The organism is Neorhizobium galegae (assembly GCF_017877055.1).
Classification (GTDB): domain Bacteria; phylum Pseudomonadota; class Alphaproteobacteria; order Rhizobiales; family Rhizobiaceae; genus Neorhizobium; species Neorhizobium galegae_D.
In genome coordinates this window covers 344828-400675 of the sequence record NZ_JAGIPG010000001.1, presented here as the reverse complement: position 1 = coordinate 400675, position 55848 = coordinate 344828, and the positions used below count along the sequence as shown (strand labels likewise).

58 protein-coding genes (1 of these 58 running past the window's edge) are annotated in these 55848 nt (G+C 61.9%); 29 read left to right on the top strand and 29 right to left on the bottom strand.

Features of this window, described 5'->3' with window-relative positions:
* Window positions 1-366: the start of a Ku protein gene (locus J2857_RS01655; RefSeq protein ID WP_210008247.1), read on the bottom strand. It extends 441 nt beyond the left edge of the window; only the first 366 of its 807 coding nucleotides appear in the window; the start codon lies at window positions 364-366; the stop codon falls past the left edge of the window.
* A gap of 106 nt (window positions 367-472) precedes the next feature.
* Between J2857_RS01655 and J2857_RS01650 the strand changes: the two genes are divergently transcribed.
* Both J2857_RS01650 and J2857_RS01645 read left to right on the top strand, forming a co-directional pair.
* Complete coding sequence (locus J2857_RS01650; protein ID WP_210010110.1) at window positions 473-673, top strand: hypothetical protein; 201 nt, start codon at window positions 473-475, stop codon at window positions 671-673.
* A gap of 191 nt (window positions 674-864) precedes the next feature.
* The gene (locus tag J2857_RS01645; protein ID WP_210010109.1) at window positions 865-1044 is read left to right on the top strand and encodes a hypothetical protein; all 180 of its coding nucleotides are present in this window, start codon (window positions 865-867) and stop codon (window positions 1042-1044) included.
* A 33-nt stretch (window positions 1045-1077) separates the two neighbouring features.
* Here the strand turns inward: J2857_RS01645 and J2857_RS01640 are convergent, their stop codons facing one another.
* Complete coding sequence (locus J2857_RS01640) at window positions 1078-1407, bottom strand: hypothetical protein (protein WP_210008246.1); 330 nt, start codon at window positions 1405-1407, stop codon at window positions 1078-1080.
* Window positions 1408-1553: 146 nt separating this feature from the next.
* Between J2857_RS01640 and J2857_RS01635 the strand changes: the two genes are divergently transcribed.
* Both J2857_RS01635 and J2857_RS01630 read left to right on the top strand, forming a co-directional pair.
* The gene (locus J2857_RS01635; protein ID WP_210008245.1) at window positions 1554-1946 is read left to right on the top strand and encodes a BON domain-containing protein; all 393 of its coding nucleotides are present in this window, start codon (window positions 1554-1556) and stop codon (window positions 1944-1946) included.
* An 82-nt stretch (window positions 1947-2028) separates the two neighbouring features.
* The gene (locus J2857_RS01630) at window positions 2029-2526 is read left to right on the top strand and encodes a ferritin-like domain-containing protein (protein WP_210008244.1); all 498 of its coding nucleotides are present in this window, start codon (window positions 2029-2031) and stop codon (window positions 2524-2526) included.
* A 108-nt stretch (window positions 2527-2634) separates the two neighbouring features.
* Here the strand turns inward: J2857_RS01630 and J2857_RS01625 are convergent, their stop codons facing one another.
* Window positions 2635-2883: a hypothetical protein gene (locus J2857_RS01625; RefSeq protein WP_210008243.1), complete on the bottom strand. Its 249-nt coding sequence runs from the start codon at window positions 2881-2883 to the stop codon at window positions 2635-2637.
* Between the two features lie 172 nt (window positions 2884-3055).
* Between J2857_RS01625 and J2857_RS01620 the strand changes: the two genes are divergently transcribed.
* On the top strand, window positions 3056-3406 hold the full coding sequence (locus tag J2857_RS01620; RefSeq protein ID WP_210008242.1) for a DUF2934 domain-containing protein: 351 nt from the start codon (window positions 3056-3058) through the stop codon (window positions 3404-3406).
* Window positions 3407-3705: 299 nt separating this feature from the next.
* A complete protein-coding gene (gene glgA / locus J2857_RS01615; protein WP_210008241.1) occupies window positions 3706-5190 on the top strand; it encodes a glycogen synthase GlgA in 1485 nt (494 codons plus the stop codon).
* Between the two features lie 81 nt (window positions 5191-5271).
* Here glgA and glgX read toward each other — a convergent pair whose 3' ends face one another.
* From glgX to J2857_RS01600, 3 genes are all read right to left on the bottom strand, one after another.
* Window positions 5272-7350: a glycogen debranching protein GlgX gene (gene glgX, locus J2857_RS01610; RefSeq protein WP_210008240.1), complete on the bottom strand. Its 2079-nt coding sequence runs from the start codon at window positions 7348-7350 to the stop codon at window positions 5272-5274.
* A gap of 72 nt (window positions 7351-7422) precedes the next feature.
* Window positions 7423-7668, bottom strand: coding sequence for a hypothetical protein (locus J2857_RS01605; RefSeq protein WP_210008239.1), 246 nt, complete (start codon window positions 7666-7668; stop codon window positions 7423-7425).
* Window positions 7665-7952, bottom strand: a complete 288-nt coding sequence (locus J2857_RS01600) for a hypothetical protein (protein WP_210008238.1) — start codon at window positions 7950-7952, stop codon at window positions 7665-7667. The genes J2857_RS01605 and J2857_RS01600 overlap by 4 nt, the downstream gene beginning before the upstream one ends.
* 113 nt (window positions 7953-8065) lie before the next feature.
* On the opposite strand from J2857_RS01600, the gene J2857_RS01595 reads away from it, so the two are divergent.
* Entirely contained in the window at window positions 8066-8332 is a 267-nt protein-coding gene (locus J2857_RS01595) for a hypothetical protein (protein WP_210008237.1), read from the top strand.
* 71 nt (window positions 8333-8403) lie between these two features.
* The gene (locus J2857_RS31220) at window positions 8404-8526 is read left to right on the top strand and encodes a hypothetical protein (RefSeq protein WP_281068596.1); all 123 of its coding nucleotides are present in this window, start codon (window positions 8404-8406) and stop codon (window positions 8524-8526) included.
* A gap of 34 nt (window positions 8527-8560) precedes the next feature.
* Here J2857_RS31220 and J2857_RS01590 read toward each other — a convergent pair whose 3' ends face one another.
* Window positions 8561-9664 carry a c-type cytochrome gene (locus tag J2857_RS01590; RefSeq protein WP_245362983.1) on the bottom strand — a complete coding sequence of 368 codons (1104 nt, stop codon included), beginning with the start codon at window positions 9662-9664 and terminating at the stop codon, window positions 8561-8563.
* Window positions 9665-9918: 254 nt separating this feature from the next.
* Here J2857_RS01590 and J2857_RS01585 point away from each other — a divergent pair, with 254 nt between their 5' ends.
* Together J2857_RS01585 and J2857_RS01580 are read left to right on the top strand one after the other, a co-directional pair.
* Window positions 9919-10116 (top strand): hypothetical protein, encoded by a 198-nt coding sequence (locus J2857_RS01585; RefSeq protein ID WP_210008236.1) that lies wholly within the window; start codon window positions 9919-9921, stop codon window positions 10114-10116.
* A 44-nt stretch (window positions 10117-10160) separates the two neighbouring features.
* Window positions 10161-10721: a type 1 glutamine amidotransferase domain-containing protein gene (locus J2857_RS01580; RefSeq protein ID WP_210008235.1), complete on the top strand. Its 561-nt coding sequence runs from the start codon at window positions 10161-10163 to the stop codon at window positions 10719-10721.
* A 60-nt stretch (window positions 10722-10781) separates the two neighbouring features.
* Here the strand turns inward: J2857_RS01580 and J2857_RS01575 are convergent, their stop codons facing one another.
* From J2857_RS01575 to J2857_RS01540, 8 genes are all read right to left on the bottom strand, one after another.
* Complete coding sequence (locus J2857_RS01575; RefSeq protein ID WP_210009988.1) at window positions 10782-11798, bottom strand: DNA topoisomerase IB; 1017 nt, start codon at window positions 11796-11798, stop codon at window positions 10782-10784.
* A gap of 82 nt (window positions 11799-11880) precedes the next feature.
* On the bottom strand, window positions 11881-13581 hold the full coding sequence (locus J2857_RS01570; protein WP_210008234.1) for a sensor histidine kinase: 1701 nt from the start codon (window positions 13579-13581) through the stop codon (window positions 11881-11883).
* Between the two features lie 171 nt (window positions 13582-13752).
* Window positions 13753-13974, bottom strand: coding sequence for a hypothetical protein (locus J2857_RS01565; protein ID WP_210008233.1), 222 nt, complete (start codon window positions 13972-13974; stop codon window positions 13753-13755).
* A 65-nt stretch (window positions 13975-14039) separates the two neighbouring features.
* Window positions 14040-14840, bottom strand: a complete 801-nt coding sequence (locus tag J2857_RS01560) for a BON domain-containing protein (protein WP_245362982.1) — start codon at window positions 14838-14840, stop codon at window positions 14040-14042.
* A 311-nt stretch (window positions 14841-15151) separates the two neighbouring features.
* Entirely contained in the window at window positions 15152-16258 is a 1107-nt protein-coding gene (locus J2857_RS01555) for an ABC transporter ATP-binding protein (RefSeq protein ID WP_210008232.1), read from the bottom strand.
* 6 nt (window positions 16259-16264) lie between these two features.
* A complete protein-coding gene (locus J2857_RS01550; RefSeq protein ID WP_210008231.1) occupies window positions 16265-17146 on the bottom strand; it encodes a carbohydrate ABC transporter permease in 882 nt (293 codons plus the stop codon).
* Window positions 17143-18069: a carbohydrate ABC transporter permease gene (locus J2857_RS01545; RefSeq protein WP_210009986.1), complete on the bottom strand. Its 927-nt coding sequence runs from the start codon at window positions 18067-18069 to the stop codon at window positions 17143-17145. The genes J2857_RS01550 and J2857_RS01545 overlap by 4 nt, the downstream gene beginning before the upstream one ends.
* A 110-nt stretch (window positions 18070-18179) precedes the next feature.
* Complete coding sequence (locus J2857_RS01540) at window positions 18180-19430, bottom strand: ABC transporter substrate-binding protein (protein WP_210009985.1); 1251 nt, start codon at window positions 19428-19430, stop codon at window positions 18180-18182.
* A gap of 266 nt (window positions 19431-19696) precedes the next feature.
* Between J2857_RS01540 and J2857_RS01535 the strand changes: the two genes are divergently transcribed.
* Window positions 19697-20749 carry a LacI family transcriptional regulator gene (locus tag J2857_RS01535; protein ID WP_210008230.1) on the top strand — a complete coding sequence of 351 codons (1053 nt, stop codon included), beginning with the start codon at window positions 19697-19699 and terminating at the stop codon, window positions 20747-20749.
* A gap of 91 nt (window positions 20750-20840) precedes the next feature.
* Here J2857_RS01535 and J2857_RS01530 read toward each other — a convergent pair whose 3' ends face one another.
* The 5 genes from J2857_RS01530 to J2857_RS01510 all read right to left on the bottom strand — a co-directional run bounded on the left by J2857_RS01530 (window position 20841) and on the right by J2857_RS01510 (window position 27318).
* Window positions 20841-22346, bottom strand: coding sequence for a tripartite tricarboxylate transporter permease (locus tag J2857_RS01530; protein ID WP_105425498.1), 1506 nt, complete (start codon window positions 22344-22346; stop codon window positions 20841-20843).
* 10 nt (window positions 22347-22356) lie between these two features.
* Window positions 22357-22818, bottom strand: coding sequence for a tripartite tricarboxylate transporter TctB family protein (locus J2857_RS01525; RefSeq protein ID WP_210008229.1), 462 nt, complete (start codon window positions 22816-22818; stop codon window positions 22357-22359).
* A 115-nt stretch (window positions 22819-22933) separates the two neighbouring features.
* Window positions 22934-23917, bottom strand: coding sequence for a tripartite tricarboxylate transporter substrate-binding protein (locus J2857_RS01520; protein ID WP_210008228.1), 984 nt, complete (start codon window positions 23915-23917; stop codon window positions 22934-22936).
* Between the two features lie 207 nt (window positions 23918-24124).
* Window positions 24125-25495, bottom strand: coding sequence for a sigma-54-dependent transcriptional regulator (locus J2857_RS01515; RefSeq protein WP_210008227.1), 1371 nt, complete (start codon window positions 25493-25495; stop codon window positions 24125-24127).
* Window positions 25492-27318 (bottom strand): sensor histidine kinase, encoded by a 1827-nt coding sequence (locus tag J2857_RS01510; protein WP_245362980.1) that lies wholly within the window; start codon window positions 27316-27318, stop codon window positions 25492-25494. Before J2857_RS01510 ends, J2857_RS01515 begins: the two co-directional genes overlap by 4 nt.
* A gap of 283 nt (window positions 27319-27601) precedes the next feature.
* Here J2857_RS01510 and J2857_RS01505 point away from each other — a divergent pair, with 283 nt between their 5' ends.
* From J2857_RS01505 to J2857_RS01490, 4 genes are all read left to right on the top strand, one after another.
* Window positions 27602-28078: a DUF4126 family protein gene (locus J2857_RS01505; protein WP_210008225.1), complete on the top strand. Its 477-nt coding sequence runs from the start codon at window positions 27602-27604 to the stop codon at window positions 28076-28078.
* Window positions 28075-29448 (top strand): FAD-containing oxidoreductase, encoded by a 1374-nt coding sequence (locus J2857_RS01500; RefSeq protein ID WP_210008224.1) that lies wholly within the window; start codon window positions 28075-28077, stop codon window positions 29446-29448. The genes J2857_RS01505 and J2857_RS01500 overlap by 4 nt, the downstream gene beginning before the upstream one ends.
* Before the next feature lie 117 nt (window positions 29449-29565).
* A complete protein-coding gene (asnB, locus tag J2857_RS01495) occupies window positions 29566-31524 on the top strand; it encodes an asparagine synthase (glutamine-hydrolyzing) (protein WP_210008223.1) in 1959 nt (652 codons plus the stop codon).
* A gap of 107 nt (window positions 31525-31631) precedes the next feature.
* Complete coding sequence (locus J2857_RS01490) at window positions 31632-33272, top strand: GumC family protein (RefSeq protein ID WP_245362979.1); 1641 nt, start codon at window positions 31632-31634, stop codon at window positions 33270-33272.
* A 6-nt stretch (window positions 33273-33278) separates the two neighbouring features.
* Here J2857_RS01490 and J2857_RS01485 read toward each other — a convergent pair whose 3' ends face one another.
* Window positions 33279-34376: a glycoside hydrolase family 5 protein gene (locus J2857_RS01485; RefSeq protein WP_210008222.1), complete on the bottom strand. Its 1098-nt coding sequence runs from the start codon at window positions 34374-34376 to the stop codon at window positions 33279-33281.
* 268 nt (window positions 34377-34644) lie between these two features.
* Here J2857_RS01485 and J2857_RS01480 point away from each other — a divergent pair, with 268 nt between their 5' ends.
* Together J2857_RS01480 and J2857_RS01475 are read left to right on the top strand one after the other, a co-directional pair.
* Window positions 34645-35952 (top strand): O-antigen ligase family protein, encoded by a 1308-nt coding sequence (locus J2857_RS01480; RefSeq protein WP_210008221.1) that lies wholly within the window; start codon window positions 34645-34647, stop codon window positions 35950-35952.
* The gene (locus J2857_RS01475; protein WP_210008220.1) at window positions 35933-36733 is read left to right on the top strand and encodes a WecB/TagA/CpsF family glycosyltransferase; all 801 of its coding nucleotides are present in this window, start codon (window positions 35933-35935) and stop codon (window positions 36731-36733) included. The genes J2857_RS01480 and J2857_RS01475 overlap by 20 nt, the downstream gene beginning before the upstream one ends.
* 11 nt (window positions 36734-36744) lie before the next feature.
* On the opposite strand, the gene J2857_RS01470 is transcribed toward J2857_RS01475, so the two are convergent.
* Both J2857_RS01470 and J2857_RS01465 read right to left on the bottom strand, forming a co-directional pair.
* Complete coding sequence (locus tag J2857_RS01470) at window positions 36745-37518, bottom strand: polysaccharide deacetylase family protein (protein ID WP_210008219.1); 774 nt, start codon at window positions 37516-37518, stop codon at window positions 36745-36747.
* A gap of 49 nt (window positions 37519-37567) precedes the next feature.
* On the bottom strand, window positions 37568-38761 hold the full coding sequence (locus J2857_RS01465; RefSeq protein ID WP_210008218.1) for a glycosyltransferase: 1194 nt from the start codon (window positions 38759-38761) through the stop codon (window positions 37568-37570).
* Between the two features lie 128 nt (window positions 38762-38889).
* Here J2857_RS01465 and J2857_RS01460 point away from each other — a divergent pair, with 128 nt between their 5' ends.
* On the top strand, window positions 38890-40314 hold the full coding sequence (locus tag J2857_RS01460; RefSeq protein WP_210008217.1) for a lipopolysaccharide biosynthesis protein: 1425 nt from the start codon (window positions 38890-38892) through the stop codon (window positions 40312-40314).
* Here J2857_RS01460 and J2857_RS01455 read toward each other — a convergent pair.
* Window positions 40311-41327 carry a glycosyltransferase family 4 protein gene (locus tag J2857_RS01455; protein ID WP_210008216.1) on the bottom strand — a complete coding sequence of 339 codons (1017 nt, stop codon included), beginning with the start codon at window positions 41325-41327 and terminating at the stop codon, window positions 40311-40313. The two genes, J2857_RS01460 and J2857_RS01455, sit on opposite strands and share 4 nt — an antisense overlap.
* Before the next feature lie 243 nt (window positions 41328-41570).
* Between J2857_RS01455 and J2857_RS01450 the strand changes: the two genes are divergently transcribed.
* Together J2857_RS01450 and J2857_RS01445 are read left to right on the top strand one after the other, a co-directional pair.
* Entirely contained in the window at window positions 41571-41786 is a 216-nt protein-coding gene (locus tag J2857_RS01450) for a hypothetical protein (protein WP_210008215.1), read from the top strand.
* Window positions 41787-41974: 188 nt separating this feature from the next.
* Entirely contained in the window at window positions 41975-42190 is a 216-nt protein-coding gene (locus J2857_RS01445; protein ID WP_210008214.1) for a hypothetical protein, read from the top strand.
* A 52-nt stretch (window positions 42191-42242) separates the two neighbouring features.
* On the opposite strand, the gene J2857_RS01440 is transcribed toward J2857_RS01445, so the two are convergent.
* Window positions 42243-42755, bottom strand: a complete 513-nt coding sequence (locus J2857_RS01440; protein ID WP_210008213.1) for a ferritin-like domain-containing protein — start codon at window positions 42753-42755, stop codon at window positions 42243-42245.
* Between the two features lie 167 nt (window positions 42756-42922).
* On the opposite strand from J2857_RS01440, the gene J2857_RS01435 reads away from it, so the two are divergent.
* The 4 genes from J2857_RS01435 to J2857_RS31355 all read left to right on the top strand — a co-directional run bounded on the left by J2857_RS01435 (window position 42923) and on the right by J2857_RS31355 (window position 45203).
* On the top strand, window positions 42923-43117 hold the full coding sequence (locus J2857_RS01435; RefSeq protein ID WP_210008212.1) for a hypothetical protein: 195 nt from the start codon (window positions 42923-42925) through the stop codon (window positions 43115-43117).
* A 67-nt stretch (window positions 43118-43184) separates the two neighbouring features.
* Window positions 43185-43364: a hypothetical protein gene (locus J2857_RS30835; RefSeq protein ID WP_348635669.1), complete on the top strand. Its 180-nt coding sequence runs from the start codon at window positions 43185-43187 to the stop codon at window positions 43362-43364.
* Between the two features lie 35 nt (window positions 43365-43399).
* A complete protein-coding gene (locus J2857_RS01430; protein WP_210008211.1) occupies window positions 43400-43603 on the top strand; it encodes a hypothetical protein in 204 nt (67 codons plus the stop codon).
* A gap of 94 nt (window positions 43604-43697) precedes the next feature.
* Entirely contained in the window at window positions 43698-45203 is a 1506-nt protein-coding gene (locus J2857_RS31355) for a phospholipase D-like domain-containing protein (protein WP_210008210.1), read from the top strand.
* Here the strand turns inward: J2857_RS31355 and J2857_RS01420 are convergent.
* Window positions 45183-46124 (bottom strand): YbhN family protein, encoded by a 942-nt coding sequence (locus J2857_RS01420; protein WP_210008209.1) that lies wholly within the window; start codon window positions 46122-46124, stop codon window positions 45183-45185. The genes J2857_RS31355 and J2857_RS01420 overlap by 21 nt on opposite strands.
* Window positions 46125-46189: 65 nt before the next feature.
* On the opposite strand from J2857_RS01420, the gene J2857_RS01415 reads away from it, so the two are divergent.
* Window positions 46190-46969, top strand: coding sequence for an endonuclease/exonuclease/phosphatase family protein (locus J2857_RS01415; protein ID WP_210008208.1), 780 nt, complete (start codon window positions 46190-46192; stop codon window positions 46967-46969).
* Window positions 46970-46972: 3 nt separating this feature from the next.
* Here J2857_RS01415 and J2857_RS01410 read toward each other — a convergent pair whose 3' ends face one another.
* Window positions 46973-47656 (bottom strand): phosphoribosyltransferase, encoded by a 684-nt coding sequence (locus J2857_RS01410; RefSeq protein WP_210008207.1) that lies wholly within the window; start codon window positions 47654-47656, stop codon window positions 46973-46975.
* 474 nt (window positions 47657-48130) lie between these two features.
* Here J2857_RS01410 and J2857_RS01405 point away from each other — a divergent pair, with 474 nt between their 5' ends.
* Window positions 48131-49549, top strand: a complete 1419-nt coding sequence (locus tag J2857_RS01405) for a cytochrome ubiquinol oxidase subunit I (protein WP_210008206.1) — start codon at window positions 48131-48133, stop codon at window positions 49547-49549.
* Window positions 49539-50543: a cytochrome d ubiquinol oxidase subunit II gene (gene cydB / locus J2857_RS01400; protein WP_210008205.1), complete on the top strand. Its 1005-nt coding sequence runs from the start codon at window positions 49539-49541 to the stop codon at window positions 50541-50543. Before J2857_RS01405 ends, cydB begins: the two co-directional genes overlap by 11 nt.
* A gap of 109 nt (window positions 50544-50652) precedes the next feature.
* On the opposite strand, the gene J2857_RS01395 is transcribed toward cydB, so the two are convergent.
* Window positions 50653-51216, bottom strand: coding sequence for a helix-turn-helix domain-containing protein (locus J2857_RS01395; RefSeq protein WP_245362977.1), 564 nt, complete (start codon window positions 51214-51216; stop codon window positions 50653-50655).
* A gap of 93 nt (window positions 51217-51309) precedes the next feature.
* On the opposite strand from J2857_RS01395, the gene J2857_RS01390 reads away from it, so the two are divergent.
* Window positions 51310-52671: an LLM class flavin-dependent oxidoreductase gene (locus J2857_RS01390; protein ID WP_348635646.1), complete on the top strand. Its 1362-nt coding sequence runs from the start codon at window positions 51310-51312 to the stop codon at window positions 52669-52671.
* 280 nt (window positions 52672-52951) lie between these two features.
* Window positions 52952-54187, top strand: a complete 1236-nt coding sequence (locus tag J2857_RS01385; protein WP_210008204.1) for an MFS transporter — start codon at window positions 52952-52954, stop codon at window positions 54185-54187.
* Here J2857_RS01385 and J2857_RS01380 read toward each other — a convergent pair whose 3' ends face one another.
* Window positions 54188-55711 carry a globin-coupled sensor protein gene (locus J2857_RS01380; RefSeq protein ID WP_210008203.1) on the bottom strand — a complete coding sequence of 508 codons (1524 nt, stop codon included), beginning with the start codon at window positions 55709-55711 and terminating at the stop codon, window positions 54188-54190.
* Between the last annotated feature and the right edge of the window lie 137 nt (window positions 55712-55848).

Sequence of the window (55848 nt, the reverse complement as noted above, 5' to 3'; positions counted from 1 at the left end):
ACTCACCTCGTCGTCCGGCGCCAGGTAATGCGGCCGGTCGTACCAGATCCAGCCGATCGAGTCCGCCGGCACGAAAGTCTCGATATCGATCGTACGGGTGCTTTCGAGCCCGACATCCTCAATCTCTTCGTCTTCGAGAAGAACATAGTCGTCCTCGCCCTTCGGATAGCCCTTGACCTGATCTTCGTCCTCGACCACCTCACCGGTCTGCGCATCGACATACTGGCTGAGGACGCGATTGTTGGTCTTGCGGTTGATATTGTGGAACCGCACCTTGGCTCCTTCGGAGACAGCCGGCGTCATCGTCACGCGGCAGGTGACGAGCGAGAGCTTCAGATAACCTTTCCAGAACACTCGCGGCGCCACGGAATACTCCTTCGTTTTCCCGATAACCCGCGCTGCCGTCGCTTGGTTCCGGAACAAACGTTCGATCCGAACCGTTTTCGTGATGAAACAGGCCAGGAGAAATCAGATGAGCAACAACAGCACCCCGAACTCTGCGCGGAACAACCCGGACAGGAAGACCGAACAGTCGGCTCGTCACCGCGGCGAAAAGAAGGAGCTGGACGAACAGCTCAACGAAGGCCTGGAAGACACGTTTCCGGCGAGCGATCCCGTCTCGAGCACGGTGACGTCCATTCCGTCGGGTGCGCCGAAACCACCCACGCACTGAGTGTCCAAAAAACTCTGGAACAAATCAGGCGGCTCCCGGATAGGGAGTCGCTTTATTTCATTTGTCCTCTGTGACTTTTTCGGGATATCCGAAGTTAGCCGTGATGATGTATGGAAAGCTAATGTAGGGTTATGGCGGACGGACATTGTTCGGCAACAGATATGCCGGAGGTGATTACGTCAGAGGTCGGGATGACGAAACAAGACACTCCGGTTGCGGAACAGGACGCCAGGATGGGACGGCGGGTTAACCGCAAGGTCTCGGTCCTTCTGACCGAAATAGAGAAGGAAGAAGTTCCTGATCGGCTGCTCGACCTGGCGCGCGAACTGCAGAGGGCACTCGCCGAAAAGATCGACGGTCGCACCGACTGATATCTCCGTCTTGTGTACGTCCGTCTCAAGCGATCAAAGCTGGGTCGAAATCAGGTTGTCGATGCGCACACGGCCGCCGATCACGCCCCGCGGCCCATTCGGCGCGAACCGGCAGCTGGTATCCTCGATCACCGTATAAAGCTTGTCGCTACGGAAGGCGCTCGCCATCTCGGTCGAATTGCCTTCGCAGGGCGAAGCATCGATTTCCATGAAATCCAGTTCCGCCTGGCTTGCCACGAGCCGCGCATCGCCGGCGGTCTTTGCCCGGACCACCACTTCGCCATGCGGTGGCGAGTTCTGCCAGTTCGGATCGCCAGGCGCAGCCGTCGGCACCAGCCGATAAATCTTCAGCCTGTCCTGCATGTCTCTCTCCCGTCGTAGGCACTTTTTTAGTTTGAACCCTAAACGCGGCTCGGCCGTTCCGGTTCCATGAAGTCGCGCGGAACTTTTCCGGCAACCATGGGTTTCTCCGCTGCGGGCGATCATGCCCCCTGAGAAGGAGAAAGCCGATGAAGAATGAGCAGCCGAAAGCTGGCCGTCCCGGCGAGACCTCGCAATGGCCGCGGTGGGAGGGTCCGGCGGAAAGCCGCCCGAGCGGTTATCTTCAGGGCGAAGCCAATATCTTTGCCGAGGGACCGGAGCAGCAAAAGCAGATCCGCAAGGGACCGAATGATTACGAACGGCCCGACGATCTGATCGCACAGGACGTCAACGAGCACCTGACGCAGGACGCCTTTCTCGACCCGACCAACATGACGGTCTCGGTGGAGAACGGCGAGGTGACCCTGGAAGGTTACGTCGCGCACTTCGCCGACAAGACCCGGGCCGAAGAAGCCGTCCTCGACATCGAGGGTGTCACCGCCTGCCGCAACAATCTTCGAATTGCCCCCGAAAGGCACTGATCGCCGGGAACCTGCGAGCCACCCCGCTCGTTAGGTGCCTCGCAATCCGTTGCCATAAGAACCCATCCAAGGAGAGAGACAAATGGCCAGCAAGACCCTCGACGACCTTTTCCATGAAACCCTGAAGGATATCTATTACGCCGAGCGCCAGATCGTGAAGGCGTTGCCGAAGATGGCGCGGGGCGCCCAGGATCCCAAGCTGAAAGCGGCATTCGAAAAGCACAGGGAAGAAACCGAAGGCCAGATCGATCGCCTGAAGCAGGTCTTCGAGATCATCGGGAAGCGGGCCCAGGGCAAGACCTGCCCCGCGATCGACGGCATCATCGAAGAAGGCGAGGAAATCCTCGACGAGTTCAAGGGCACTCCGGCCCTCGACGCCGGCCTGCTTGCCGCAGCGCAGGCGGTCGAACATTACGAGATCAGCCGCTATGGCACCCTGCGTGCCTGGGCTCAGCAACTCGGTCACCGGGATGCGGTAACGCTTCTCGAACAGACGCTTGCCGAGGAAAGCAAGACCGACGAGGCTCTGACGACCCTTGCCAAGACCGCCGTCAACACGGCAGCGCAAAAGGCCGCGTGACATTTTCGGCGACTGAAAGAAGGGCGCGGCCTCGGCCGCGCCTTTTTCGCGGTCTCAACATACAAAAAAACCCGGCTGCCGCCGGGTTTTTCCTCCCTTCCGGCCTCCTCAGGCCGGGAAAGATCTCCTCAGAACCGAAGGATCGGCGTTTGCGGGCATCGGCGGAATCGGCAACATCTCGCCGTTCAGTGCCTGCCGGCGAAAAATCTCGACCCGTCCGCTTCGGTCGCGCGCCACATGAGCCTTGGCGGCTTCCATGGCGAGCTCATAGGTGTGATAATAAGACGCAGACTGGACGCCGTCGATGACGTAGACCCAGCCGGTTGCGTGTGGGACGATATCGCAGTACTTTCCCATTGTATGTACCTCCTTCCCGGCGGCCATAAGTATATTCGGGACCAAAAGTTCCGCCTCCGGGGAAGTTTTTTCGAGTGTTGGCCACGTCTCGGCCGGGTTGCGATTTTTCGTTTTTACCAGGGAACTTTTCTGCGCCGCGCACGTTGGGGCGCTTGGGCGAATGGAGACAAGAATGGCGGAATCCGAAGAAGTCTGGATCAGAAAACGGGCCTACACGTTGTGGGAAGAAGAAGGCTATCCGTCCGGCAAGGATAGGGAGCATTGGGAAAGAGCCAAGCTGGAATATGCCACGCTCGGGCCTACCGCTTCAAAAAGGCCTGCGGCAGGGTCGCGCGGCAAGTCCGCCACCGCCGTGAAGCCGCCAAAAGCGGCCTCGAAGGCTGCAACTCCCAAGCCGGCAGCGAAAACCGCCGCTGCCAAGGCTTCTCCGGCAAAGACAACTTCCAAGGCACCGGCCGCTGCCATGCCGGAAGCTGTCCAACCGGCCAAGAAGGGCTCCAAGAAGGTTCCGGCTGGCGCCTGACGCCGCCCGCCACCCAGCTTCATCGCTATCGTTATTGGTCGCGGCGACTGACATCATCGCGGCCGCGGGTTCGTTTATCCTGGAAAATTGAAATGGCTTTTGCGTCTGAACGTGGTCTCGGTTCCGTCCCGGCGGAGGAACGTTGGCCGGGACGAAAACGTTCTGGAGGGTGAGACTGGCAGATGGCGGAGGCACGCATGATGAACGCTTACGTCCCGATCGGCGAACCCCGTCGAGATGAGCGGAGCGCGGGCGGACAGGGGATCAATACTGACTATGGAAAGCGGGGGCTTCCCGGCATGAGAATTCTTTCGGTCACCTCCGAAATCTTTCCCCTTGTGAAGACGGGTGGCCTTGCAGACGTGACCGGATCGCTGCCGAAGGCCCTCAGCCCCCTCGGCATCGAGACCACCTCCCTGATCCCCGGTTATCCCCAGGTCATGCAGCAGCTGAAGAGCGCCATGCCGCTGGTCACCTTCGACAACCTGCTCGGCGAAAAAGCAGCGCTCCTTCATACCCGCGTCGAAGGCCTCAGCCTTTTCATCCTCGATGCGCCTGCTCTTTACGACCGGCCGGGCGGCCCCTATGTCGATGAAGAGGGCATGGATCATCCCGACAACTGGAAACGGTTCGCCGCACTTTCCCTCGCTGCAGCAGAAATCGCCGATGAATTGCTGCCGGGCTGGGTCCCTGACCTGGTTCATACCCATGACTGGCAGTCGGCGCTGACCTCGGTCTATATGCGCGAGCGCGGCTGCATGACGCCCGTCGTGCTGACCATCCACAACCTCGCCTTCCAGGGCCAGTATCCTGCCGGCGTGCTGATGAGCATCGGCCTGCCGCCCGAGGCCTATTCCATGAATCGCATGGAATATTTCGGCGATATCAGTTTCCTCAAAGGCGGCCTGCAGACGGCCGACGCGATCACCACCGTCAGCCCGACCTATGCGCGCGAGATCCTCACCCCGCGCTTCGGCATGGGCATGGACGGGGTCCTGAATGCCCGCGTCTCCGTCCTGCGCGGCATCGTCAACGGCATCGACCTCGATATCTGGGACCCCTCGACGGATCCGCACCTGCCACGCAACTACGATGTCGGTACGCTGCGCCGCAAGCGCGAGAACCGCGCCGTGCTGCTTCAGAAATTCGGGCTGAACCCGGCCCAGGAAGGCCCCGTATTTTCCGCCGTCAGTCGGCTGACCTGGCAGAAGGGATTTGATATGTTCGCCGATACGGCGGACGAGATCATCCGCAACGGCGGCCAGGTGATCGTCTTCGGCCAGGGCGACCGGGAGATTGAACGGGCGCTGGCCGATACCGCCGCGCGTTTTCCGGGCCGGATGGCGGTGCATTTCGGTTACGACGAACCGACGGCTCATCTGGTCCACGGCGGGTCTGATGCGATCGTCCAGCCCTCCCGCTTTGAACCCTGCGGGCTGACCCAGCTCTACGCGCTCCGCTACGGCTGCGTCCCCGTCGTCTCCCGCACCGGCGGGCTATCGGAAACGATCATCGATGCCAATGATGCCGCCATGTCCGCCCGCGTCGCCACCGGGTTCCAGTTCCATCCGGTCACCACCGACGGATTGCGGCTGGCGCTTCGCCGCGCATTGCACGCCTATGCCGACCCGAAAATGTGGGCACGCCTGCAGAACCAGGGCATGAAGGCGAAATTCTCCTGGGAACGCAGCGCCCAGCAATATGCCGCCGTCTATGCCGATCTGGTGCTGAAGTCCGGCCACATTGCCTCGACAAGCTCGGATATCCGCCGCGCGACGCTCTGATTTTCTCCACCAAACAGCCAAAAAGAAGCCGGCCCTGGAGGCCGGTTTTTTGATGGAGAATGGGTGAAAAGCGGAGGCCGCTCACGGCCTGCGGAACAGCGCCAGGCTGCGGCCTTCCAGCTCGAAGTCCTTTTCCTTGGTGATCACCAGGCCGCGCTTGGAAAGGTCGGACGTGGTGAGTTCAAGCACCCACCCGCCCTCCCCGAACTGCGGGATGCGGAACGGCACATTGCCCTCGAACGGGTTGAAGAGCAGCAGCACGTCGTGCCAGATGCCCTCCTCTTCCCGAAGATCGGTTCGACCGATATGGAGACCGAGCGTGGAGCCTTCGTCCCACTGTTCCGGCGTCTGAAAACCGCCGCCGGCATTGAACCATTTGATGTCCAGACCGTCGCGCCAGTTCTCGCGACGCAGCAAGGGCTGTTCCTGGCGCAGCTTGATGATCTGGCGGGTGAATTCGCGAAGCTCCTCGCAAGTCTCCGGCAGGTCTTCCCAATGAACCCAGGAAATCTCGCTGTCCTGGCAATAGCCATTGTTGTTGCCCATCTGGCTGCGACCGAACTCGTCGCCGGCAAGCAGCATCGGGGTGCCGTGCGAGAAGAACAGGGTGGCGAGGAAATTGCGCTTCTGGCGGTCACGCACCGCATTGATGCCCTCGTCCTCGGTCGGGCCTTCGGCACCGTAATTGTAGCTGCGGTTGTCGTTATGGCCGTCGTTATTGTCCTCGCCGTTCGCCTCGTTGTGCTTCTCGTTGTAGGACACGAGGTCGTTCAGCGTGAAGCCGTCATGGGCGGCAATGAAGTTGACGCTCGCCCACGGGCGGCGGCCGCGCTGATCGTAAAGATCGCCGGAACCGAGCAGGCGCGCGGCGAAGTCCGTCGAGACATTGGTGCCCTTCCAGTATTCGCGCACGGTGTCACGATATTTGTCGTTCCATTCCGCCCAGCCGGGGGGAAAGCCGCCGACCTGGTAACCGCCAGGACCGATATCCCAGGGCTCGCCGATCAGCTTCACCTTGGAGAGCACCGGATCCTGAGTGATCGCGTCGAAGAAGCCGCCACGCTCGTCGAAACCTTGCGGCTCGCGGCCGAGGATCGTGCCGAGATCGAAACGGAACCCATCGACATGCATGCTCTCGGTCCAGTAGCGCAGCGAATCCATGATCAGCTGCAGCACCCGCGGATGCGAAGTGTTGACCGTGTTCCCGGTTCCCGTGTCGTTGATGTAATAGCGATGCTGGTCGGGCATGGTCCGGTAGTAGGAGAAGTTGTCGATGCCCTTGAACGACAGCGTCGGCCCGAGTTCGTTGCCCTCCGCCGTATGGTTGTAGACCACGTCGAGAATGACCTCGATGCCGGCATCGTGAAAGCTGCGCACCATATCGCGGAACCCCTGGATGCCCTTCGGGCCATAATAGCGGGAAGCGGGCGCGAAGAAGCCGAGCGTGTTGTAACCCCAGAAATTATGCAGGCCCTTGTCGAGCAGGTGCTGATCGTCCGGGAAATAATGAACCGGCATCAGCTCGACGGATGTGATGCCGAGGCTCTTGATGTACTCCACCGACGCCTTGTGGCCCATGCCCTCGAATGTGCCGCGCAGATTCTTCGGAATGCCCGGATTAAGCTGGGTGAAGCCCTTCACATGGGTCTCGTAGACGATCGTCGCCGGCCAGGCGATGTTCGGCCGGTTCTGGTCCTTCCAGTCGAATTCGTTCGGATCGATGACCCGGCACTTCGGCATGAACGGTGCGCTGTCGCGCTCGTCGAAGGTAAGATCCTTGTCTTCATGCAGAAGGTCATAGGCGAAATGCGCCTCGTTCCAGTCGACATCGCCGGAGAACTCGCGCGCATAGGGGTCAATCAGCAGCTTGTTCGGGTTGAACCGATGGCCGTTTTCCGGATCGTACGGGCCGTGGACCCGGAAGCCGTAGAGGGAGCCCGGCTTCAATCCAGGCACATAACCGTGCCAGATTTCATGGGTGTATTCCGGAAGCACGAACCTGGCGATCTCTATCTTGCCGGTCGGGTCGTACAGACAAAGCTCCACCCGTTCGGCATGGGCCGAGAAAATCGCGAAGTTGACGCCCTCGCCGTCAAAGTTGGCCCCGAGCTTAAGCCAAGAGCCGGGCTCGATGACAAAGTGGTTTGATTTCGTATCCATGCCGCACCCAATTGAAAGACTGGCGTCATAATGGTGCGGCACAACATTTCGTTCCCTGGGCACAAAGGAAAACTATGGATTGCCCGATCCGGCCGCCGGCGGCGGACTACCTGGGGTCGTGTTGGTTGCTCCGGTTGGCGATGTCGCCGGGCTCTGGCCACCCGTTCCCGTCTGCGGCGACGGGCTGCGATCCGTCGGCGCCGTGTTGTTGGATTGCGTCGGCGGCGTGTTGTTGATCGGATCGCTCTGTTTTTCGCCGCTGTCGCTACAGGCGCTCAGGAGCACCACGGTTCCCAGCGCAACAACGAAACTCTTCATGGCTGGTCCTCTTCACGGGATTTGCGAAACGCGGCCTGCCGACGATGCGCATCCAGCGCGATAACCTTCTCGACCGCGGCGACATCCTCGGCGCTTGCGGCCGGGATCGGATCGCCGGCAATGGCTTCCAGCACTTCGGGCGCGAGTGCACCGTTGCGAATGACGTATTCCAGCGCCTCGCGGGTCTGTCGTTCGGCCTTCAACTGGGCATAAAGGGCAAGGATCAGCCGGTCGCGCACGTCGCGTTCACTCTCACCGCCCTTCGATCTGGCGAACTCTGCCATGGTCTTCTCCATGTGTCTGCTAAAGGATCAACTTTCGGTCACGGCGATTGTTCCCTCCGCCGAAACCTCCGCTATTTGCTTGAGGAGGCAAAGCACGGGACAAGGAGGACACCATGTCGACGCTGACACCGCAGGAACTGGAAGGGCGCCTGAACGCGCATCGCGAACTGCTGATCGAGCTCCTATCCGCCATGATCGGCGGCGAAATCACCATCACCTCGTTCCTCAGGCGGCTGCGCGATGACGCCACATTCAAGGATAATGAGGAAGACCCGGGCCTGTTGCCGGAGGGTGCCTTCGCGATTGAAAATTCCGGGGCCCGCGAGGTGCGTTCGATCCTCGATGCGGCCCGCGCCAGGGCTGCAGCCGACGACAATTGACGTCCTGTTAACCATGCGGCTTCACATTTAAGGCGATCCCGCCACGTTTATGGCCATTTCGTGGAACTACAATGCGACTTTATCGTTCATTCACGACCAAAGCGATGGAGGCGACGATGGTCAGAGAATGGGTAGAAGCAGCAGGCTTTGTTCTGGTGATCGCCGCCTGCTACATGATGGTCGTCCCGGTCTAATTCCAAGCTCCTGGGGAGGAGAGAGGCCTTACACTCAAGGCCCACTGCTCTCGCGGCCGGCAAAGAAGGCCGCGAGAGCGGCAAAATCTTCTTCATTCAATTTTTTTGCCACCTCCGTCATCAGGTGGCTGAAGGAAGACCCGCCTCGCACACCTGCATGGAAGAGGCGGAGCTGGCGCTCCAGATAAGGGGCGTTTTGACCCGAGATGCGCGGATAAGCAGGATTACCGCCGGGCTTCTCGTGGCAACTGAGGCAGGCGGGAATTTTGTCTGCCGCTCTTCCCCTTTCCGCGATCTCGCGACCCCTTTCCACGAGCTGCGCATCGACTGGCACCGAAGGCCTTTGAGGCCTCGCCTGTTTGGCATAATAGCTTGCAAGCTCCGGCAGGCTTTCCTCGGCCAAAGTCCCGACAGCGACCTTCATGATGCCGCTCGCACGTTCACCATGCGCGTAGGCGCGCAGGCTATTGAGCAGGTAGGGCTCCGACTGCCCGGCGAGCCGCGGGATGACGCTGTTGACGCCCAGCCGCTTTTCCGCATGACAGCTTTCGCAGGTGATCGGCAGCGGCGAAACTTCGCCTGCGGTGCCGATACCATGCAGGCCGGACGCCTGCAGATAGGCATTGCCGTCCATGTCCGGCAGCTTCCGCAGAAACGCCACCATGTCCCAGATTTCGTCGTCGCGTACCTGCGCCGGCCAAGCCGGCATGCCGGTGAAGCGCACGCCGTGCTTGACGATCTCGAAGAGCTCCGCATCGCTCCAGCTGGGAACCACCTTCTTCAAGTCTGGCGGCGGCGGCAGCATGGCGAGCACCGCGCCTGAGGCCCTCTGCGCCGGGGAACCATGACAGATGGCGCATCCTGTCTCGAAATGCCCGGCGCCTGGCGGCACCAACGCCGGGTTGTCCAGCGGCGGCACTTCGATGGAAAGAGCTGCGGTACGGATCGAGTTGCGCATCACCCAATGCAGGAACCAGTCGGTCACTGCCCAATGGCCGGTGCTCGCCTTGACGCTCATCAGTCCGGACCAGGCGAAGCCGAGCCCGAGAAGCGGCGCCACGATCACCAGGATCGCGAGATATTTCCAGCGGATCGTCACCCGGCCATTCCTCCCAAAACCCCGGCTCGCGCTGCTCATGCGGCAGCATATCCCAGCCTTACCGTAAAACGGATGGAGAAAAAGGAAAAGCTGCACGCCGAGTGCATCGTGGAGAAGTGGGGCGTCAGCAAGAGAGCCGACAAATTCGGCACCGAACGCACCATCAGGAATTTTGTTCCAGCCGGCAGATAACTTTGTGTAACCGGCTGTGAAAAAATGGAACGAATCCTCTGACGACGGGTTTGCTCCCCTGTGAACGGGCAATCGCCCAGCATTCGCGACGGGAGAAAATCATGAGACACTTTCTAAAAATCCTCAGAAACAGGCTCACCGGCACTTACCAGAAGAAAACTTTCGCCGTGGCCCATCCGGAAGAACTGCAGGTCGTCGTACCCGATGCCGTGGTCCTTCCCTTGCCCAAGTCGCCCCGTGAGGAAATCAGCGTCCCAGCCTCGATCAACGGCCGGGACCTCTCCACCGGCCGGCTCTGAGGCAAGCTTTGCGAACAACGGAATTACCCAAAAAGGAGACCAGCATGACCACCATCGAGTCCGCCAACATCCTGATCCTCGCGGCCGACGGCTATGAGCGATCGGAACTGCGCGTCCCGCTGGAGGAACTGAAAAAACGCGGCGCCGGCGTCAAGATCGCGTCCATCAAGGCGGGCGAGATCAAAAGCTGGGACAAAAAGGACTGGGGTGATACCGTCCCGGTCGATCTGGAAGCCAGGAACGTCAAGGCGGAGGACTTTGACGCCCTCGTGCTGCCGGGCGGCCAGATCAACCCCGACATCCTGCGTGGCAACATAGATGCGATGAAGGTCGTGCGGGACTTCGTGAAAAGCGGCAAGCCGGTGGCGGCGATCTGCCATGGTCCCTGGCTGCTGGTGGAGGCCGATGCGCTTCGCGGTCGCAAGGCGACGTCCTATCATTCGATCCGCACCGATCTCCGCAACGCCGGCGCATCCTGGAAGGACGAGGCCGTGGTGGTCGATAACGGCATCATCACCTCGCGCTCGCCCGATGATCTGCCGCAATTCGTGGCGAAGATCGTGGAGGAAGTCCAGGAAGGACGCCATAACCGCCGGGCGGCGTAAATCGACGTCAGCTCGGCCCAGGCCGCCCGCAACCTCCTCGCGGGCGGCCGACACGCAAGCCTAGGCTTCCTTCAGAAACGCCAGAAGCCGCCGCTCGTCGGTGCGCAACTCCCTCGGCCTGTTCAGCACCACCTTGTTGCTCATCAGCTTTTCCAGGGGTGAGACATCTTCCGAGAGTGCCAGAATAGCCGGATGGATGTAGCTCGAGCGGCAGACGGCCGGCGTGTTGTGCAGAGCTTGCGCCGCCGCATTGCACATCGCCTTGATCTTCGGGCGCCGGCCTTCCTCTTCCACCACTTCCCAGGCCGCCATTAGCGCGGCGAGACTGCCGCCCCAGGTGCGAAACGTCTTGGCCGACACGGCGAACCCTGCCGCGTTGGCGAGATAGGCGTTGAGCCGGCCCGAGTCGATCGGATGCGGCATGCCCTGCTCGTCCGGCCAGGAAAACAGCTGCCGTCCCGGCAGGTCGGCTATTTCCTCCAGGATGCGCTGCAGGCGGGGATGTTTCAGCGTGTGCTGCACGCGGCGTCCGCCCTTGGCGACGAAACGCAGCATGATCGCCTCGCCGGATAGCGTCATGTGGCGCTTCAGAAGCGTGGTCGCGCCATAGGTCTTGTTCTCCTTGGCATAGAGACGGTTTCCCACCCGCAGATGGGTCGCGTCCATCAGAGCCACCAATGCGGCGATCACCGCATCCGACTTGTCGAGGCCAAGCTCCAGGTCCCGTTTCGCCTTGCGGCGGATACGCGGCAGAGCCTCGCCGAACCGGACGAGCTGATCGAACTTGCGTTCGCTGCGATAGTTCTGCCAGTCGGGATGATAACGATACTGCTTGCGGCCGCGCGAATCGTAGCCGGTCGCCTGGAGATGCCCGCGCGGGTCGAGGCAGATCCAGACATTCTCGTAGGCGGGCGGCAGGCCGAGCAACGCGATCCGCAGGCGATGTTCCGGGTCGGAGAGCAAAGTACCGTCCGGCAGGCGGTAGGTGAAGCCCTTGCCGCGCCTGAGCCGGCGGATGCCGGGCTCCGTATCGCTGACATAGGTAAGGCCGATGGTCTTGAGGGAATCCTGATCGATGTTGATCGTGGTGAGCATGGCGTCCATGGCCGACCAAACGGCGAGGACCGCACCTTCGTTCCGGCATCCATGGAGATAACCGCTAGATGGCTATGTCCTTGAGAGTTTCGGCGCCCTCGCCTCGTTCGAAGGCCAGGCGCGGGGCATTCAAGGACCAGCGAAGCCCTTCGCTGCGGAAGTCGACTTCGACCTGGCCAGCGAAAGCCGCCGCCGCATGGCGCCTGATGATCGTCGTGCCGAACCCGGTGCGGGAAGGCTCGTGGACCGCGGGGCCGTCCCTCTCTTCCCATACGAGCTCCAGCCGGCTTTCACCGTCATCTTCGCTGACCGTATCCTTCCAGGCTATGCGCACTCTGCCCTGCGATACGGAGAGTGCTCCGTATTTCACCGAGTTGGTGGCAAGCTCGTGGAGGATGAGGCCAAGGTTCTGGACCGCTTCTGCCTTCAGGATAAAATCTGTCCCCTGCAGCTCCACCCGGTCGGCCGCATCCGCGAACGTGCTCATGTGGATTTCGATGACGCGGCGGATCGAGACCCCGGCCCACTGCTCCTTCGCCAGAGCCTCTATCGATTTGCCGAGGCCCTGCAGGCGGGTACTGATCGCCTTCTGGAATTCCTCCATCGTGGTGTCCTGGCGTGCCAACTGGCGCATCATCGCCTGGATCAGCGTCAGGATGTTCTTGGTCCGGTGAACCAGCTCATGCAGGATGAGGTGAATACGGTCTTCCGCCTCGCTGCGGTCGAAGGAGGCATTCGAAAGGGCGACCGCCACCTGGTTGGCCTCGCGGATTTTCGTCTCCACGGGCGAGACGATCTCGCCCTTGCCGATCCGCTCGGCCATTTCGGCGATCTGCCGGATCGGGATGCGAAGCTGACGACCGACGAGCCAGGCAATCAGCATGCCGAGGGCAAGGAAGATCGCGCCGCCGGCGATCAACTGCCGCCATGTGGTAAGGATGCTCGCCTGCGCCGTATCGATCGGCCCCCAGACGACGGTCTTCCATGTCCAGCCGGTGATCTGCGCGTAGCCGTACATCTGCCGCCGGCTGCCGTCGATATCCTCGATCGTACCCTTGAAGCCAGTCATCAGCTTGAGCATGTCAGACGGAAACGCCGTGCCGGAAACGAGCCCATGGGCGCCGAGCGAGGTTACGACCTTTCCGGCACCATCGACGACCGCGACCGACCAGCCTGCGGGAAGCCCTTCCGTCGAAACGAGCTTCTGCAGGTCCTCGGCATTCTGCGTCATGATCATCGCGGCGCCGGAGTGGGAAATCTCCCTGGACAGGGGCATCGTGACATTGAAGACATGCTTGCCGCTGGTGGCGCCGAAGAACACGTTGGAGACTTCGGTCACGCCGTTGTTCAGAGCCGATTGGAGCGCCGGCATGTTGGAGATCTTGCCAAGCGGCGCGTCGAACGGCACGCGGGTATTAAGCCGCTGCTGCCCGTCCGCATTGACGACAAGAATATAGAGAGAATCGGACCGGAGGCTGTTCTGGGTCCGGTTGTGGAAGGCGCGCAAATCGCCGGCTTCAAGCTCCGGCGAAGTGACAAGCAGCCGAAGCGTCGTCGCCATGTCCTGCAGCTCGCGGTCGATCGAGCGAGCAATCAACTGGGCGTCCTCGGCGGTCTCCGCTGCAAGGATCTCCCTCTCGTTCGCCTCCAGCTCCGTCATCAGATAACCGACGAAAATCAGCAAAGGCAATGCCACGCCCGCCGCCAGAGCGACCAGATAGGCACCAATCGGCGCCGTTGGAAAAAACCGCGAAACTCTAAACATTCCGCGTCTTTACCCTATGGAGAAAAGCTGCAGGTGCCTGTGCCGCCTGCCGGCATTAATCATTTCCGTGTCCCGCCATCTGCTAATATCCTAGCGGGTCTTCTCTAACTGGTTTTAGAGGCCGGGCCAAGGATTGATTGCCGGCGATATGGTTTTCCGGAAAGGGGCGGCTCAAGTACGCCGATGCCGCTCCGCCACGTCGAAGTTCACATCCCAGTCCTTCTCCGGCCCCTTTTTGCCGGGCGGATTGCGGTGTCGCGTCGCGTCGTCGGAGCCGGTTATCACGGTCGGTTTGGCGCTGGCGACGCCGTTTGACTTGCCGTCCGCCTGGGACTTGGCGTACTGGCCCTTGGCGTCCTTGTGGATTCTGGCGGCATCATTGCTTTCGGTCATGATGATCTCCCTTCCCGAATGAAGTCAGGCTACCGACAGCAGCCTGACGCATGGATCCGCCCGGGTCAGACCGTGGTCGAACCCGTCAGCGTATCGGTTGAACTATTGTTGACGCGCAGGTTGTTCTGGACGTGCCGGACGCCGGAAACGTCGTCCACCAGATCCTCGGCGCGCCGCTTGTCCCAGCGGCTCGATACGAAACCGTCGAGGGTCACTTCGGACCCCTGAACCGTCACGGTGATGTTGGATGCGTCGAGCACCGGATCGTCGCTGAGGCGATCATTGACGTCCTCCTCGATGCGGGCATCGGAGCGTTGATAGCCCTTCGGACCCTTGCCGCGATGCTCGTCCATCTTCCGGCGATGTTCGGCATCTTCGTTACCGAACCAGGAGGCGACTTCATCGCCGGCGCGTTCCATGAAGCTACGGTTGCGGCCGTAATCGTCGGAACCGCGGAAGCGGCTGTCCGGACCGGAACGGTCCTCGCCACCGAAGCGGTAGTCCGAGCCATAGCGGTCCCCATAAGCCTGGTTAACGCGGTTGCGGCCCGGCTCATAGCTGAAAGAGGAAGGGCGGCCGCGATAGGAATCGCGGGCCCAAGCCTGTGAGCGCTCCGAATCACCATAACCGGCCTCGAACCCGCCGTCGTCGGATGCCCATTGTTCGCTGCGTCCATAACGGGAGAAACGTGAGCGGTCGCCATCCTCTCGATTTGCATCGCCGCTCCGCGGATCGTCGCTGAAACCGCGCACGTACCCCGTATCACCCGGACGATAATCGCTGGAGGACTCGCGCGCGAAATCACGCTCGTCGCGCATCCGGTCGTTTCGATACCCGCCCGATTGGGAATGATTTCCACTAGCCATTGTCTGTCTCCTCGGTCTGGTTTGGTCCCGTTTCGCAGGACACATACTCAACCCCGCCTCCTCGGGATTGTTCCCCCTCTTGGGAGGAAAGACGAAGGTCAATCGGGGGAAACGGCCATGATCGTGGACCGGAAGAAGTCGCCGGCAGCGATCTCCGCCGGCTCCGCATAGATGACGGCACCGGGAACGGGCGACCGCATCCAGCTGCAAGCCGTCGCGGTTGTATTCCTCCAGCCCGCCCGTTCGGCTAAGCTATTGTTATCTATACATTAAAATAAAAACAAAAAGCCGCACTCAGACCCGCCTGCCCGCTAGTCGATGCGGCTGGTCGTCTGCGGATCGAAAACCACGGCCTTGTCGAGATTGAAGGAGAAGGGGAACTTCTGGCCGAGCGAGACATGCACGTCGGAACGGGTGCGGGCGGTGAAGGTCGCGCCGTCCAGCCTGCCGGTGACGAAAGTGTCGGAACCGGTCGGCTCGATCATCGTCACTTCCGCCTCGATATGGGCGGTGGCGCGTGCCTGCGGATCGACGAGGCCGGCATCGGTGATCGTCTCCGGGCGCAGGCCGAGAATGACGTCCTTGCCGTCGGCAAGGGTCACCGTGACCGACGGCGGCATGGCGACCTTGATACCTTCATTGCCGAATAGCGCGATGCTCTGGGCGCCGTCCGAAGAGACGACCTTGCCCTTCAGCATGTTCATCGCCGGCGAGCCCATGAAATCGGCGACGAAGAGGTTGGCCGGGCGCCCGTAGATTTCCGCCGGCGTACCGACCTGCTGCACCATGCCCTCTTTCAGCACAACGATCTTGGTCGCGAGCGTCATCGCCTCGATCTGGTCGTGGGTCACGTAGACGATGGTGGCGTGGGTGTTCTGGTGCAGCGCCTTGATTTCGGCACGCACCTCGACGCGCAGCTTGGCGTCGAGATTGGAGAGCGGCTCGTCGAACAGGAAGACGCGGGGCTGACGCACCAGTGCGCGGCCCATGGCGACGCGCTGGCGCTGGCCGCCGGAAAGCTGGCTCGGACGACGCTTCAACAGATGCTCGATCTGTAACGTCTTGGCGACCTGCTTGACCGCCGCCTCGCGCTGCGCCTTCTCGACGCCGCGCATTTCGAGCGCGAACGCGATGTTCTCTTCCACCGTCATGTTCGGATAGAGCGCATAGGACTGGAAGACCATGGCGATGTCGCGCTTTGACGGATGCAGGTCGTTGACCACCTGGCCGTCGATGACGATATCGCCCGACGACGGCGGCAGCAGGCCGGCGATCGCGTTGAGCAGGGTAGACTTGCCGCAGCCGGACGGGCCGACGAGAACCAGGAAGCCACCCTTTTCGAGCTCGATATTGATGCCCTTCAGAATCTCGTTATTGCCGATCTTCTTGCGAATATTCTTGATTTCAAGAAAGCTCATGTGCGGTTATCCCTTGACTGCGCCGGCCATCAGGCCACGCACGAAATAGCGTCCGGCGACGACATAGACGAACAGCGTCGGAAGCGCTGCGAACACCGCAGCCGCCATGTCGACGTTGTATTCCTTGACGCCGGTGGAGGAGGCAACAAGGTTGTTGAGCGCGACCGTCATCGGCGATGACGTGCCGGATGAAAAGGACACGCCGAACAGGAAGTCGTTCCAGATATTGGTGAACTGGTAGATGATCGTGACCACGATGATCGGTCCGGAACTCGGCAGCAGGATGCGCCAGAAGATCCGGAAGAACCCGGCGCCGTCGATCATCGCGGCTTTCACCAGCTCGTCCGGAAATGCTTCGTAGTAGTTGCGGAAGAACAGCGTGGTGAAGCCGAGGCCGTAGATGACGTGGACGATGACGAGGCCCGTGGTTGAATTCGAGAGCCCGAACGTGCCGAGCACGCGTGCCATCGGGATCAGGACCGCCTGGAACGGGATGAAGCAGGCAAACAGCATCATGCCGAACACCAGCTTGTGGCCCGGGAAGCGCCACTTGGTCAGCACGTAGCCGTTGAGCGCGCCGAGCAGGGTCGATACCAGAACTGCCGGAACCACCATCTTGATGGAGTTCCAGAAATAGCCCTTGATGCCGACGCAGCTGACCCCGATGCAGGCCTCGCCCCAGGCACGCACCCAGGCGGCGATCGATGGATCGCGTGGCGGCGCCAGCATGTCGCCGCCGCGGATTTCGTCCAGCGATTTCAAGGACGTCGATAGCATGACGTAGAGCGGCAGAAGATAGACGAGCGCCAGGATGATCAGGGCTGCATAGATGAAATAACGGGCGGTGCGGGCACCGCCGGCGCTGACGGTTTCGTTGGCGGCGCTCATTGCTTTCTCTCCCGCAGTTCCGAATAGAGATAGGGCACGATGATCGCAGTAATGCCCATCAGCATCATCACGGCGCTCGCCGATCCGACATTCATCTGGTTACGGGTGAACGTGTAGGAATACATGAAGGTGGACGGCAGTTCGGTCGCGTTGCCAGGCCCCCCGCCGGTCAGCGCGATGACCAGATCGTAGGACTTGATCGCCATATGCGCGAGCACGATGAAGGCGGAGAGGAAGACGGGACGCAGGAGCGGAATGATGATCCGGCGGTAGATTGAGACGTTCGAGGCGCCGTCGATCTGGGCGGCCTTGATGATCTCGCCGTCGATGCCGCGAAGACCGGCCAGGAACATTGCCATCACAAAGCCGGAAGCTTGCCAGACGCCGGCGATGACGACCGTGTAGATCGCCATCTTGGGATTGACCAGCCAGTCGAACTTGAAACTCGTCCAGCCGAGATTGTGCATGGTGTTCTCAAGCCCGAGGCCGGGGTTGAGGAACCATTTCCACGCGGTGCCGGTGACCACGAAGGACAGTGCCATCGGATAGAGGAAGATCGGCCGCAGCACGCCTTCGGCGCGGATCCGCTGGTCCATCAGGATGGCGATGCCGAGCCCGAGGATGATGCAGATGCCGATATAGAGGACGCCGAAGATCGCCAGGTTCTGCATCGCCACATACCAGTTAGGCTGCGACCAGAGACGATAATAGGCATCGAAACCGCCCCATTTGTAGACCGGCAGGATGCGCGAGGTGGTGAAGGAAAGATAGACCGTCCAGAGGATGAAGCCGTAAACGAAGACGAGGATCACCGCAAACGACGGCGCCAGCACGATCTTCGGCAGCGCGTTGCGCAATCCGTCCGCAATTGAACGGCCCTGTCTCTGCGGCTCAAGCACGGGAACCGGTTCGATTGTCGACATCATGACCTCCGGCAGACACCAGAACTAAGAGATACCGGCAAGCCGGAATTTGAAAAGTGGCCGGGGGTTGTCCCCGGCCACTCGCATGTCAGAATTGTCCGATCAGGCGATCACTTGGCAGCCTTCACCGCTTCTGGCAGGCGCTTCAGCGCTGCTTCGGTGGTGAGCTGGCCGTTGAGGTGCTGGGTGATGACGTCCAGCATGGCTTCCTTGATGGCAGCCGGCTGAGCGTAACCGTGGGCGAGCGAGCCCATCAGCGTGCCCTTGGAAGAGGCTTCCGTGAGATCCGCCATGCCCTTCTTGCCGCAATCGTCGAACTTTTCGTTCGAGACGTCGGTACGGGCAGGAACGGAACCCTTGACCGTGTTGAAGGCGATCTGGAAGGCCGGATCTTCGACGGCGGACGCCATCTTGAGCTGAGCCTTTTCGGCGTCGCCGCCAACGTTGAACATCATGAACTGGTCGGCGTTGAAGAGGACCGAGCCCTGCGTGCCGGGGAAGCGGATGCAGACGAAGTCCGTGCCTGGCTTCTTGTTGGCCCGCAGCCACTCGCCCTTCGACCAGTCGCCCATTTCCTGAGCGCCGGCCTTGCCTTCGATGACGAGGGCGGTCGAGAGGTTCCATTCGCGGCCCGAGAAGTTCGGGTCGAAATAGGTGCGCAGCTTCGACATGGTGTCGAAGACCTTCTTCATCGTGTCGCCGGAAAGTGCCGCCGGATCGAGATCGAGAACGGCCTTCTTGTAGAAATCCGGACCGCCGGTCGAAAGCACGACGGCTTCCCAGAGCGTGCCGTCCTGCCACGGAACGCCGCCGTGAGCGAGAGCGGTGAGGCCCTGGCCCTTGAAGGCGTCGAGTAGCGTGATGAGTTCGGCGATATTGGTCGGAACCTTGCCGCCGGCCTTGTCGAGTGCCGCCTTGTTGATCCACAGCCAGTTGGTGGAGTGGATGTTCACCGGAGCAGCGATCCAGTGGCCGTCATACTTCGAGAAATTCTGGAGGGCGGCCGGGATAACCTTGTCCCAGCCTTCCTTCTTGGCGAGGTCGTCGAGGTTTGCGGCAACGCCCATTTCGGCCCAGTCCTTCAGGTCGAAGCCGAGAAGCTGGACAGCGGTCGGCGGGTCGCCGGCCGTGACGCGGGCGCGCAGCGCGGTCATGGCAGCGGAACCTGCACCACCGGCTACCGGCATGTCCTTCCAGGCGACGCCCTGCTTCTGGAGGTTTTCCTTCAGCACGTTGAGCGCGGCGGCCTCACCACCCGAAGTCCACCAGTGCAAGACTTCGACCTGTTCTGCGGCTTTGGCGGCACCGGCGGTCATGGCGATAAGCGCCGCACCGGCGGCGAGTTTGGCAATCATTCGAATATTCATTGAGAATCTCCCTTTGCATCCGGGCTCCTCTCCGGATATGGCGATTTATAACGATATAATTGCAGTCAGTGTCAACCCGCCCGGCAGATTTTTTACACCGCCCGGCGACCTACTTAACATGAGGAAAAAACTAGCAAAATTTGTATCCGGCGAATTTTTACTCAGGAATCGAGAAAAACTCCTGGCGACTTTCGAAAAATTTGTAACGATATAGATGAGGCTCGCTCCGGTTCCGGGGCGGGAGCGGAGGAGAAGAGGACATGTCGCTGGAAGACCTGGGGGACAAGGGTCGGCGGGCGAAGCCGGAGCGGGCAGCCGCAAAATCCGGCGTTGGCGCGAAGCCCACCCTTAAGACGATCGCCGAACTGACCGGCCTTGCGGTCACGACCGTATCGCACGCGCTTGCCGATGCGCCGCAGATCGCGCTCGAAACACGCCAGCGCGTCCGCAAGGTCGCAGCCGATATCGGCTACTTGCCGGACCGGGCAGCGCAGCGCCTGCGCACTGGGCGCACCAACGTCATCAGCCTCGTCCTCGATCCGCACGAGGAAATCCTCGGCTATGCCACCTCGATGATCAACGGCCTGACCGAAGCCTTGCGAGGCACGGCCTATCATCTGGTCATAACGCCGCATTTTTCCGATACGCCGCAGATCGAACCGGTGCGCCATATCATGCGCAACCGCATGGCCGACGGCATTGTCTTCACCCGTACCGAACCCGCGGACGAACGCGTCAAGCTATTGATGGAGAACAATTTTCCGTTCATCTGTCACGGCCGCACCGAGCTTGCGACGGCCCACCCGTATGTCGACTACGACAATTACAGTTTCGCCTATCAGGCCGCGAAAAAGTTGATCGCCGCCGGTGCGAGAAAGCTCTCGATCATCCTGCCGCCGGAGCGCTTCACCTTCGCCCATCACCTCAAGCACGGCTTCATGACGGCGGTGCGCGAGGAAGGTGTCGGGTTCGAGATCGCCAAGGGCGTGACGCTCGACAGCAAGTCGGACGACATCCGCGACTATCTGTTCCGCCGCATGGGCGAACCGGAGCGTCCCGACGGCTATATCTGCGGCGGCGAGGTGTCGGCGCTCGCCGTCATGGCATCCGCCTACGACCATAAGCTGGAACTGGGCAAGGATATCAGGCTGGTGGCGAAACAGACCTCGGGCCTTTTCGACCAGATCCGCCCCCGCGTCGAGACGATCTACGAAGACCTGGCTGAAGCCGGTTTGCTGATGGGCAAGCTGCTGTTGAAGCGGATCGCTGGCCCCGTCCCCATCCAGGAATTGCAGGCGCTCCAGACGGTTTGACCGCCCGGAGCGCCCTCCGCAGAACCTGACAGAAAGTCATGCAAGAGTTTCAGCGCCGCGCGGTCTGTCGCGCGGCGCCGTCCGCAGCTTCTCAATCCTCTTCCTGGAAGACGACCTCGCGCTTCTTCTTGACGCTCGGCAAGAAGACGATGACGAGCACGAGGGCCGCGAGGAAGAGAAGGGCCGCGCTGATCGGACGCGTGACGAATGTCGCAGGGTCGCCACGCGAAAGGATCATCGCCCGTCTGAGATTCTCCTCCAGCAGCGGACCGAGCACGAAGCCGAGCAGCAGCGGCGCCGGTTCGCAGCGGAGCTTCAACAGCGCATAGCCGATGAGGCCGAAGAAGGCGACGGCATAGAGGTCGTAGACGTTCGAGTTGACGCTGTAGACCCCGATCGAGCAGAAGGCCATGATGATCGGGAACAGCACGTAGTAGGGGATGGTGAGCAGCTTCACCCACAGCCCGATGAGCGGCAGGTTGAGGATGACGAGCATCAGGTTGCCGATCCACATCGAGGCGATGATGCCCCAGAAGAGGGCCGGTTGCTCGGTTGCCACGTTCGGGCCTGGAACGATCCCCTGGATGATCATCGCGCCGATCATCAGCGCCATGACTGGGTTGGCCGGAATGCCGAGGGTGAGCAGCGGGATGAACGAGGTCTGCGCACCGGCATTGTTGGCCGATTCCGGACCGGCAACCCCGGCGACTGCTCCATGGCCGAATTCTTCCGGATGTTTCGAAACCTTCTTTTCGACCGTGTAGGAGGCAAACGCCGCAAGGATGGCGCCGCCGCCCGGCAGGATGCCGAGGATCGAGCCGATCGCCGTGCCGCGCAGGACCGGGCCGACCATTGCCTTGAAATCCTCCCGCGACGGCATGAGCTCGCTCACCTTCGCCATCAGCACGGAGCGGGTTTTTTCGTTTTCGAGATTGCGCAGGATTTCCGCGATGCCGAAGACGCCGACCGCGACCGCCACGAAGTTCAGCCCGTCCGCATATTCGCGGATCCCGAGCGTGAAGCGCGGCGTGCCGGTGTAGATATCGGTGCCGACGAGACCGAGCAACAGGCCGAGCGCCACCATCGCGAGCGCCTTGACGATCGAACCGTGGGCGAGCGCGATCGAGGAGACGAGGCCGACCACCATCAGCGAGAAATATTCGGCCGCGCCGAACTGCAGCGCGATCTGGGTGAGCGGCGGCGCAAAGATCGCGACGAGGAAGGTCGATACGGTGCCGGCAAAGAACGAGCCGATCGCGGCGATCGCCAGAGCGGCTCCCGCCCTGCCCTTGCGCGCCATCTGGTAACCGTCGATGGCGGTGACGGCAGACGAGGACTCGCCCGGCATGTTGATCAGGATCGCCGTGGTCGAACCGCCGTATTGCGCGCCGTAATAGATGCCGGCGAGCATGATCAGCGACGAGACCGGTTCGAGCTGGAAGGTGATCGGCAGAAGCATGGCGATCGTCGCCGTGGCCCCGATGCCTGGCAGCACGCCGATCAGCGTGCCGAGCAGCACCCCGATCAGGCAGAAGAACAGGTTCTCCAGCGACGTCGCCGTTGCAAAACCAAGCGCTAGATTATTGAAAAGATCCATCACTCAAACCTCAATAACCGAGCCAGGGCCCGAAACGGCGGAACGGAAGGCCGAGGCCATAGCTGAAGACGGCGACCGAGAAGACCGTCAGCGCCGCCGACAGGAGAAGTGCGGTGAGCGGTTTCATGCGGCCCGAGGCGAAGGAGGCGATCAGTGCGGTAACGAAGATCGACGGCACGAAGCCCAGCCCGCGAACCGTAAGACCGAAGAAGATCGGCGCCGGCAGGATGAAGAACATGCCGCGCCAGGCAAGCGCTCCAACCGGCATGCCCTCCATCCGCATCGACTGGACGAGGATGATCGCGCCGAACAGGATCAGCGCGCAGGCGAGAATAAACGGGAAATAACCAGGCCCCATGCGCAAGGCCGTACCGAGTTCCAGTTCGAACGACTGGTAGGCAAAGAACAGGCCTGTCGCGATCAGCAGCAGCCCGCAGATCAGATTGACGGTGTCGAATTTCAGCGAATTCATGGTGTCTCCGTGAAGTGGGAGATGCTGTGCTGGACGTGCCCCCATTCACCTGCCAGGTACCTCTCCCCGCAGGCGGGGAGAGGGTTCGGGTGGGGGCATACTGACTGCGGAAACCTTAGTCCGCGTACTGGCCGGCGGCCTGGATGACCGGCTTCCAGCGGGCGATTTCGCCTTCGAGCTTGGCCTTCAGGGCTGCCGGAGTGGCATCGTTGTCCGGCGACGGTTCCGTGCCGAGTTCGGCGAAGCGAGCGGCGACGTTCGGGTTCTTCAGGGCCGACTTGAGGGCCTTGTTGAGCTTGTCGAGCGCGTCCTTCGGAGTGCCTTTCGGCGCATAGAGACCATGCCAGATGCCGACCTGCATATCCGGCAGACCGGCTTCCTTGACGGTCGGGATGTCCTTCAGGACGCCGAGACGTTCCGGGGACGTGACCGCATAGGCCTTTACCGTGCCGCCCTGGATCTGCTTGGTGGTGTTGGTGGTCTGGTCGCACATGATGTCGACCTGGCCGCCGAGGAGATCGGTCATCGCGGGACCGGTGCCCTTGTAGGGAACGGTGACGAGCGACGTCTTGATCGAGCTCATGAACAGCATGCCGCACAGATGCGAAGCGGCGCCGATGCCGGCGTTTGCAACCGTCACCTTGTCGCTGTTGGCCTTTGCATATTCGATGAGGCCCTTGAGGTCGGTCGCCGGCATGTCCTTGCGGGCGAGAAGCGTCATCGGAACGTCGGTGACGAGGCCGACATAGTCGAAGGCGTTCAGCGTGTCATAGGGCAGCTTGCGATAGAGCGAGGCGCTGGTCGCCATGCCGATATGGTGCAGGAGAACGGTGTAACCGTCCGCTTCGGCATTGGCGACGCGGGCGGCGCCGAGCGTACCGCCGGCGCCGCCGACATTTTCAACGACGATCTGCTTGCCGAGATCCTTAGACATGGATTCGGCGACGAGGCGCGCAACGGTGTCGGTCGGGCCGCCGGCCGCAAACGGCACGATCATGGTGATCTGGCGCTCGGGATACCCCTGCGCATTCGCCGAAGCGGAGAAAAGGGAAAGCGCCGCAAGAGCGGTCGCGCCGATAACGGCGTTCAGGATTTTCATCGGGGCTCCTCCAGGATGAAATATGGCACAGCCGGCGCACAATTTCCTCCGCGCCAACCTGAGGACCATTTGCGGCAAGGCACGGGTCGCATGCAATTGTTGCGGGAGCTTTAAAACAGCATTTCCGCAACTACCGCGGCGCAGCATGGGTGGATTCGGGAACAATCCGCAAAAAGCATGGGTGGAAATCCACACATGCCGCTGTTCTCACCCGTCCCGGTCATCCTGCAGCATGTGCTCCGGACCGAGCAACTTCTTGTCGAGCCCGTATTTCTGCATCTTTTCGTACAGTGTCTTGCGGGAGATGCCGAGGGATTCGTAGACCGGTCTCAGCGCTCCCCCATGCGCCGCGATCTCGCCGGCGATCAGGTTGCGCTCGAAGGCTGCCACCTTGTCAGCAAGCCGCCCTGCCCCATCCTTCGCACCGCCGGTTTCGCCCGGCTTCGGGTCGAGACCGAGCACCAGCCGATCGGCGGCGTTGCGCAGTTCCCGGACATTGCCCGGCCAGTCACGCTGGGCAATCGCCGAGATCACCTCGGCTGGCACTTCCATATCGTCGCGGCCATAGCGCGCCGCTGCCTCCCGCACCAGTTGGAGAAAGAGAAGCGGAATATCCGACCGCCTCTGCGCCAGCGACGGCACGTGGATGGTGGCAACGTTGAGCCGGTAAAGGAGGTCGGCGCGGAACCGGCCCGCCGCCACTTCCGCTTCGAGATCCACCTTGCTGGTGGCGATAAAGCGCACGTCGAGCGGCACGGTTTCGTTGGAACCGAGCCGGGTGATGACCCGCTCCTGCAGCACGCGCAGGAATTTCGCCTGCAGGTCGACCGGCATGGAGCCGATCTCGTCAAGCAGGATCGTGCCGCCGCGGCCATGTTCGAACTTGCCGTAACGGGGTCTCAGCGCTCCTGGAAAGGCGCCGGCCTCATGGCCGAAAAGCTCGCTCTCGATAAGGTTGTCGGGAAGGGCCGCGCAATTGATGGCGATGAACGGCCGGTTGGCGCGAGAACTGATGTCGTGCAGGGCTCGCGCCACCACTTCCTTGCCGGCCCCGGTCTCGCCGATGATCAACGTATCGGCATCCGTGGCGCCGATGGCACGGATCCGGTAGCGCAGATCGACCATGACCTGGGTGCGCCCCGGAAGCCGGGCCTCGACATCGTCACGCTTGCCGGCAACGGCCCTTAAGCGGCGGTTTTCCAGCACCAGGCTGCGCCGGTCGAGCGCGCGCCGGATGATGCCGGCGAGATGCTGCGGCGTGAACGGCTTTTCCAGAAAGTCATAGGCGCCTTCCCGCATGGCCTTGACCGCGAGCTGCACGTCGCCATGACCGGTGACCAGGATGACCGGAATCTCCGCATCGAGCTCGCGGATCTTCTGCAGCAGCGTCATGCCGTCGGTTCCCGGCATGCGGATATCGCTGACGACGACGCCGTCGAACCCGAAACCCGTCAGTTCCAGCACATGATCGGCATTGGAAAAGGTCAGCACCGCCAGGCCGAAGAGTTCCAGAGCCTGCGCCGTCGAACGGCGCAGTTCCTCCTCGTCGTCGACCAGCAGAACCCTTTGCTCGCTCACTCGGCTGCCTCCAGAAGATTGCCGTCGGCAACTTCGAGTTCGATCCGGAAGACAGCGCCGCCTTCCGGATGATCGGCAACACTCAGGCTGCCGCCGAAATCCTTGATGATGTTATAGGAGATCGACAGACCCAGCCCCAGGCCCCTGCCGACACCCTTTGTCGTGAAGAACGGGTCGAAGATGCGCTCGTGGATAGCCGCGGCGACGCCCGGCCCGCGATCACGCACCGACACCATGACCCTGTTGCCCGCCTGCTCGGCGGAAACCGTGATCCGCCGATCGTCGAGGCCTTCGACGGCATCGGCGGCATTGGTGATAATGTTGACGAGCACCTGTTGGAGCCGCACGGCGCCTGCCTTCACCGCGGGAACAGCGGGGTCGATTTCGATGTCCAGTTCCGCATCCGCCGCCTTCAGGCGCGCCGCGACGATCTCCAGCGTGTCGCGCATCACGTCGTCGAGCGCAACGGGCCCGAGCTTCTCGTTCGGCTTGCGGGCGAAATTGCGCAGGTGCCGGCTGATCGAGGCCATGCGGTCGATGAGCGCCGAAATGCGCCGGACATTGTCCCGCGCGTCGTCGGTACGCCCGAGATCGATCAGCACGCCGGTCGTTTCCGCATAGGTCTTGGCGGCGGCGAGAGGCTGGTTGAGTTCGTGCGACAGGGCCGCCGACATCTGGCCGAGGCCTGCGAGCTTGCCCGCCTGGATTAGGTCCGCCTGGGTCTGGCGCAGCCGCTGTTCGGTGAGCCGCCGCTCGGCGATCTCCTCCTCGATGCGGCTGTTGACGCGAGCAAGATCGGCGGTGCGTTCGGCGACGCGGTGCTCGAGCTCGTTGCGCGCCTCGGCCTGCAGCATCAGGCGTTCGTTGAGCCGCGCGCGGCGTTGAAGGACGATGGCAAGTCCGAGGCCTGCAAGGCAGAGCGTCAAAAGTGCTGCAACCGTTGCCGTCTTCGCCTGGGTATGGACCGAACCGGTATCCATCAGCACGTTGACGGTCCAGCCCGCATCCGGCATCGGTTGCGATACGACGAGATATTCCTTCTCGAACCCGCCATCCCGGATGGTCATGACATCGCGTCCTGCGAAGCTGCCGCGCTCGACCGGCAATTCACGGAGCTTGGCGTCCGCATACCGCCGCGACGCCTCTGTGCGGGCGATCCGGTCGGGCGTCAGCGGCAGGATGCTCGCATAAAGCCATTCCGGACTGCCGGTCATGAAGATGATGCCTTCGGGATCCGACACGAAAATCCGGTCGTCGCCGCCGCCCCAGGAGGCTTCGAGGCTGTCGATATCCACCTTGAAGACGATCACGCCGCGAATGGCGCCGCCGATCTCGATCGGCGAACCGAAATAGTAGCCGCGCTTCAAAGACGTGGTGCCGAGCGCGTAGAATCGCGACTGGCGGCCCTCCGCCGCATCCTGGAAATAGGGCCGATAGGTGAAATTCTCGCCAACGAAGCTGACTGGGCTGTCATAATTGCTGGCGGCGATGGTCTCGCCGTCCATGGTCATCACGTAAATATCGGAGGATTTCAGGAGCCCGTTGATCTCCTTGAGATAGGCATTCGTCGTCGCCCGCAGCGTCTCGTTCTTCGGATCGAGGATCACCGCCTCGATATTCTGCTGATCGGCGATCAGAGCCGGCAGCGCCTCGTAGCGCTTCAGATGGCCGTCGAGCGCCGACACCGCCAGGCGTAAAGTCGTGCCTGCCTGGACTTCGGCCTCCTCGATATAGCCGCGCGCGAGGATATCGCTGCCCTTGAAGACCAGCGCAAGACCGACCGCCACAAGCAGGGCCAAAGGCAGAAGAATGCGATATCTCAACAGGTCCGGGTTCCTCCGTTCATTTTCCCGCCCGGGCTGACGGGAAAACGGTATTCTAACCGCTGCACTGCTGATTTCCATAAAATCCTTCCGGCATCGGGCCGGCATCCGGGACGGTGGTCACTGGGGGGGTCTGGAGGGGCCGGCAGACGTGAGCGGATCGTGCAAGCATTCCTCGTGTTCTCGCAATAATTTCCACCCTACCGCTTGACTTCACGACTGATCGTGCTTCGATCACAGGCGCAAATGGGGAAAGCCGCAAGGGCGGCGCAAGGGGTTTTCAATGGTCTATATACTCGCACTTTTGATCGGTGTCGTCGCCGGCCTGCGCGCCATGACCGCACCTGCAGCAATTGCCTGGGCCGCCTATCTCGGCTGGCTCAATCTCTCCGGTTCCTGGCTCTCCTTCATGGGCACGATCTGGGCCGTCGGCATATTCACCATCCTTGCCGTCGTCGAACTGGTCACCGACCAGCTCCCCTCGACGCCGAGCCGCAAGGTGCCGCAGCAGTTCGGCGCCCGCCTGCTCATGGGAGCGCTCACGGGTGCCGCGATCGGCACGCCCTATGGCGGCTGGATCGTCGGCCTCATCGCGGGCATCGTCGGCGCCGCAATCGGCACCTATGGCGGCGCCGCCGGCCGCGCCAAGCTGGCCGCCAGCTTCGGCAAGGATCCGCCGGCCGCCTTCATCGAGGACGCTGTCGCCATCGTGGCGGCCTATCTCATCATCGCGTCCCTGCCTGTCGCGGCCGCGGTATGAAAACCTTCGACGCAATCATCATAGGGGCCGGCCAGGCCGGCCCCTCACTCGCAGGGCGCTTCAACGACGCCGGCAAGACGGTTGCGATCATCGAGCGCAAACATGTCGGCGGCACCTGCGTCAATACCGGCTGCAAGCCGACCAAGACACTCGTCGCCAGCGCCTATGCCGCGCACGTCGCCCGCCGCGGCGGTGATTATGGCGTGGTTCTCGACAGCCCGGTGAAGATCGACATGCCGGCCGTCATGCGACGTTCGCACAAGGTGACTCTCGACTCGCGCCAGGGCAACGAGAGCTGGCTCGAGGGCATGCCGAACTGCACGCTGATCCGCGGCCATGCGCGGTTCGAGGATAAGAACACGATCCGCGTCGGCGACGAACTTCTGACTGCGCCGCAGATCTTCCTCAACGTCGGCGGCCGTGCCGCGATCCCGGATTTCCCCGGCGTCGGCGACGTGCCCTACATGACCAATAGCGATATCGTCATGCTCGACCGGGTGCCAAAGCATCTGGTCATCGTCGGCGGCAGCTATATCGGACTGGAATTCGCCCAGATCTACCGCCGCTTCGGCGCCGAAGTCACCGTCGTCGAAAAAGGCCCGCACCTTGTCGGCCGCGAGGACGAAGATATCTCACAGGCGATCCGTGAAATCCTCGAAGCCGAAGGCATCCAAATCCGCACCGGCGCCGAATGCATCCGGTTCCGCAGCCACGAGGGCGGCGTTGCCGTCGGCGTCGATTGCACCGAAGGCGCACCGGAAGTGATCGGTTCCGACGTACTGCTCGCGGTCGGCCGCCGGCCGAACACCGACGATCTCGGGCTCGACAAGGCGGGCGTCGAGCTGGATGCACGCGGCTACATCAAGGTCGGCGACGACCTCTCGACCAATGTCGCCGGCATCTGGGCGATGGGCGACTGCAATGGCAAGGGCGCCTTCACCCACACCGCCTATAACGACTTCGAGATCATCGCCGCAAACCTCTTCGACGGCGAGAGCCGCAAGGTCTCCGACCGCCTGGTCGGTTACGCGCTTTATATCGATCCGCCGCTCGGCCGTGTCGGCATGAGTGAGGCAGAGGCCCGCAAGTCCGGACGGAAGGTCCTGATCGGCCGTCAGTCCATGGCAAGGGTCGGCCGTGCGGTCGAAAAGGGCGAAACGCAGGGCCTGATGAAATTCGTGGCCGACGCGGACACGCACGAGATCCTGGGCGCCGCCATCCTCGGCACCGGCGGAGATGAATCGATCCACGGCGTGCTCGACATGATGAATGCCCGCGCCACCTACGATACCCTGCGCTGGGCGGTACCGATCCATCCCACCGTCTCGGAATTCTGGCCGACCGTGGTCCTCGGCATGAAGCCCGTCTGAGCGTCGGCCCGCGCCTCTTTTGGACACGAATACAATTTTATCGATCGCCTGAAGCAGCCGGCAAGCATTTGCATCTATCAACGGGGGCATCATTGTCCCTGTTCATGATGGAAACAGATGTGCGGTTTTGCGGGCTTCGTCGGTGAGGCATACGGCTCAGGAAATCCGGAGGCCCTGCTGTCTTCCATGGCACAGGCGATCGCCCATCGCGGGCCAGACGGGCAAGGCGTGTTCGCGTCGCCCGGCATAGGCCTGGCGCATGTCCGGCTGTCGATCGTCGGGCTTTCCGACGGCCAGCAGCCGATGACCGACGCAGACGGCCGCTTTACCATCGTTTTCAACGGCGAGATCTTCAACTATGTCGAACTGCGCGACGAGCTGAAGGCCCGCGGCATCACCTTTCGCACCGGCAGCGATACGGAAGTCCTGCTGCAGCTTTACGCGACCCACGGCGAGGCCTGCCTCTCGCGCCTCAACGGCGACTATGCCTTCGCGATCTGGGATCACCGCGAGCGCCGGCTGATGCTCGCCCGCGACCGGATGGGTGTGCGGCCGCTCTTTTATACCGAGCACAACGGCTCGCTCTATTTTGCCTCGGAGATCAAGGCGTTGCTCGAAGTGCCGGGCATCGAAGCCGAACTCGATCCGATCGCCCTCGACCAGATTTTCACGCTCTGGGCGCCGATCCCGCCGCGTACCGCCTTCAAGGGCATTTTCGAGCTGGAACCGGGCCATCTGATGATCGCCGGGAACGATCGAACCGAAACCCGGCCCTATTGGGTGCTCGATTTTCCGAATGCCCGCGACCGGACGGAAACCGACCAGGGTGCGATGGAAGAGGAATTGCGGGCGCTGCTGACCGATGCGACCCGGCTTCGTATGCGAGCCGACGTGCCGGTCGGCGCCTATCTCTCCGGTGGGCTCGACTCCTCGCTGATCGTGGCGCTCGCCGCTCCGATGGCCCTGAACGGCCTCAACACGTTCTCGGTCACCTTCGACAACGCCGAACACGACGAAAGCGCCTTCCAGGTTCAAGTCGCTGAGGCGCTCGGCACCCGCCACCGCGCCGTCGCCAGCGGCTCGGCCGATATCGCCGCAAGTTTCCCGGATGTGATCCGCTTCACCGAGCGACCGGTCCTGCGCACCGCCCCTGCCCCCCTCTACCGTCTCTCGGCCCTTGTCCGCGACGCCGGCATGAAAGTGGTACTGACCGGCGAAGGCGCCGACGAGGTATTTGCCGGCTACGACATTTTTCGCGAGGCGAGCGTGCGCCGGTTCTGCGCCCGCCAGCCGGGATCGAAGATGCGGCCGCATCTCTTCCGCAAGCTCTATCCCTATCTGCCGGGGCTGAAGCAGCAATCCGCCGAATATCTCGCCGCCTTCTTCGGCGCCGGCAATGATACGGCAGACGACCCGCTGTTCTCGCACCGCCCGCGCTTCCGTTCGACGGCGGCCGCCAAGATCTTCTACTCCGACGATCTGCGCACGACACTCGGCACCTATGATGCGGCCGAGGAACTCGCCTCCCGCCTGCCCGCGAATTTCGGTCGCTGGCACCCGCTGCATCAGGCGCAATATCTCGAAAGCCGTTTCCTGCTACCCGGCTACATCCTGTCGAGCCAGGGCGACCGGATGGCGATGGCCCACGGTATCGAAGGCCGCTTCCCCTTCCTCGACCACCGGCTGGTGGAGTTCGCCAGCCGGCTCGCTCCCGGGATGAAGCTCAAGGGACTCGACGAGAAGCACATCCTGCGCCGGGTCGCGAAGGATATGCTTCCCGACGTCATCGCCAAGCGGCCGAAACAGCCCTATCGCGCGCCGGACAGCCGCTCTTTCGCCGGCAACAACGAACAGGCCTATGTCGGCGAGATGCTGGGCGAACAGGCGATCTCCGCCTCCGGCCTCTTCAATCCGAGGGCCGTCGCCAAACTCCATCAGAAATGCCGCACACAGCCGGTCTCCGGGTTCCGCGACAACGCGGCCTTCGTCGGCATATTGTCTACCCAGCTCTGGCTGAAGGGTTTTTCCCGATGCGCAGCAGATGGAAATCAGAGCATTCGCAACGCTGCTTATTAGCCTTTGAAAAACTTCAATTAACCTAAAATTCACGACAATTCGTCATGATCGCCGGAGTGTGTCCAATTGTAGGTTCTTTCGCTGTGGCGAACGGGCGGAGGTAGTCCATGTACGAGCCGAAGGAGCCCCATACTCGGCGGTCGGCATCGGCCCGGGCATCGCGTCACCGCAGCGAATACCAGAGCTCCCTCCTGGACCATCCCATCCTGGAAGAAGAACCGGAAGAGCGGCCCGCGCCGCGCGACCGGCCTCGTCCTTCTTCGGTACCTGACTATCAGACCCGTTCGGACTATCATCGTGAGCCGCCCGCCCACGAACGGGAAGATGACGACCGGATGCGATACGAGGACATTCCGTTTGAAAAACGGATCGAGGCGCAGCTACACAGCCTGACGGATATCCATTTCACCGATATCATCCGCTGGCTGCGCAAGGGCTTTCTGCGGATCATCGCCGCAGCGATCCTCGGCGCCGTGCTCGCGCTGCTCTACGCCGCCATTGCCTCGCCGCGCTATACCGTCAGTACGGAGATCATCATCGATCCCTCCAACCTGAATCTCGTTTCCGACGACGTCTTCTCCGCCAATCCTCAGCGGGATTCCCAGCTTCTGGAAGTCGAGAGCAAGTTGCGGGTCCTGACGTCGCGTAACGTGCTGACCAAGGTCATCGACGATCTCAACCTCACCGAAGACCCGGAGTTCAACCGTCCCGGACGGCTCGACGGGTTGCGTCGCCTCTTCTCGTCGCCGACCGCACCCGAGAACAAGCAGTTGAGTGTGCTGCGCCAGCTTGAAAAACAGATTACCGCCACCCGCGACGACGGCTCGTTCGTCGTCGTCCTTTCGGTCTGGACGGGCGACGCCGACAAGTCGATCAAGCTGTCGAACGCGATCGTCTCGGCCTTCGAGGGCGAATTGTTCAAATCCTCATCGAATAGCGTCGGCCAGCTTGCGATCGGGCTCAACAGCCGGCTTGACGAACTGCGCCGCTCCGTGACGCAAGCCGAGGAAAAGGTCGAGCAGTTCAAGCGCCAGAACGGCCTTCAATCGACCGCCGGCGAGCTCACCAGCACCCGCATTTCCGGCGCGCTCGATACCCAGGTCCTCGACGCGCAGCAGCGGCTGATCCAGGCCGATACGCGCTACAAGCAACTTCAGTCAGCCTATGCTGACAGGCGGGTTACGAGCTCGGCCGTGTTCGACTCCGCGACCATGATCACCCTGCGCGCCAGCTATAGCGCCCTGCAGCAGCAGATCAGTTCGATGACGCTGGTCTACGGCAACCGCCATCCGCGCCTGGTCGCCCTGCAGTCGGAACTGGCATCGGTCGATCGCGCGATCTCCGAGGAAGCCGCCCGTCTGCTTCAGTCCGCGAAGACCGATGTCGATCAGGCAAACAGCGCTCTTCAGGAGCTGCGCCGCAAGTCCGATGCCTCGCGCTCGACCGTGTTTACCGAAAACGATGCCCAGGTACGCCTGCGAGAGCTGGAGCGCGATGCCCGCTCCAAGGCAGCTGTCTATGAGACCTATCTGTCGCGGACGCACCAGATCAGCGAGCGCCAGCAGATCGATACCAGCAATGTCCGGGTGATCTCGCCGCCGGTGCCGCCGCAGTCCAAGAGCTGGCCGCCCAGCTCGGTGCTGCTGATGATCGGCGGAGCTTTCGCCGGCGCCATTTTCGGCGTGCTGATGGCGCTCACACTCGGCCTGTTCGGCCATATGCGCGAAGCCGGCCGCGAGTTCGCGTGAACATTTCTACTTCTTCGGAACCAGTGCCTCGTGCAATTCCGGCAGCCATGACTTGGTGGTCGGGTCCCAGGGTCCGAATTCGTGGGACGCGAAATCCCAATAGGCCCAGCTCATCCCGCGTTTCTCGACTTCTTCCCGCATGATCCGGGAATAGGTCACCCGGTCGGGATAATAGGCCAGCGAATTGGAGCCGAATTCCCCGACGAAGATCGGCCGGTCGTGCTTTTTCCCCCATTCGACCGCCATGTCGAGGGGCGTCCTGATCTCCTCGATCTGCGCCTTTTCGCAGCAGGATGTTCCAAGCCACGGCCTGGATCCTTCGATCCAGCTGGCGCCCTGCATCGTGAATTTGAACGGCGCATAGTTGTGTATGGTGACGATCAGGCGGCGGTCGTCGGCCGGGATCACCAGCTTCCCGAGCCCCCAGGCCGTGCTCCATTCCGCAGGATCGACGATCAGGAAGCGATAGGGATTTGTCTTGCGTATCACCGCAAGCGCCTTTGCGAGCAGATCGTTCCAGACCTCCTCCGTCTTGCCGTGCGGTTCGTTGTAGATCTCGAACAGGACCTTGTCGTTGGGCAGGCTCTGGTATCGCCGTGCGAGCTGCTCCCAGATCGCCAGGAAACGCTCACGGCTTTTGTCCACACCGATCGCGACCTCCTCCGCCTCCAGGGGATCGCCATCCATCTCATGATAATGGTGGAAGTCGATGATGATGTTGAGGCCCCGGGAGAGCGCGTTATTGACCGCAAAATCGACGCGTTTCATGAAAGCCTCGTCGAGCTCATAGGGCGCCGAGACTGCTGCATGACTGCTGAAACGGACTGGCAGGCGGATGGTCTGGAACCCGCCTTGCCTGACTGCCGTAAACAGCTCCGTGGAAAGCCGCCCGCCCCAGGCGCCCTCGCTCGGCGCCTCCAGCGTTCCGCCGAAATTGACCCCTCGCCCCAGCGCCTTGCTCTGCGCGGCCGCCGTCAACCCGGCAATCTCAGGTGCGCGGGTTTCCGAAAACGGCTTCAGCACGAAATTCTGCGCCTGCGCACCGGCAATCCCCAGTGCCATCAGCATGAGAGATCCGGCAAGCCGACAAAATATTCCCAGCATTCGAAATCTCCACGGGTGCCCGCAAGCCTGCCAAGGATTGCAGGATGAGCGCAGGTTCCGGTTCGACACCGTCAAGGTCAAGCAAACCGGCTAAATTTATGCAGTTATGATGAACGGCCCAAATCTCGCACTATGGCAGTCACGGTCCTCGAAGTCGGCTTCGGCCGGTCTCGACGAACCTCGCGCCGGTGGCCGCCGGATATGGATGCTGGCGAGATTCGGCGGTTTCTGTTACGATTCGCGCGCGAGAGAACGCGGCGGCGGGTGGATGGCAAGAGACACGGACGAAGTTGCGTCTTCTGGAAATTTCGGCGCAAGGCTGCTGTTCTGCTGTGTCGGGTGCTTCTATTGGATCACCCTGACGCCTTTCGTCGATACCAGCCTCAATCCTGCCCTGGCGAAGCCTGCTCTCTGGAGCCAGCTGCTCGCCTACGTTCTGTTCCTGATCGTGGTTGTCTATGCGATGACCCCGAGGGTGCGGAGCGTCATCTTCCAGCCCCGCCTGCTGCTTGCCTTCGTGTTCGGGTGGCTGTTTCTGACAGCGGCGCTTTCGGTCGATCCGCTCGGTGCCGTCAGGCGCGTGCTGATTGCCCTCACCGTCTGCATCAGCGCCAGTGCATTTCTGATGCTGCCGAAGGGCGAGAGCCAGTTTGCAAGGCTTGCTGGCGGAGGCGTGATGCTGATCGTCGGCCTTTGTTATTTTGGCGTGCTCTTTCTCCCGAGGCTTGCCGTCCATCAGCTGACCGACTTTCTCGAGCCGCAGCATGCGGGGCTCTGGAAAGGAATCTACGTCCAGAAGAACGAGACCGGCGTCGTCATGGCGCTCTCCTGCTTCGTCGGCATCTATCTGATGTCGGCATGGTCCCGGATCATCGGACTGCTGGTCATTGCAGCGAGCTGCCTTTTCCTGCTGAAAACCGGCGCCAAGACCTCGACCGCCATGCTGCCCGGCATCTTCATCCTCAGTATTTTCTTCGAGCGCTGGCGCTGGATCCGCATTCCCGTCGTCTTCGGGGGGGTCGGCCTGCTCAACCTCGCAACCGTCGGCGTGTCGACCATCGCGCCGCTGAGAGAGATCGTCGCGGCAACCGGGATCGATACCACCTATACGGCACGCGCCGACATCTGGCGGCTGGCACTCGATGCTATTGCACAGCAACCGATCACCGGTTATGGCTTCGGCTCTTTCTGGGGTGCGGAGAGCCTCGTCAACAGCGACATGCGCACCTTGAACTGGGCCGTGCGCGCGGTGGACGCCCACAATGCCTATGTCGATGCCGCCATGAACGCCGGCATACCGGGATTGATATTGATGGTGATATGGGTCTTGGCTACTCCCCTTAAAAATCTGGCGGCAATCGACGCCGCAAAAAACTTCACGCCGCTCACGAGGCTTTTCTTGAGGATCTGGCTTTTCTCGATCTTCCTTGCCTGCCTGGAAAGCATCTTCCTTGCCCGGTCGGGGCCGATCTGGTTCACGATGATGGTTGCCATGTTCGGCCTTGGTTACCAGGCCCGCTACCGGATCATAGCCTCGAGGAAGGCCGAGCCCGCCTATGGACCAGCGTACGCCTGAAATGTCCGAGCAAGCACCCGTAAAACAGCCCCGGCGAACATCCGTCTTCGGCATTGAGTTCTCCACCTGGGACGCCGGCAGGATCGTCGATGCGATCGTCACCGAACCGGTGCCGCCCGGGGAAGGCCTGCGGCTGCTGGTGACCGCCAATCTCGATCATATCGTGCAGCTGAACAGGAATCCCGCCTTTAAGGCCGCCTATGACAAGGCCTGGCTTACCACCGTCGACGGAGCCCCCGTCCTCCTCTATGCACGGCTGCGCGGGCTTGCCGTTCCCGGCCGCATCACCGGCGCCGACCTGTTTCCCGAGATCATCGAACGCCTCAAGCCGGGCATCCACCGGCCTCTGCTCCTGTGCTCGAGCGAAACCACAGCGGCGATCCTCGACGACAAGCTGAAGGCGCTCGGCTTTTCCGAGCACGTCATCGTCACCGCCCCTCCGGCCTTCGAACATAACGAGACGTTTGGACGCGAATTGGTGGCGCGGCTTCGGGAAAGGCGCGTCACGCATGTTTTCTTCGGCATCGGCGCCCCGAAGTCAGAGATCTGGATGGACAAGCACCGCGCCGACCTTCCCGATTGCTACGGCTTCGGTTTCGGCGCCGGGTTGGATTTCTACGCCGGCGTCAAATCGCGTGCTCCGGTATTCCTGCGGAAAGCCGGGCTGGAATTCCTCTGGCGGGTGGCGACCGAACCGCGCCGCCTTGCACGGCGCTATTTCGTGACGTCCTGGGCATTCTGCTGGGCCGTCTACAAGGACCTGAAGGCCGACCGGCGATAGCCAAGCCTCTTCTAGGCGACGCCGATCCGCTTCAGCGTATCGATCACCGTCTCGACCCGGATGCCGCGCCGGCGCACCTTGTCGACCACGTGCGAGAAGAAGGCCGGCGAACAGCCGATATTCGTCGGGTCCTCACGCACATCGTGGGTATAGAAAATCAACCAGCCACAGCGCCGCTCGACATCGTCCAGCATCCTGTCGATCGACGCGGAATCGTTGCTGCAGTCATAGAGTTCCTGCGCCTTGAGATGGGCAAGGTCGATGAGGCCGGAATTGGTGCCGACCTTGATGCCGCGCAGGCCCGGATAGTGATGCATCAACGCAAGCTTGGATGGAACCGAGATCATCCCGAACGGATAAGCGAAGGAAACCGGCTTTGCGGAGCCGACGATCCGGGCGATTTCCTCGTCATTGCGCCTGACATCGGCCATGAGATCGCGACGGGGCGTTTTCTGGACATTGATATGGCCATGCGTGTGGCCGCCGATCTCATGTCCCTTTTCCGAAAGTGCCGCGACCATCTCCTCATCGACGATCAGCTGGCCGTTTTCGACACGCTGCATCAGGCCGCTCGCCAGATAGAACGTGCCGAGCATGCCGGCGTCCTCAAGAGCGGGCGCCGCATTTTCGAAGACCGAGACAGGAAAGTCGTCGAACGTAAAAGCAACGACAGGCGCATCCAGCTTCAACAGGTGCGGGCGAAAATATACGTGCCGCCCGATCTTGCGGGATACTCCCGCCAGTATCTCGGAACCGGACATCTCCCAGAGTTTCGGCTTTTTCATCTACCCCCATCCATTGCAGTCGGACTTCCCAGAGCTTGAGAACATAATGTCAAATACTTACGGTTGTCTCAATCTCCGGCGCCGCAGAAACGGCACTTCCCGCAATTCCTGCCGCCTGAAGAAGATGAATGAACCTTTCGGCCGATTTCTCGACGCTAAACTCCGCGGCGCGGGTCTGGAGAACGGCGCTTTCGGGTGGCTGTTCAAGCGTCATCGCCATGGCCTGCGCAAGCGCGGTCGCGTCGCCCACGGGAACCAGCCGTCCAAGCCTGCCGCCTTGCAGGATCTCGCGCGGCCCGTAAGGCGCATCCGTCGCGACGACGGGTACGCCGCAGGCCATGGCCTCGATCAGCGCGTTCCCCAGCCCCTCGTGCGAGGAGGAGGAGACGAAAAGCGAGGCCTGCGATACGATCGACAACGGGTCCGGATTGTGTCCCGGCAGGCTGACGTCCTGCGACAGATCCAGGGCTTCGATCAAAGCCTCCAGATTACCGCGCTCATCGCCTTCCCCGACGATCGTCAGCCGGGCCGCGCGCGTCCGCCTGAGCTGCGCGAAGGCCTCGATCAGTGTCGCATATCCTTTTTCCGGAGAGAGCCTGCCGACCGAAACAATGAGGCCCGGTTCCGGAGCGCGGCCCAGTTGCTCGACCCTCTGCCGCATCTGCGGTGTCAGCACGGCATTGGTGCCGAGATTGGCGACTTTCGCTGCCGGCACGCCGAAGCGGCCGATGAGATCGTTGCGCGCACCGGCCGTCAGTGTCAGGACGAGATCGGCGCGCGGATAGGCAAACCGGATCAATCTGTAGGCCAGCCGGTTCTGCCAGTAGGGATCGCCGGTTCGCGCCTGCAGGGGGCTTGCCACCTCCCGCAAGACGATGGACGGACGCGTTTCCTTCGCAAGCCCTCGGGAGGCCAGGACCACCAGAACATTCGCCGCCGCCTCGGAAGACACCAGCGCCCTCGGACGCCCCGTGACCAGCAGCCTTCTCAATGCGGCGGGCGCAAAGGCGAGGCGCAGTTTGCGGCCGCTGCCGAGATCGATGACCGGCACGTCGGCGCGGATCAGGTCCCGCAAGGGGCCTGAACTCTGAAGCGTAACGATTGCACTCGGAAATCCCTGGCCCTGCAATTCGTTCGCCAGCAGGATGGCGTCGCGTTGAGCACCGCCACCATCGAAACCACGCACGAGAAAGCAGATTCGGGCTGCGATCGGATCAACAATCCGAGAGCTATTCATAATCATCACATGCCCTATGATTATTGCGTTTGTTCCTGCTAAGGAAGGATCTACGTCACTCCCGGCAACGATCCGGCCTACCCTAGAGGGTTAGCGGTTAATTCTGACCAAATGCATATCATTGGACGACGAAATTGAGCGATAGACATGCCTCGGTGTATTTAGCCTCGCGCGCGACCTCGGCCATCATCAATCTCGTGTCGGTTTCCATCTTCACGCGCATGACCAGCGCCGAAGTGTACGGCCAGTACATCGTCGGGTTTTCGATATGCATGATGGTCTACAGCCTGGGCGTCCAGTGGATCGTTTTTGCCCATTTCGGACGATACGACCCCAAGGAAGCCGATCGGCTCGCAGGGGCGCTGCTGCTGGTTTCAGGGGTGGTGATGCTGCCGGCGATCGGCTTCATATATCTGTTCTACCTGTTTGGAACATTGCACGCCGATGTCGCGGTCAGCAGCAGCCTGCTGGTGGTGTGCTTCACCCTGTATTTCGTCGCCGTCGAAATCAGCCGCGCCCATCTTCTGGTCCGGCTTGTTGCAATCGCGACCATCGCCCGCGCCGTCTTCTCGCTGTTGTTCGGTTACATCGCCGTCCTCGAATTCGACACGCCCGGCGCATTGCTGGCAGGGGTGGGGCTCGGTTATGCGCTGGGCTCCGTGCCGGTTTTCCGGCATTTCAGCCGCACCATATGGGCGTCCGGCTTCGTCTGGCCTAGGGCCAGCGACGTGCGGCGGATGTGGCGCTACGGTTGGCCGCTTGCCATCGCCTTCGGCGCCTCCGCTGCCGCCATGAACGTCGATCGGCTGCTCCTGGCGGGCCTCTACAATACCAGCACCGTCGCCCCCTACGGGACCGTACTCGACCTCATGAAGCAGACTTTCCTGGTCCTGGCCGAGGCGATCAGCGCAGGATATATTTCGAGCGCCAAGAACCTCCATGCCGAAGGGAATGGGACCGAAGCGCGGCATACCCTCAAGCGCGCCTTCATCACACATTGCTATATCGTCATTTTCGGCACGGCGTCCTTCATCCTGCTCGGCGACGTCATCTTTGGGATCCTGCTCGCTCCGAGCTATCTGCCAGTCGTCACGCAGATCATGCCGATCCTGCTCGTCGCGAATGCCATTCTCGTCATGCGCGCCCACTATTTTGGCCAGATCATTTATTTCAGCGGGACAACAAACCTGGAGCTGGTCGCTTCTGTTGCGATGCTGGCGGTCACCGGAACGCTGAGCTACCTGCTGATCCCTTCATACGCCGCAATGGGCGCCGCCATCGCCTTCACGCTCGGGCAGGCGGCGGCGCTGTTGATCTGCCTGGTCTACGCGTCTGGGAACCTGCGCATGCCTCTCGACCTGCCGCGGGGTGGCCTGCTGCTGGTTCTCGGCATAGCTGTTGTCGCCGTCGGCAAAGGTGTCCAGTTCCTGGCGGAAGAGCCGACTGCAAGCGCCATCAGCTTCGTCCTGATCGCCAGCGCCAGCGCCTTTATCGCGCTGCGCTGGAACCTGTTCGATGCCCGCTCGCTGCTTCTGCGTTTTTATCCGCGACGCGGTTAGACGCCGCTCTCGGAATGCAGGAAATTCGTATAGCGCTCCAGCATGAGCTCCCGGCTGTGATGCTCACGATGCAGTCGCGCGAAATCATTGCGAAGCCGCGCGTCCGGATAATTGGCAGCGAGGTTCTTGACCGCATCGGCAAGGCTGATCGCATCGCAGAGCGGATGGAACCGCGTCATGGCCGCGTTCTCACGCTCGTTGCCGATGCAAAGCACTTCCCGCAGAACCGGGAGATCGGAGGCGACGACCGGCAGCCCGGCCATCGAAGCCTCCACCCCCGCAAGGCCGAAAGTCTCCCATATCGAGGGGAACACATAGATATTTCCGGCCGTCAGGATGTCGCCGAGCGCATCCCGCTCGATCGAGCCGACCAGATGGAAGCGCTCCGCCACACCCAGAGCGCGCGCTTTTTCCTCCAGCGCCTGCCGGTTCGGGCCGTCGCCGGCGATGATAAGGTGCATGTCCGGCAACATCCCGAGCGCATCCACCAGTACTCCGTGATCCTTCTGATCCACCAGCCGGCCGGTCGCGACCAGCACGAAAGCATCCCTCGGAATGGATAGGCGCTGCCGCCAGTCGACCGCTGCGCGAGCCGGCGGAATGGGATCGACGCCGTGCGGGATCAGAATGAACCGCCGCCGGTAGGCAGCAGGCCATTTGCCGAACGACGCGCTGGTGGAAACGGAATTCGATACGAAATGGGTGAATATCCCGGTCGAACCGAACAGCCAGTCAAGTGCCTTCCAATGCCGGCGAATACCCTCCGGCGCTGCGGTGTGATGGGCGGCGCGCACGGGTACGCGTCCCAGAAGGCCGAAAAAACCGCCGAAGACGGAGGCTGCAGCCTGGTAGGTGAAGATCGCGTCGTATTTTCCCGACAGGATGGTCCAGCCGAGGCGCGCAAGATTGCGAAGAGTGGCGACCGTTCCATGACCGGTGTCGAGCGGCAGCGTCTGCACCTCGAAACCGCGCGCCTGCAAGCCGGTTTCCACCATCTGCACAAGAGTACGCACGCCACCCATCTTGTCATGGGTTACGAGCTGGAGAATCCGCTTTCCCGAAGGAATTAGGGTATCGGCAGCTTTTGGAAAAGCTGAGCTGAATTCGTGCCTCATGACCCGGACCCTAGAGCTGAAACCTTAAAATCTGCGCAGTGAGATCATTCAGATTTCTCCTATCCGATTTTTGGCGGATCAAAAACTCTCCTGCGCGGTTCTAGCTTTTCAGTGAAAACCAATAACCAGAAGGCAGACATCATGGCCAAAGCCAGTTCAAAACGGATGGGCGCCGGAGCACAGGGAAAAAACAGCGGAAACGGGGCCATGACAGAGATCGACAATGCGATCCTTCCCGAGAACAAAGTGCTGTCAAACCGCGACAAGGCACAGCATTCGAGGGAACGCGGACTGGATAGCAAAATGGTACAGACGGAACAGTTGCACGATCACGAGGCGAACCATCTTAACGATTGAAAAAGCAATTACATTCACGACTGCTTGAGAAGCGATCTTGAGCATTCCACGTGCTGCACCACCCGGCTTTCCTCCCTTGCAAAGTGGAAGGGAAGTAGTAGTCTTTGTCTATCGTTGGCTGAAGACAGGAGCGCGCCGGCGACTGAAAGACAGGGAGCGCTTTCGCCACCATTTGGGAGGCTGAAAAGATGAATGCGGCAGTCCTGACCACCACCTTCGAACCGACGGAACTTGCATTTCTTCAACGCCTGTTCGACGAGATCTGCGCAGAGCGTGGACTTGCTGGCGGCAGCCTCGCCGCAAACAATCTCGCAGCACAAATCTTTCAGCTTTATCAACAGGGCGTACGCGATCCACGAGAGCTGTACATCCATCTCGACCCGGACGCACGCCTGGAAGCCTGACATCCGTGCCAGCAGCAATCGCAGCGGCTAGGCCCCTTCAGTACTTCGCCACTTATCTCTTGGCCATCAGGTCTCGTTCGTCGCGCATCAGGAATACGCGGGTGATGGCGTCGAGATTGGCTTCCAGCCAGTTGGCCATAGCGATCTCTTCGCCAAGAATGCGTTCAAAGACGGCCTTCGCCTCCATTTCATCCAGTTCGTCGGCCGCTGCGATCAGGACCCGGTAGCTGGCGATTTCCATGTGCTCGAAGGCATAGCTTGCCATCACTCCCTTGACCACCTCGTCGCTGGTCAACATGCCGCCGACGCCCTGGGCCTTGGCCGTCAGCTTGGCAGCCATGTCCTTGATTGCCGACACGCCGCCAGTTGCCGAAAAATGGTCGAGGAGCGTCGTCAGCGCCTGGGCGTGCTCCTCCGTCTCGCGCAGGTGCTGTACGATACGGGTCTTGAGATCGGGATAACTCTCGATCCGCCGGGATTGGGCGGAAAGTGTAGTGATCGCCTGTTCTTCCATGGCATGGGCGGCACGTAGCCACGCGAGGAAATTGTCTCGGGCATGGGTCATTCGCTTCTCCTCGCAAATTGGTTGCCCAAATCAGTTATTTCTGGAACGCAAGACAGCCGGATTCAACCCTTGAAAGCATGCGAAGTTCCTTCACCTCGATGCTGGGAACATTGCCGCCGTTTGCGAATTGTCCAGTAGTAAATTCACGAGCCATAGAGGCGAAGATCATGTCACGAGAGATGAGGGCAAATTCCATCATCGGAGGGATTATCGTAGTGCTCCTCTTGATGGCTGCCGGCTACTATTTCACCGGCAGGTCGGACAATACGGCACAGGCACCGGCACCTCCGACGACAAGCGACAGGGCGCAGACGCCGGCTCCGGAAACAGACCCGACCAGCACCGGCTCCACGAAACGTTAGGCTTAATTCGCGCGGAACAATCGCCATGCCGGGCGGTTGTGGGATGAGTAACAGGGAGTTTTCCATGATACCCGATCCTCGCGAACCAAGTGAACGCCCGCCTATGCCGGCGCCCATCTGGAAGCCGGAACCGCCGATTAACGAACCGGAACCGGATCGGCTGCCGGACGAGACGCCGTTGCCCAATCCCGACGAGAACCCCAATCCGCCAGTCTATATGCCGCCTGGCAACCTGGCATTCAGGTGAAGAAGGAGCGGCGCGAAAGCGACGGTAGATCGATCATGAACATCCATGGCCATACACGTGCAGACCACCGGGAAGTGCAGGACAAGAGCAGCCCGAAATCCACGACGAACGGGCTTTGGAAGCTGCTGGGCGCCGCAGCTCTCATCCTCCTCGGGCTCATTGTCGCGATGGAAGCCTTCAGAGATGGCAACAACAATTTCATTGCACCCAACCCGGCTCAGCAAACGGTTATCGAATAGCGCCCACCACTTCATCCGGCTCGGCGAGAATACGGCCTTGGAACAAAGGACAAAACCCGCGCGTTCATCTGCGATTTCATGACGAGGTGGCCAGGTGGACGTAAGGACGCAATCGATCCCGACCCGGGATACGGGATTCTCATTCGAACCCATCATCCGGCCTGGCCGCAATGCCTGGCGTAGAGCGAAGGCGGAAAAGCTCGCCTTTCTGATCGATGGCGAGGACTATTTTCGCCGGATCGATCAGGTATTGAGGCAAGCGGTACGTTCGATCTTCATCATCGGCTGGGATTTCAATCCTGACATCGTCCTTCGTCCCCGCGACCCCGACGGTGAAACGATCGGTGCTCTGCTGCGCAAGATGGTCGAGGAAAAGCCCTCGCTTGAAATCCGCATCCTGGTCTGGGGCATGGGCCCTGTCTACTCCGGCAAGAGCCTCAAGATGTTCGGCAAGATGGATTGGAAAGACCATCCGCGCATCTTCCTGCATTTCGATTTCGAACATCCGCTGCGCGCCAGCCATCATCAGAAAATCGTCGCGATCGACGACCGGACCGCCTTCCTCGGCGGCATCGACCTGACCGCACGCCGCTGGGACGACCGCAGCCATGCGATCGACAACCCGCTGCGCCGGGCGCCGGACGGAACCACCTACGGCCCCGTCCACGATATACAGACGATCGTCACCGGCGATACGGCAAAGCTGATCGGCGATGTCGCGCGCCGTCGATGGGAGAAAGCAACCCGCCAGGTCCTTTCGCCGCTCGATATGCCGGGCGAAAATCCGTGGCCGGCAGGTCTGGAACCGGCGCTGACCGACTGCAACACCGGCCTGGCGCTCACCGAGGCGTGGAAATGGAGAGGCCATCGGGGCCACCGCGAGGCGATACGGCTGACGCACGACGCGCTGAAGGCCGCCAAACGCCATCTCTATATCGAGACCCAGTATCTCGCCTCCTTCGGCGTGGCGCGCACGCTCGCCAAACGGTTGAGGAAAGCCGATGGCCCGGAAATCCTCGTGATCGTCACGCGTGAATCCCATGGTTTCCTGGAAAAGCTGATGATGGGCCACAACCGCAACCGGCTGATCCGTCGCCTGAAGCGCGCGGATCGTTATGGGCGGCTGCGGGTTTTCTTTGCCGTTGCCGCGGATGGCAAGGGCGTCGAACGGGAAATCATCGTTCATTCCAAACTGATCATCGTCGACGACCAGTTCGTGCGGGTCGGCTCTTCCAATCTCAACAACCGCTCCGAAGGGCTGGACACGGAGGCGGACCTTGCGATCGAAACCTCTGACCCGACCGGCCGGTTGGCGATCGCCGCGCTCCGGGACGAGCTGATCGCAGAACATCTCGACGCTCAACCGGCGGAAGTTGCGCGGGTTATCGCGGAGACCGGGTCCATGCTGGCGGCCGTCGATCGGCTGAACGTCAAGCCTCGCGGCCTGCGGAGCTACGACGTCGATACGGAAAAAGGCGAAACGGCGTCTCTTGTCGGCACCGGCATCATCGACCCGAAACAGCCCTTCTGGCCGATCCCGGAAATCAAGACTGGTCTCAGGCGGCTTCTCGCCCGCCTGTCACATCACCGTCTGCTCTAGGAACTTGCCGCCCCGATGACGATAATAGGCCTCGGTGACGAGAAATGTCGGCACGCCGACGGTGAGCGGCACGAAAAAATAAAGCACGCGGAAGGCAATCAGTGCTCCGATCGAAGCGGATGTCGGCAGGATCCCGAGCATGGTCGCCTCCAGTACGCCGAGCCCGCCCGGCACATGGCTGATCAGAGCGGCTATGTTGGCAGTGACGTAGGCGCTGGCCACATTCAGGTATCCGGCATCGGTAAAGCTCGCCAGAAGCTGCTGGATGGACGCCGTGACACAGGCGAAATTCAGCGTGCCGATGACGATCTGGCCGAGCGCAAGCTGTATCGCCGGCGGCTCGAAACGCCAGTTGTGCACGACAAGAGGACGGCGCACGAAGGCGCAGATCAGCAGATAGACCGCAGGACCGGCAAGGCAGAGAAGACCGACGACGAGCCGTGCCGTGCGGTCGAGGCCGAGCAGGTCCGCCGCGTCGCCCGGCTGGAGCAGCAGCGCCAGCCCGGCCAGCGTTCCAAGACCCAGGCCGACAGTCGCTCCGCAGAAGACGATGACCTTGGCGATATCCTCGCCGGTCAGACCCCAGCGCGTGTAGAACCGGTATCGCACGGCACCGCTGCTGAGCGCGGAGAGCCCGACATTATGACCGATCGACAGTGCCGCGAAGGACGCGAGCGAGGTCTGCCGCAGGGGAAGCGGCTTGCCCGCATATCGCACGGCAAGCGCATCGAAGCCGCCGAGGCAGAGATAGGAAAGGATGACGAAGGAAAACGCGGTCGCCAGCCGGAAAGCGGCGATCGAGCGGACCGATTCCTCGATCTCGTCAAGCGTGTAGCGACCGAGGCTGCGATAGACGAGGAAGACCGCCAGGCAGATCGCAACGCCGATCAGAAACTTGAGCAGATGGCGTCTGGCGATCATGGTTCCTCTCGTAAACGACTGTATAACAATGGGAACGAAACCGGGACCAAGGTGTTCCCCGCTCCATGACTGATCGGACATCGCCATCCAGGGCCGGCCCATCCACGGCACGGCCCTCTCCCGCAAGGCACCGCCTGAAAATCCTGAGCTACAATGTGCATACCTGCATCGGTACCGATCGCCGGCTCGACCCCGCCCGGGTGGCCGAGGTCATCGCCGCCGTTGAACCGGATATCATCGGATTGCAGGAATTGGATGTCGGCCGCAGCCGCACCGGCGGGATCGACCAGGCGCATGCGATCGCGTCTCTTCTGCAGATGGAGTTCCATTTCCACGCAGCGCTCAACGTCGCCGAAGAGCAGTACGGCGATGCAATCCTGACGGCCCTGCCGGCAAAAATGGTCAAGGGTGCGAGCCTGCCCTCGCATGGCGAACAGCGCGGCGCCCTGTGGGTGGAAATCGAGGTCGGCGAGCACAAGCTGCAGGTATTCAATACCCATCTTGGCCTGCTGGGCGGCGACCGGATGCGCCAGATCGGCGAGATTCTCGGAGAGAGATGGATGGGCGCACCGGATTGTCAGGGCAAGCCGAAAATCCTGATCGGCGATTTCAACGCCATTCCGCTGACCGCAACCTACAAGGCCGTCGCGCACCAGATGGCAGATGCGTCGCTCCTGAGCGGGATGAAACCCAAGGCCACCTTCCCGTCCCGTCTGCCGCTTCTGAGGATCGACCACGTGTTCGTCTCCAGAGAAGTCACTCCGATCGCGACGCAGGTCGTATCGACCCCGCTTTCCCGCCAGGCCTCCGACCATTTGCCGCTTCTGGTAACGGTCGAGCTCTGAGGCTCAATGGCTCAGCGTCCGGCTGAGCCGATGAGCCTCCTTCAAAAGGCGCACCACGTCCTGGTCGGTCGTCTCCCTGAAGTCGCCATAGTGCAGGCTGACCGCTTCCAGGCGTTCCGGAGCCGACAGGCAGACGATATCGTCCACCTCTTCCTTCAGGGATTCCAGCAAGTGACGCGGCGCGACCGGCACCGCAATCCGGATCGACGCAACCCCCATGTCTTTCAGCGCATGGATGCCCGCGCGGATCGAGACGCCGTTTGCAATACCGTCATCGATCAGAATGACGTCGCGGCCCGTGTGATCATGCTCGCTCGGCTCGTCCTCGCCGAAATACATTCGATGGCGGCGTTCGATTTCGGCAAGCTGGTGGTCGCGCTCGGCGGCAAGATAGCCGGGGGGCACGTGGAAGCGGCGGGCGGCATCCTCATCGACGATCACGTGCGGCTCTCGCCCATCGACGACAGCGCCGATGCCGTATTCGGGATGACCGGGCGCGCCGATCTTGCGGACGATGAGGAGGTCGAGCGGCAGGCCGAGCCGTTGGGCGACTTCGAAGGCCACCGGCACACCGCCACGCGGCAACGCCATCAGGATCGGATTGGGCGGCATGGCCGCCTGCATGGCTTCCGCCAATTGCCTTCCGGCATCCTCGCGATCGATAAAGGTCGGGCTCAGACCGAACATAGCATCCTCCCAGGATGGTGCGATGGCGTCTGCCACCGCACTTGGTTCTCTTTTGCCAGCCCGATGGCATGATATCACCAGCCGGACGTCCGACAACCGTGAGGATGGGGTTTGGTTCCGTGTCCTGCCGCCTTGCTCGTGGTGCGGTTCTCCTTTCCGTATCTGCCTGTCGAACCGGGAGCCACCGGAGGTTTCGCGCCAAAGCGCACGAGAGGAGGAACAAAACTCGCGGTCATGGGTTCAAGGCGGGTCGGACGCATGACCTCCACGCGGCCGACATTGTCATAAGTACCCTCCCCCACTAGCGCTTCCCCTCACCGGGAAGCGCTTTTTCTTTTGCCGCTGCGGATCGACGCAGGTCTGCGGCATCGGGGCGCGCGGCATTCACGCGTATTGATCTCTTGACGCCCCGAACCGATTGTCTTCCGATGAGATCGATGGGCTTTTGGCCGCTGCCGGAAAAGGAATAATGCCATGTTCGAGGCCTTTGACGCGACGCTGCTGGCGCGCATGCAGTTCGCCTTCACGGTTTCGTTCCACATTATTTTCCCCGCGTTTTCGATCGGGCTGGCGAGTTATCTCGCCGTGCTGGAAGCTCTTTGGCTGTGGAAGAAAAAGGCCGTGTATCTGGAGCTGTTCGACTTCTGGAAGACGATTTTTGCGCTCGCCTTCGGCATGGGCGTCGTCTCCGGTATCGTCATGTCCTACCAGTTCGGCACGAACTGGAGCGTGTTTTCCGACAAGGTCGGCCCGATCATCGGTCCGCTCATGGGTTACGAAGTGCTCTCGGCCTTTTTCCTCGAGGCAGGTTTCCTCGGCATCATGCTGTTCGGCCGCAACCGCGTCGGCCCCGGCCTGCATTTCTTCGCGACGCTGATGGTCGCGGTCGGCACATTGATCTCGGCAACCTGGATCCTCTCCGCCAACTCCTGGATGCAGACCCCGCAGGGGTTTGCGATGAACGACAAGGGCCAGTTCATCCCGGCCGACTGGTGGGCGGTCATCTTCAACCCGTCCTTTCCCTATCGCCTTGTCCACATGGTGCTTGCCGCCTACCTGACCACCGCGCTCGTGGTCGGCGCCGTCGGCGGCCTGCATCTCCTGCGCCGCACCGCCCCCTTGCGGGCCGGCACGATGTTCTCGATGGCGATGTGGATGCTGACATTCGTCGCTCCGATCCAGATCTTCGCGGGCGACCAGCACGGCCTCAACACGCTGGAACACCAGCCGGTCAAGGTCATGGCGATGGAAGGCCATTACCAGAGCCATCCGGACGGCGCGCCATTGATCCTCTTCGGGCTGCCGAACCAGGCCGAGCAACGGATCGACTACGCGATCGAAATTCCCCGGCTTTCGAGCCTGATCCTCAAGCACAGCCTCGATGCGCCGCTCAACGGCCTCGATACCGTGCCGCGTGAATTGCAGCCGCCGGTTCCGGTCGTGTTCTGGTCCTTCCGCATCATGGTCGGCCTCGGCTTCGCCATGCTGGGCTTGGGTCTCTGGAGCCTGTACTGTCGATGGCAGGGCAGCCTCTACACGACCGAATGGCTTCACCGCGCGGCAATGGTGATGGGCCCGGCGGGATTCGTCGCCGTGCTCGCCGGCTGGGTCACGACCGAGGTCGGCCGGCAGCCCTATACCGTCTACGGCCACCTGCTGACCGCCGACTCCGTCTCGCCGATTGCAGCAGCTGCCGTGGGTTCGTCACTGATCGCCTTTATCATCGTCTATCTCCTCGTCTTCGGCGCCGGTACCTTCTATATCCTGCGGCTGATGTCCCGCCTGCCGCGCGACCCCAGCGACGATCTCGGCGAAGGCCCGATCCGAACCGCCGGCATCACGCCGGCCCCACATATCGCAACGCTCCCTGCAGGAGGCCGTCATGGTCATTGACCTTCCCTTCGTCTGGGCGGCCATCATCGCCTTTGCGGTGCTTGCCTATGTGATCCTCGACGGCTTCGACCTCGGCGTCGGCATTCTCTTCCCGCTATTCCCCGAAAAGCACCACCGCGACGTGATGATGAACAGCGTCGCACCGGTCTGGGATGGCAACGAAACCTGGCTGGTGCTCGGCGGCGGCGGCCTGATGGCTGTCTTTCCGCTCGCTTATGCCACCATCCTGCCCGCGCTCTACGCGCCGATCATCGCCATGCTGCTCGGGCTGATCTTTCGAGGCGTCGCCTTCGAATATCGCTGGCGCACCGGCCGGGCGCAATATCTCTGGAACTGGGCCTTTGCCGGCGGCTCGTTCATGGCAGCGCTGGCGCAAGGTATCGCGCTCGGCGCCCTGGTGCAGGGCATTCCGGTTGCAAACCGCGCCTATTCCGGCGGCTGGTGGGACTGGCTGACGCCGTTCTCGATCGCCACCGGCCTTGCGGTCGTCATCGGCTACGCACTGCTCGGCTCGACCTGGCTGGTGATGAAGACGACGGGCGACCTTCGCGACAAGGCCCGCAGCCTCTCCTATATCGCCGCCCTCGCGACTCTGGCCGCGATGGGCATCTTCAGCCTCTGGACACCCTTCCTCGAACCGCTCTATCTGAAACGCTGGTTCTCCTGGCCGACGGCGATCTTCAGCGTCATCGTGCCCCTGTTGGTCGTTGGCTGCTTCTGGCTTCTGCTCACGGGTCTCAGGAACAACCGCGACAGCCGACCGTTCCTCGCGGCACTCGGGCTTTTCGTGCTGGGTTACGCCGGCATCGGCATCAGCTTCTATCCTTATATCGTACCGACATCGGTGACCATCTGGGATGCGGCGGCACCCGACGAAAGCCTCGGTTTCCTGCTGGTCGGGGCGTTGATCCTGGTGCCGTTGATCCTTGCCTATACGAGCTATGCCTACTGGGTGTTCCGCGGCAAGGTCGATCCACATGAGGGCTACCACTGATGGCGGCTGGCGAAACCTTCAAGCGGCTCGCCTGGTTCGTTGGCCTCTGGGTGGCGGGCGTCGCCGCTGTCGGCACCGTCGGCCTGATCATCAAATTCTGGCTCGGCGCCTAACGCCGGGTCAGCGCTACGACGTAACGCGCCGGTTCCTTGCCCGGATTGAAGAAGACGCAATCGGCCGGCGGGCCGAGCAGAAGGCAGTCGCCTTCGGCGAGATGGTGCGTCACCGGCCCCTCCTGGAAATCGAGCCGGCCCGAAAGCAACCATATCTGCTGGTGCTGGAAGGCAAAGGCGGATGCCGGATAGGGCACGCGCACGCCCGCAGGCAGCGAGACGTCCAGAAGCTCCAATAGTGAATTCGGCGGAGAGACCGCACGGCGCGTATAACCTGTCTCCGGATCGGTCCAGACCGGCTGTTCCGCCTGCAGCGCGACGCGCTCCTGCGCCCGCTCGGCAAGCGCCAGCAGCACCGAGAGCGGCAGGCCGAAGGCGCCCGAGAGCCGGCCGAGGACGGTCGCCGTCGGGCTCGCCTCGCAGCGCTCGATCTTGCTGATCATCGCCTTGGAGACGCCGGAGCGCTCCGCAAGCTCGGCCAGCGACCAGCCGCGCGCCTCCCGCTCGATCTTCAGCCGCATGGCGATCGCCGGGACCGGGTCGTTTTCCGTCTGTTGCAAGCGGCTTGCCTTTCGGTGATCGTCTTCTATAGTGGACAAGATGATCCTATAAGAGACATCGCTCGTTCGCAACGAGGAATTCAGGGGAAGATCGTGACGCGCGAAATCCGTTTCAACGCATTCGACATGAACTGCGTCGGCCATATCCAGCAAGGGCTCTGGACGCATCCGCGCGACCAGTCGCACCGCTATGCCCAGCTTCGTTACTGGACGGACTACGCGAAGAAGCTTGAGACCGGCTTGTTCGACGGCATCTTCCTGGCAGATGTGCTCGGCGTCAACGATGTCTTCGGCGGCAGCAACGCCGCGGCGCTGAGAGGGGCGGTGCAGGTGCCGGTCAACGATCCGCTGCTGCTGGTGCCGGCCATGGCGGCGGTCACCGAACACCTCTCCTTCGGCGTTACCGCAAACCTCACCTACGAGCCACCGTTCGTCTTCGCCCGCCGCATGTCGACGCTCGATCACCTGACGGGCGGCCGCATCGGCTGGAACATCGTTACCGGTTACCTCGACAGCGCCGCCAAAGCCATCGGCCTCGATGGCATGGCCGCCCATGACGACCGCTACGACCTCGCCGACGAATACATGGAAATCATGTACCGGCTGTGGGAAGGAAGCTGGGAGGATGACGCCATGGTCTTCGACCGGGCAAACCATATCTATGCGGACCCCACCAAGGTCCACAAGGTCCGTCATCGCGGCAAGCAATACGGCATCGAGGCGATCCACCTTTGCGAACCCTCGCCGCAGCGCACGCCGGTCCTCTATCAGGCCGGTTCCTCGACCCGAGGCCGGCAGTTCGCCGCAACCCACGCCGAATGCGTCTTCGTCAACGGCCAGAAGACCGAGGGCGTCAAGGGCATCGTCGATGACATCAGAGCCCGTGCGGTCGAATACGGCCGCAACGCCGAGGACGTCAAAGTCTTCGTCGGCGCCACCATCGTTACCGGCCGGACCGAGAAGGAAGCGCGCGAGAAATTCGAGGACTATCGCGCCTATGCGAGTTCCGAAGGTGCGCTCGTGCATGCGGCAGGCTCGCTCGGCATCGACTTCGCAAAGTACGATCTCGACGAGCCGATCGAGACCGGCAGGAGCTCGGCGATCGTCTCGAATGTCGAGGCGATGACCCGCACCGCGGGGCCGCAATGGACGAAGCGCAAACTGCTCGAACAAATGGTACTCGGCAGCCGCCAGGCGCCCATGATCGGCTCCGCCGAACAGATCGCCGACAATCTCGTGGCCTGGATGGATGAGGCCGGCGTCGATGGTTTCAACCTGTCTCGCACCGTCGTACCGGAGTGCTTTGACGATATCATCGAACTGGTGATCCCGATCCTGCAGGAACGAGGCCTCTACAAGACCGGCTACGGCGAGGGTACGTACCGCGAGAAGCTGTTTGGAGCGCCTGGGTTGCCGGACCGGCATATCGCCGCCAGATACCGGGTCTCAAGGTGAGGATCACGAAGGTATCCCGCCTGTGATACCCCCCTCTGCCCTGCCGGGCATCTCCCCCTCGAGGGGGAGATGCCCGGCAGAGGCCGGCTTTCGATCCACGTCCTCTCTTCGGTGATGCGTGACAGGATATGAGGTGAAGTGCACATTGCCCGCTTAAGGTCTTGTCGTGATTGGGCAGAGCATCGGCTCCATCCGATTTCCCCCCTCAAGGGGGAGATACCCGGCAGGGCAGAGAAGACGTTGTAGAAGAAGCTCGCCGAGTTAGCAGGATGCAACAACAATGACCGCAGCGACCCTTGAAGACCCCCCCGCGCAAGGCCGCTGGTCGATGCTCGCGCTCTTGTGTCTCGCCGTCGTGCTCTCCTTCTCCTGCTGGTTCTCCGCAAACGCCATAGCACCTGAGCTGAAACGTGCCTGGGCGCTGTCCGAAAATGCCGCTGCGTGGCTGACCAACGGGGTACAGATCGGCTTCGTCGTCGGCGCTTTGGCGGCCAGCCTCTTCAACCTGCCGGACCTCATCCGCATGAACCGGCTGATGGCGGCCTCCGCCCTGCTCGCCGCGTTCTCCAATGCCGCCCTGGCTCTGGAACCCGGCCCGGCCGGCGCCGTCCTTTGCCGCATGGTCACCGGCTTTGCGCTCGCCGGCGTCTACCCGCCGGCGTTGAAACTTGTCTCCACCTGGTTCATCACCGACCGCGGCCTCGCGCTTGCCGGCGTTATCGGCGCGATCACGGCCGGTTCATCGCTGCCGCATCTCTTCCGTGGCATGGCGTCGGGGGTCGACTGGCACAATGTCGTGCTGCTGTCGAGCGGCGCGACGCTGGTCGGCGCGGTCATCCTCCTCCTCTTCACCCGTGAAGGCCCCTACCCGTTCGGAAAGGCGCTGTTCGATCCGCGCCAGATCGGCCGGGTGCTGAAGGATCGCAACCTGCTGCTCGTCAACGGCGGTTATCTCGGCCATATGTGGGAACTCTACGCCATGTGGGCCTGGCTGCTTGCCTACCTGACGGCAGCCCTCGACAAGGGTGGCACCGGCATCGGCAGCGAGGCGTCGCTGCTCACCTTCATTGCGGTCGCATCGGGCGTGTTCGGCTGTTTCGCCGGCGGCGTGCTCTCGGATCGTGCTGGCCGCACCGCCACCACCGCCGGCCTGATGATCGTCTCCGGCGCCTGCGCGCTGACGATCGGCTTCGTCTTCGACGGGCCGTTCTGGCTGCTGGCGCTGGTGGTGATCGTCTGGGGGATTTCGATCATCGGGGATTCTGCGCAATTCTCCGCCGCGGTGACCGAACTTGCCGACCGCAATTACATCGGCACGGCCTTGTCACTGCAGATGGGCATGGGTTTTGCGCTGACCATTTTCATGATCTGGCTGATGCCGCATCTGGCCGAGCTGCTCGGTGGCTGGCGCTGGACGTTCTCGGTTCTGGCGGTCGGGCCGATCTTCGGCGCCACCTCCATGTTGATCCTGCGCGGCAGGCCGGATGCCATCCGGCTTGCCGGCGGAAAGCGCTGATCAGGCGACGAGGCGACGGTTAGGCGTCTCTTCCCGCTTCTGGCGGTCGCGGGCGAGCCGTTCAGCGCTGCGGGTCTTGAAGCCGCGCAGCGCCGTGACCAGCCGTTCCACCGCGTCGCGCAGGTCCGACGTCTGCTTGGACGTCTCCAGCACCATGACCGAATTCTCCTGGGTGAGCGAATCCATCCGGCTCAGCGCGCCGTTGACTTCATGCAGGCCGGCCGACTGGTGCGCCGCTTCGGTCGCGATCGTCTTGACGATCGTGTTGATGTCGTCGATGCGCGTGGTGATCTGGCTGAGCGCAGCACCCGCATTGTTGACGAGGTCGACGCCCGCCTGTACCTGGCGCGAGCTGTCGGAGATGAGGTCCTTGATCTCCTTGGCAGCGTCGGCGCAACGCTGCGCCAGCGCCCGCACTTCCTGGGCGACGACGGCAAAACCGCGGCCAGCCTCACCGGCACGCGCCGCCTCGACGCCCGCGTTCAGTGCCAGGAGATTGGTCTGGAAGGCGATCTCGTCGATGACGCCGATGATCTTGGAAATCTCGTCGGACGAGCGCTCGATCTCGCCCATGGCCGCCACCGCCTGCTTGACAACCGGCCCGGAGGCCCGCGCCTCCGAAAGCGCCACGTCCACCGCGCCGGCCGCCTTGCTGGCGCCTTCGGCCGTGCCGGAGACGCTGTGGGTGAGCTGGTGCAGCGTCGCTGAACTTTCTTCCAGGCCCTGGGCCTGCTCCTCCGTCCGCCGGGCGAGATTCTTGGAAGCCTGGGAGATACCGTTGGTGCTGGTGAGGATTTCCTCGCCGGCATGCCGCACGGTCGCCAGCGTGCCGCGCAGCTTCTCGGCGCTTTCGTTGTAATCTTCCGCCATCCTGACGAAGCTCGCGGGAAGAGCGGTGGAAAGCCGGCTTTCGAGATCGCCCGCGGAAAGGCCCTTCAATACGTCGTCCAGAGCCTGGAGCGCAACTTCCTGCTCCTCTTCGGCGACGAGCTTCGCCTCCTCGGCGCGGCGCCGCTCCCCAGCCTGGATATCCAGATAGACGGAGATCGAATAGTCCAGGTCGAGCATCGCCGCCTTGACCAGCGTGCTGACCTGTTTGGCAAGTTCTTCGGATTTGCCGCGGCCGAAACGGGATGGCCAGTTCTCGGCCATCACCTTGTGGATGAGGCTTTCCGTGACGAGCGCGTAGCCGCCGATAAGCCAGCTGGGATCGAGACCGGCATGGGCATGCGCCGCGGCGTCAGCCTGCACGCCTTCCACATAACGCTCGTCGTATTTCGCCTCGCCGACGGCGCCCCAATGGCTCATCTGACGCTTCTTGGCGCTCTCCATCTGAGCCTGGCTGGAGAACATCCTGGCCGTGTCAGGTGTAGACTGGATCTTCCCGTCGAGAGCGCCGAGAGCGGCCGAAAGGCCGGCATTGATGACCGGCGCGAGACGTCGAAGCGTTGCGCGCGCTTCCTGGTCCAAACCGATGAAATCCAGGCGCTTTTGCAGTTCGCGTTTTTCTTCAGCCGACGACATTCTGATCCCCCAATCCGCCGCGGTCGCCACCCGACTTGGGGCGTATCGGTTCCATATTGTGAAGGTTAAGGTATAGGATCCCTTAATAAGACCCCCTCAAAACTGATAGGAAGTTACAATTTGCGATAATTTTCAGC

What these genes read in the sequence shown, in the direction of transcription:
- J2857_RS01650 (WP_210010110.1), top strand. Translation starts at nt 473, where the DNA reads ATGAGCAACAACAGCACCCCGAACTCTGCGCGGAACAACCCGGACAGG.
- J2857_RS01645 (WP_210010109.1), top strand. Translation starts at nt 865, where the DNA reads ATGACGAAACAAGACACTCCGGTTGCGGAACAGGACGCCAGGATGGGA.
- J2857_RS01640 (WP_210008246.1), bottom strand. Translation starts at nt 1,407, where the DNA reads ATGCAGGACAGGCTGAAGATTTATCGGCTGGTGCCGACGGCTGCGCCT.
- J2857_RS01635 (WP_210008245.1), top strand. Translation starts at nt 1,554, where the DNA reads ATGAAGAATGAGCAGCCGAAAGCTGGCCGTCCCGGCGAGACCTCGCAA.
- J2857_RS01630 (WP_210008244.1), top strand. Translation starts at nt 2,029, where the DNA reads ATGGCCAGCAAGACCCTCGACGACCTTTTCCATGAAACCCTGAAGGAT.
- J2857_RS01625 (WP_210008243.1), bottom strand. Translation starts at nt 2,883, where the DNA reads ATGGGAAAGTACTGCGATATCGTCCCACACGCAACCGGCTGGGTCTAC.
- J2857_RS01620 (WP_210008242.1), top strand. Translation starts at nt 3,056, where the DNA reads ATGGCGGAATCCGAAGAAGTCTGGATCAGAAAACGGGCCTACACGTTG.
- glgA (WP_210008241.1), top strand. Translation starts at nt 3,706, where the DNA reads ATGAGAATTCTTTCGGTCACCTCCGAAATCTTTCCCCTTGTGAAGACG.
- glgX (WP_210008240.1), bottom strand. Translation starts at nt 7,350, where the DNA reads ATGGATACGAAATCAAACCACTTTGTCATCGAGCCCGGCTCTTGGCTT.
- J2857_RS01605 (WP_210008239.1), bottom strand. Translation starts at nt 7,668, where the DNA reads ATGAAGAGTTTCGTTGTTGCGCTGGGAACCGTGGTGCTCCTGAGCGCC.
- J2857_RS01600 (WP_210008238.1), bottom strand. Translation starts at nt 7,952, where the DNA reads ATGGCAGAGTTCGCCAGATCGAAGGGCGGTGAGAGTGAACGCGACGTG.
- J2857_RS01595 (WP_210008237.1), top strand. Translation starts at nt 8,066, where the DNA reads ATGTCGACGCTGACACCGCAGGAACTGGAAGGGCGCCTGAACGCGCAT.
- J2857_RS31220 (WP_281068596.1), top strand. Translation starts at nt 8,404, where the DNA reads ATGCGACTTTATCGTTCATTCACGACCAAAGCGATGGAGGCGACGATG.
- J2857_RS01590 (WP_245362983.1), bottom strand. Translation starts at nt 9,664, where the DNA reads ATGAGCAGCGCGAGCCGGGGTTTTGGGAGGAATGGCCGGGTGACGATC.
- J2857_RS01585 (WP_210008236.1), top strand. Translation starts at nt 9,919, where the DNA reads ATGAGACACTTTCTAAAAATCCTCAGAAACAGGCTCACCGGCACTTAC.
- J2857_RS01580 (WP_210008235.1), top strand. Translation starts at nt 10,161, where the DNA reads ATGACCACCATCGAGTCCGCCAACATCCTGATCCTCGCGGCCGACGGC.
- J2857_RS01570 (WP_210008234.1), bottom strand. Translation starts at nt 13,581, where the DNA reads ATGTTTAGAGTTTCGCGGTTTTTTCCAACGGCGCCGATTGGTGCCTAT.
- J2857_RS01565 (WP_210008233.1), bottom strand. Translation starts at nt 13,974, where the DNA reads ATGACCGAAAGCAATGATGCCGCCAGAATCCACAAGGACGCCAAGGGC.
- J2857_RS01560 (WP_245362982.1), bottom strand. Translation starts at nt 14,840, where the DNA reads ATGGCTAGTGGAAATCATTCCCAATCGGGCGGGTATCGAAACGACCGG.
- J2857_RS01555 (WP_210008232.1), bottom strand. Translation starts at nt 16,258, where the DNA reads ATGAGCTTTCTTGAAATCAAGAATATTCGCAAGAAGATCGGCAATAAC.
- J2857_RS01550 (WP_210008231.1), bottom strand. Translation starts at nt 17,146, where the DNA reads ATGAGCGCCGCCAACGAAACCGTCAGCGCCGGCGGTGCCCGCACCGCC.
- J2857_RS01545 (WP_210009986.1), bottom strand. Translation starts at nt 18,069, where the DNA reads ATGTCGACAATCGAACCGGTTCCCGTGCTTGAGCCGCAGAGACAGGGC.
- J2857_RS01535 (WP_210008230.1), top strand. Translation starts at nt 19,697, where the DNA reads ATGTCGCTGGAAGACCTGGGGGACAAGGGTCGGCGGGCGAAGCCGGAG.
- J2857_RS01530 (WP_105425498.1), bottom strand. Translation starts at nt 22,346, where the DNA reads ATGGATCTTTTCAATAATCTAGCGCTTGGTTTTGCAACGGCGACGTCG.
- J2857_RS01525 (WP_210008229.1), bottom strand. Translation starts at nt 22,818, where the DNA reads ATGAATTCGCTGAAATTCGACACCGTCAATCTGATCTGCGGGCTGCTG.
- J2857_RS01520 (WP_210008228.1), bottom strand. Translation starts at nt 23,917, where the DNA reads ATGAAAATCCTGAACGCCGTTATCGGCGCGACCGCTCTTGCGGCGCTT.
- J2857_RS01505 (WP_210008225.1), top strand. Translation starts at nt 27,602, where the DNA reads ATGGTCTATATACTCGCACTTTTGATCGGTGTCGTCGCCGGCCTGCGC.
- J2857_RS01500 (WP_210008224.1), top strand. Translation starts at nt 28,075, where the DNA reads ATGAAAACCTTCGACGCAATCATCATAGGGGCCGGCCAGGCCGGCCCC.
- asnB (WP_210008223.1), top strand. Translation starts at nt 29,566, where the DNA reads ATGTGCGGTTTTGCGGGCTTCGTCGGTGAGGCATACGGCTCAGGAAAT.
- J2857_RS01490 (WP_245362979.1), top strand. Translation starts at nt 31,632, where the DNA reads ATGTACGAGCCGAAGGAGCCCCATACTCGGCGGTCGGCATCGGCCCGG.
- J2857_RS01485 (WP_210008222.1), bottom strand. Translation starts at nt 34,376, where the DNA reads ATGCTGGGAATATTTTGTCGGCTTGCCGGATCTCTCATGCTGATGGCA.
- J2857_RS01480 (WP_210008221.1), top strand. Translation starts at nt 34,645, where the DNA reads ATGGCAAGAGACACGGACGAAGTTGCGTCTTCTGGAAATTTCGGCGCA.
- J2857_RS01475 (WP_210008220.1), top strand. Translation starts at nt 35,933, where the DNA reads ATGGACCAGCGTACGCCTGAAATGTCCGAGCAAGCACCCGTAAAACAG.
- J2857_RS01470 (WP_210008219.1), bottom strand. Translation starts at nt 37,518, where the DNA reads ATGAAAAAGCCGAAACTCTGGGAGATGTCCGGTTCCGAGATACTGGCG.
- J2857_RS01465 (WP_210008218.1), bottom strand. Translation starts at nt 38,761, where the DNA reads ATGATTATGAATAGCTCTCGGATTGTTGATCCGATCGCAGCCCGAATC.
- J2857_RS01450 (WP_210008215.1), top strand. Translation starts at nt 41,571, where the DNA reads ATGGCCAAAGCCAGTTCAAAACGGATGGGCGCCGGAGCACAGGGAAAA.
- J2857_RS01445 (WP_210008214.1), top strand. Translation starts at nt 41,975, where the DNA reads ATGAATGCGGCAGTCCTGACCACCACCTTCGAACCGACGGAACTTGCA.
- J2857_RS01440 (WP_210008213.1), bottom strand. Translation starts at nt 42,755, where the DNA reads ATGACCCATGCCCGAGACAATTTCCTCGCGTGGCTACGTGCCGCCCAT.
- J2857_RS01435 (WP_210008212.1), top strand. Translation starts at nt 42,923, where the DNA reads ATGTCACGAGAGATGAGGGCAAATTCCATCATCGGAGGGATTATCGTA.
- J2857_RS01430 (WP_210008211.1), top strand. Translation starts at nt 43,400, where the DNA reads ATGAACATCCATGGCCATACACGTGCAGACCACCGGGAAGTGCAGGAC.
- J2857_RS01420 (WP_210008209.1), bottom strand. Translation starts at nt 46,124, where the DNA reads ATGATCGCCAGACGCCATCTGCTCAAGTTTCTGATCGGCGTTGCGATC.
- J2857_RS01415 (WP_210008208.1), top strand. Translation starts at nt 46,190, where the DNA reads ATGACTGATCGGACATCGCCATCCAGGGCCGGCCCATCCACGGCACGG.
- J2857_RS01410 (WP_210008207.1), bottom strand. Translation starts at nt 47,656, where the DNA reads ATGTTCGGTCTGAGCCCGACCTTTATCGATCGCGAGGATGCCGGAAGG.
- J2857_RS01405 (WP_210008206.1), top strand. Translation starts at nt 48,131, where the DNA reads ATGTTCGAGGCCTTTGACGCGACGCTGCTGGCGCGCATGCAGTTCGCC.
- cydB (WP_210008205.1), top strand. Translation starts at nt 49,539, where the DNA reads ATGGTCATTGACCTTCCCTTCGTCTGGGCGGCCATCATCGCCTTTGCG.
- J2857_RS01385 (WP_210008204.1), top strand. Translation starts at nt 52,952, where the DNA reads ATGACCGCAGCGACCCTTGAAGACCCCCCCGCGCAAGGCCGCTGGTCG.
- J2857_RS01380 (WP_210008203.1), bottom strand. Translation starts at nt 55,711, where the DNA reads ATGTCGTCGGCTGAAGAAAAACGCGAACTGCAAAAGCGCCTGGATTTC.